Raw genomic sequence first — 56,409 nt, 5'->3', positions numbered from 1 at the left:
CATGCGCCGACAGCTTGGCCAGCACGTGCGGGCCGATCTGCGACAACGGCAGGACTTCGTGCACGCCGCCATGGGCCACGGCCTCCTTGGGCATGCCGTAGACCACGCAGGACGCCTCGTCCTGGGCCACGTTGTAGGCGCCGGCGTTGCGCATTTCCAGCATGCCCACCGCGCCGTCCTTGCCCATGCCGGTGAGGATGACGCCCAGGGCGTTGGCCCCGGCGTTGCGCGCGGCGGAGCGGAACAGCACGTCCACCGCCGGGCGATGGCGGTTGACCGGCGGTCCCTGGTCCAGCTCGGTGACGTAGTTGGCGCCGCTGCGGCCGAGCGACAGGTGCATGTCGCCCGGGGCAATGTAGGCGTGGCCGGGCAGCACACGCTCGCCGTGCACGGCTTCTTTCACACGGATGCGGCACAGGCCGTCCAGCCGCTTGGCGAACGACGTGGTGAAACCCGCCGGCATGTGCTGCACGATCAGGATGCCGGGGCAGTCGGGCGGCATTTCCAGCAAGAAATCCTTGATGGCCTCGGTGCCGCCGGTGGAAGCGCCCACGATGATGAGCTTTTCCGTCGACGAGAAATGGGTACGCGCAGGTGCCGGGGATACCGCTGCGTGGTCCGCGCGAACGTGTGCGCCGGGCGCCGCTGCCGTTGCCGAGGCGGTCGCCGCAACCGGTGTTGCAGTGCGCGGACGCAGCCGTGCCCGGGCCGCTGCCCGGATCTTGTCGGCAATCTGGTCGGCGTATTCGTTCATGCCGTCGCGCATGCCCAGCTTGGGCTTGGCGACAAAATCGACTGCGCCCAGCTCCAGCGCGCGCAGCGTGGCCTCAGAGCCGCGCTCCGTCAGCGAAGAGATCATGACCACCGGCGTCGGGCGCAGGCGCATGAGTTTTTCCAGGAAGTCGAGGCCGTCCATCTTCGGCATTTCGACGTCCAGCGTGAGCACGTCCGGATTGGTCTGCTTGATGAGGTCGCGCGCGATGATCGGATCGGGCGCCACACCCACCACTTCCATGTCCGGCTGGCTGTTGATGATCTCCTTCAGGATGCTGCGGATCAGTGCGGAATCGTCGATGCACAGCACCTGAATCTTGCGTTTGTCGTTCATGTTCGGGAGCAAGTCTTCTGGAATGTTGAGACCGTTGCAAAACGAAGCGAAGCGGTTCTGATGGATCAGTGCCGACGCAGACGGTACAAGTCGCACGGCAAGGCGGCGCTGGGCCGTCAGAATCGTTTTTCAGCGGTCTCCTAGGTAAAGAGTTGGAGGCGCGAGGCAGGCTTGGTCGTGATGGACTTCGACAGCTTGCTGGCGTATTGCGCCTCGCTGTCCAGGTCGGCCGCCGAGTTCTGCGAGCGCAGCTTGCGCACCATGATCTGACCGGTGGACGGGACGAAATACACCTTGCGCGGGTGCACGTCAAAGAGGTCCTTGGCGGCGACCGTCAGGCCTTCGTTGCGCAGGAATTCGAGTACGAACTTGCCGTTGCGCTCGCCCACGTCGAGCGTGCTCATGCCGGCCAGCACGGCGGCGCCGCCAAACACCTTGATCTCGAGGCGCTCGCGCTTGGCGCCGGCCTTGTAGAGCTGGTTGAGCAGCACCTCCATGGCGTGCGTGCCATAGCGCATGGACGGGGACAGGATCGATTCCCCTTCATTGCGCGAGGGCAGCATGAAATGGTTCATGCCGCCAATGCCGAGGGTCTTGTCGCGCACGCAGGCGGAGACGCACGAGCCGAGCACCGTGACCAGCATCAGGTCTTCGGTGGTGACGGAATACTCGCCGGGCAGCACTTTCATGGCGCGCCGGCCGAAGGTGGTGTCGTAGTACGCGTGCGTGCTGGCGGACGATTGCGCAAGCGTGGCCATGGCGCCCGCGCTCATGCCGCTGCTCATGCCGCTATCGCTGCGCACGGGCTCGGCCGCCGATTGCGGGGTCGCGCGTTTGCCGAATTCGATCATCGTGCCCCCATCTTGGCGCGCAGCTCGGGCGCGACCTCATACACGGTCTTGCCGCGCAGCGTCCACGCCTTGGTGACCTGCAGGAAGCTCTCCGAATGACCGGCAAACAGCAGGCCATCGGGTTTCATCACGTCGATGAAATGCTCAAGAATCTTGGCCTGCGTGGGCTTGTCGAAATAGATCATCACGTTGCGGCAGAAGATCACGTCGAACTTCTGCTGCAGCGGCCAATCGCGGTCGAGCAGGTTGATCTGCCGGAAGTCGATCATGGCTTGCAGCTCGGGCCGCACGCGGGCATAGCCCTCCTGCTTGCCGGTGCCGCGCAGGAAATACTTCTTCAGGCGCTCGGGCGACAGGGCCGCGACACGCTCCATCGGGTAGATGCCGGCGCGGGCGCGCGCCAGCGCGTTGGTATCCACATCGGAAGCGATCACGCTCACCTGGCTGGGCGACATCGAGCCAAAGGCCTCGGCCAGCGTGATGGCGATCGAGTACGGCTCTTCGCCCGTCGAAGACGCCGAGCACCACACGGTAAACGGCGTGCGCTTGGCCTTGGCGTGCTCGTGCAGGATCGGGAAGTGGTGCTGCTCGCGGAAGAACGCGGTCAGGTTGGTGGTCAGCGCGTTGGTGAAGGCCTCCCACTCGTCGGGCAGGTGACCTTTTTCCAGCGCATCCAGGTAGTCGCGGAACGAGCCGAGGTTCACCACACGCAGGCGTCGCGCCAGGCGGCTGTAGACCATTTCGCTCTTGCGGTCGGACAGTGAAATGCCGACGCGGCGGTAGATCAGGTCGCGAATGCGACCGAAATCTTCGGCGGTGAAGGAAAACTCACGCGACGCGAGCGTCGGCGAAACTGGCGCCAAATTTTGTGCTGCCATGGATAACTAACCCCGTGTTTGGCGAGTCTTGATGCCCGCTCTCAGTCGTTGGCGGGTACCGTTTCCGCGGGCCGCGCCAAGTTTTCTGCTGGCGAGGCTGGCGTCAGAAGGTGCTCCAGTCATCTTCATCGGCAGAACCGGCGCTCAGCTTGAGGGCCGGGGCGACGGCGGCCTCGGAAACGGCAGCCGCGGCGACCGCGGCAACCACCGGTGCAACGGGTAAATGTGCTTCGTGATGCGCTTTTTCAGCTTGCGCGGCGGCGGGCGCCTGCTCGGGGGCCGTCTCCGGTGACACGGCCGGCTTGGCCGCCTTGCGCGAAGCCAGGGCGCGCGCCACGGCGGGCACCATTTCGGTCTTTGCAGGGCGGACCTCGCTGCGTGCGGCCGGCGCCGGAACCACGGCCGGCGCCCCGACGGCCAACTCGGCCGAAGCATCGGTGCGGAACGTCGCCACCGCATTGCGCAGCAGTTGGGCCTGCTCTTCCAGCGACAGGGCCGCGGCGGCGGCTTGCTCCACCAGCGCAGCGTTCTGCTGCGTGACCTCGTCCATCTGGTTCACGGCCTGGTTGACCTGCTCGATGCCGGCGCTTTGCTCGTCCGACGCAGCGGAAATCTCGCCCATGATGTCGGTCACGCGGCGCACGGCCACCACGACCTCCTCAATGACCGTACCGGCTTCGGCCACCAGGGCCGACCCGTTGCGCACACGGCCGACGGAATCGCCGATCAGCTCCTTGATCTCCTTGGCCGCCGTCGCCGAGCGCTGCGCCAGGCTGCGGACCTCGCCCGCCACCACCGCAAACCCGCGGCCCTGCTCGCCCGCCCGCGCGGCTTCCACGGCGGCATTCAGGGCGAGGATGTTGGTCTGGAAGGCAATGCCTTCGATCACGCCGATGATGTCGGCGATCTTCTTGCTGCTGTCGTTGATGCCGGCCATGGTTTCGACCACGCGGCCCACCACTTCACCGCCCTTGACGGCGATGTCCGACGCGCTGCCGGCCAGCTGGCTGGCCTGGCGCGCGTTGTCGGCGTTCTGCTTCACGATGCTGGTGAGTTCTTCCATGCTGGAAGCGGTTTCCTCCAGCGAGGATGCCTGCTCTTCCGTGCGCTGCGAGAGGTCGGCATTGCCGGCGGCAATCTGCTTGGTGGCGCTGGCAATGGAATCGGCGGAACGCTTGATGTTGGTGATCGTGCCGGTCAGTTGCTGCTGCATCTGCGCCATGGCGAAGAGCATGCTGTCGTGGTCGCCGGGGCGGGTCTGCACGTGCACGGCCAGATCGCCGGCGGCAATGCGGCGGGCAATCTCGGCCGCGTACGACGGTTCGCCACCCAGCTGGCGAGACAGCCGGCGCGCAATGACCAGGCCGAGCACGATGCCGAGCAACGCGCCCGCACAGGCCATCACCATCATCACCAGGCGCGAGCGGTGTGCGTCGTCGTGAGCCTTGACGGTGGACGCGGCGGAGACCTCCTCCACACGCTTGACCATCTTGTCGAGCGTCTTTTCAAACGCGGCAGTGTCATCGAGCAAGCCGACGTTCTCTGCGGTGACGCGGCTGTCGAACTGGGTCGGGTCCAGGCCCTGCTTGTCCATCAGTGCCACGAAGTCGGTCATGCGCTTGCCCCAGACGGGGTAGATGGCATCGACCTCGCGGATCATCTTCTTGCCTTCGTCCGAGGTAAACAGCGGGCGCACGTTCTCCACACCGTCTTTCAGGTGCTGCATGCTGTCGGCAATCTGCCCGCTGAGCGTCTTGCGCTCGCTGAGCGTGGTGGCAATCAGCAGCGCCGTCTGCGCACGGCTGGCATGCGCCAGGCTGTTGGCCGCAGTGCCCATCTGCGTGATAGCGCGCATCTGCTTTTGTGCCAGTTCTTCACTGGCTTTGGTCAGCTGCGTGATCGTGTAGATGCCCAACCCGCCGATGGCTGCGCCCATGGCCGCCACAATCAGGAATCCGCCTGTCAGCATCGTGGACACCGGCAAGCGCTTGATCCAACCCGTCATCTGTCTACCCCTCGTTTCTTATATGCCCCTCTAACCGCTATCGGTTCCGAGAGGACGGCTCTTTAGAACCGCCATGGGGTCATGCCACTTCAGTGGGGGGTCACCCCGGCTTCAGCGGGCACTAGCCCAGGCAAAAAAAACCTGCCCCAGAGGGCAGGCTGCACACCACAAACACACACGAGAGAGCTTTCGCGAGCAGCGAAGATCCCGTGCATACATGGTCAAAAGGTCTCCCAGTCGCTATCGTCGCCGCCCGCGGCAACGAGCTTGGGTACGGGCAACTTGGGCGCTGACGCAGCCGCTTTGGTGACGGCAGCGGCGGCGGTGCGCTCGCGTTGTTGTTCTTTGGCGCCGGCCGGTGCTGCGGATGCAGCGGCGGTCTGCGCGACGGGTTCAGCGGTATTGCGTGCCGGGGCCTTCGGCTTGGCGGCACGGCGCGGTGCGGCCTTGGCCTTCGGCGCCGGCTTGGCAGCCGCGCGAGCAGCCACGGGCACGGCCGGGACCGCCTTTGCCTGCGTGCCGGCTTGCACACGGAACGCCGCCACAGCCTGGCGCAGGCCGCTTGCCTGCTCCTGCAGCGACATCGCAGCGGCGGCGGCTTGCTCCACCAGCGCGGCGTTCTGCTGCGTGCCTTCGTCCATCTGCGTGACGGCCTGGTTGATCTGCTCGATGCCGGCGCTTTGTTCGTCCGATGCAGAGCTGATCTCGCCCATGATGTCGGTCACGCGCTTGACGGCAACGACCACCTCGTCGATGACGCTGCCCGCCTCTGCCACCAGCGTGGTGCCGTTTTCAACGCGGCCGACCGAATCGCTGATCAGCTCCTTGATTTCCTTGGCTGCCGTGGCCGAGCGCTGCGCCAGGCTGCGCACCTCGCCCGCCACCACGGCAAAGCCCCGGCCCTGCTCGCCCGCGCGGGCCGCTTCCACCGCAGCGTTCAGCGCCAGGATGTTCGTCTGGAAGGCAATGCCTTCGATCACGCCGATGATGTCGGCGATCTTCTTGCTGCTGTCGTTGATGCCGGCCATGGTGTCCACCACCCGGCCGACGACTTCACCGCCCTTGACGGCGATGTCCGATGCGTTGCCGGCCAGCGTGCTGGCCTGGCGCGCGTTGTCTGCGTTCTGACGCACGATGCTCGTCAGTTCTTCCATGCTCGACGCGGTTTCTTCCAGCGCCGAAGCCTGCTGCTCCGTGCGCTGCGAGAGATCTGCGTTGCCGGCCGCGATCTGCTGCGTGGCACTGGCAATGGAGTCGGAGCCCGAGCGCACCTGCCCCACCATCTTCTGCAGGCTGTCCTGCATGCGTTGCAGCGCATGCAGCAGGCGGCCGGTTTCGTCGGCGCGGTCTACCTGGATGGTGTGTAAGGTCGCCCTGCGTAATGTGTTCGGCCTGTTCGATGGCGCGCAGCAGCGGTACCGTGATCGACCGGCGCAGCGCCCACGTCAGCAGCCCGCCCACCAGAATGCCGCCCAGCAGCAGGCCCGTGGTGAGGGCGCTGAGATTGTGATGCTCGGTCTGGCTGGCTTCGTAGCTGGCTTTGGCCGTGTCCATCTGCAGGCGGTTAAGCGCCGTGACCTTGTCGCCAAGGGGGCGGTACAGCGCCGGCATGACGTCCATGACCGTCTTGTTGATGCGCGCCTCGTCGTGTGCCTGCACGGCTTGCATCAACACCTGTGCGCCGTCACGCACGAAGGCATCGCGCAGGCCCTGGGCCTCGTCGGCCAGCTTGCGCTCGTCTGCCGTGGTGGGCAGCGCGCGGTAGCGCTTCCAGGCGGCGTCGGACTTGTCGAGGAACATCTTGGCGCGCTCGATCGTCTTTTCCATGCCGGGCGCGTTGGGCGCCATGGCTGCACGATCGAGCACGATGCGGAAGCTCAGGAGGTTGGAATCGGATTCGGCCAATGCCACGGTGCCCGCCAGCTGCACGGCATAGCCGTCCTGCACGCGGATGTTGGCGTGTCGCATGCCGATCAGGCCCGTCACGCCTACGATGACGGCGAGCACACCAATGCCCGCCATCATCAGCCCCAAGCGGAGCCGGATGGTCATTTTGCTGAACATGCTTCCCTCCCCTAACGGCGCCGCACCTGTTGTTTCGGTGTCTTGTCGCCCACCGGGCCCCTTCGGCCCGGCCTCAATCGCTGTGGGCACGTGCGCCGCGCCCCAGCCGGATTCATGTCGCGATCAGGCAGCTTCCGCTTCGTCGCACAGTGCCATGTCGGCCGACATCAGCAGACGCTCGATGTCCACCAGGATCAGCATGCGCTCGTCGATCGAACCCAGGCCGCGGATGTACTCCGTGTCCAGCGCGCCCGAGAACTCCGGCGCCGGCTTGATCTGCTGGCTTTGCAGCGTCAGCACGTCCGACACGCCATCCACGACGATGCCGACCACGCGGTCCATCAGGTTCAGGATGATGACGACGGTGTACTGGTTGTACTCGACGCGATCGAGCTGGAACTTGATGCGCAGATCAACGATCGGCACGATGATGCCGCGCAGGTTGATCACACCCTTGATGAAATCGGGCGCATTGGCAATGCGCGTGACGGTCTCGTAGCCGCGGATCTCCTGCACCTTCAGGATGTCGATGCCGTATTCCTCGCGGCCCAACGTGAAGGCCAGGTATTCCTCCCCGCCGGTGTCTTCGCCGATCGCGTGTTCCTTGACTTCCATTGCGGCTCCCTCGGCCCATCGGGCCACTAGATTGAATTCGTTGCGGTGGCGGATTCCACCCTGCAGGCGTGAACGCTTATGCCGCGGCCATCGCCTCGGTCGAGAAACGGCCGCCCTGTGCTTCGCCCATCTCGTGCTTTTCGGCAGTAACGGCACGCATCGCGTTTTCTGAATGGCCCGAGCGGGTCTCGCGCATCAGTGCCGACACGTCGACGATCAGTGCAACGCTGCCGTCGCCCAGGATGGTCGCGCCCGAAATGCCGGGCACGCGGCGGTAGTTGGTCTCGAGGTTCTTGACCACCACCTGCTGCTGGCCGACCAGTTCGTCCACCTGCAGCGCAATCTTCTTGCCTTCCGAATCCAGGATCACGACGATGCCTTCCGACGGATCGGGCAGCGACGGCGTGATGCGGAAGCGTTCGTACATCGGCACCAGCGTCAGGTATTCGTTGCGCACCTTCAGCAGGCGGCCACCGCCCGGCACGGCCTTGATGTCTTCCGGACGCGGCTGCAGCGATTCGGCCACGCACGACAGCGGGAGGATGAACACTTCGTCGCCGGTCTTGACGGACATGCCGTCCAGAATCGCGAGCGTGAGCGGCAGCACGATGCGGATCGTGGTGCCCTTGCCCTTCTGCGACTGGATCTCGACGTAGCCGCCCATCGACTGGATGTTCTGCTTGACCACGTCCATGCCGACGCCGCGGCCGGAGACGTCCGTCACCTGGTCGGCCGTGGAGAAGCCCGGCGCGAAGATGAGCTGGTTGATCTCGTCGTCGGTCATGTTGTCCGACACGGGCAGACCGCGCTCGCGGGCCTTCTTGAGAATCTTGTCGCGGTTCAGGCCCTGGCCGTCGTCGCTCACTTCGATGACGATGTTGCCGCCCTGGTGTGCAGCGGAGAGCAGCAGCTGGCCGGTGGCGTCCTTGCCGGCGGCCACGCGGGCCTCGGGCAGTTCGATGCCGTGGTCCAGGCTGTTGCGCACCAGGTGCGTAAGCGGATCGATGATCCGTTCGATCAGGCCCTTGTCCAGTTCGGTCGACTTGCCGAACGTCGACAGCTCCACCTGCTTGCCCAGCTTGTGCGCCAGGTCGCGCACCAGGCGAGGGAAGCGGTTGAACACGTAGTCCATCGGCATCATGCGGATGGACATGGCGGCCTCTTGCAGGTCGCGCGCGTTGCGTGTGAGCTGCGACAGGCCGGCAAACAGGCGTTCGTTGAGCACCGGGTCGAAGGCCTGCGCGGTTTGCGCCAGCATGGCCTGCGTGATGACGAGTTCGCCCACCAGGTTGATGAGCTGATCGACCTTTTCCACGCCCACGCGGATCGACGTTTCTGCAGCCACGGCGGGCTTGTGGTCGGCAGCGGCCGGGCGGGTCGGCGCCGGGGCGGCGGCAGCGGCAACCGCCTGCGCCGGCGCGGCTTCGTTGGCAGCGGGGGCATGCACTTCCGTCTGTGCGGCGGCGGGCGTCGGTGCGGCGACAGCCGGTGCGGCGGCTTCGGCCGCGGCCGGCGCGGCGCCACCAACGTGCGGCGTGATGACGATCTGGTCGGCATCGATGATGAAGCAGCTCACCGCGGTGATGTCGTCGGCGGTGCAGGTGCTCTGCAGCACGATGTCGCTGTTGCGGCCGGTGCGCACGTGGCGCAGCACGGTGCCCAGGTGCTTGAGTTCGGTGACGATCAGCTCGCAGTCTTCATTCGAGACGTTGATGAGCTTGATGTCCAGGCCGCCTTCGATGTCGCCCACGGCGTCGGCCGCAGGCGCTTCGACGACCACCGGCTCGGGTTCAGGCGCAGCCACTGGTTCGGGCGTCGCCACCACGGGCGCCGCAGCCGCCGGTGCGGCGGCAACAGGGGCGCCTTCCTCGGCGGTCAGGCTGTTGAGCTTGGCCACCATGTATTCGAGCGTGGCCGTATCGATGGGGTGCTCTTGCCGGTAGGCATCAAGTTGGCTTTTCAACACGTCTTTCGTTTCCAGGAAGGCATCCACCATGTTTTCGCGCAGCTGCAAGGTACCGGTGCGGGCGCGGTCCAGAATCGATTCCGCCACATGCGTGAGTTCCGTCATGTGCGTGAAACCGAAGGTCGCGGCACCACCCTTGATGGAGTGCGCGCAGCGGAAGATGGCGTTCAGATCATCAGAAGAAGGGTTGGCGACATCGAGGTTGAGCAGCAGCCGCTCCATGTCGACGAGCAGCTCTTCCGCCTCTTCGAAGAAGGCGCCGAAAAACTGGCTAAGGTCGAGGTTCATATCTGTCGTCTCGGTCGTTTAATGCGTCGATGCAGACCCGTGGGTCTGCGCATGCCATTCGAGCAGCTGCATCACCGAATCCGTCAGCCCATCCGGGTCGAACGGCTTGGGCAGGAAGCCCGTCGCGCCGGCAGCGCGTGCCTGGTCGCGGATGGTGCTGTCTGCCTCGGTGGTCAGCATGAGGATCGGGGTGTCGGCGTAGGTCGGCAGCGTGCGCAGGGCACGGATAAGGGTCAGGCCGTCCATCGACGGCATCACCTGGTCGGTGATCACAAGGTGGTGGCTGCCCTGGGCCAGCGTGCGCGCGGCCTCCAGCGCGGCAGTGCCGTCACCGGCTTCCGTCACGGCAAAGCCGCACTCGCGCAGGCACGCGGCAATCATGCGGCGGATCGATGTGGAATCGTCCACCACCAGGATGTGTTTCTCGCTCATCGACTGTTTCTCCCTCGGCGCTCTTTATGGCTTGGCCGCAGTCACCGCGTCTGCCACACCCGTGGCACGTGCGGCGGCGTCGGTCAGCGTGTCTTTGCCGTCATTGCGCAGGTCGGCCACCGGCTCGACCCCACCCGAACGCACGGCTTCAGCGGCGCGTGCGTTGAGCACGACGATGCTGATGCGGCGGTTGATCGGGTTGTAGATGTTGGTCTTGTCCAGCGGCACCGACGCCTCCAGGCCCACCACGCGGCTGACCTTCTCGGGCTTCATGCCGCCGGCCACCAACTCGCGTCGCGACGCGTTGGCACGGTCAGCCGACAGTTCCCAGTTGCTGTAGCCGTGCTGCGTGGCGTACTGCGTGGCGTCGGTGTGGCCCGACAGGCTGATCGGGTTGGGCACGTCGTTCAGCGCCGAGCCCAGCTCGCGCAGGATGGTGCGCATGTAGGGCTGCACCTCGGCGCTGGCGTTGGCAAACATCGGTCGATTCTGCTGGTCGACGATCTGGATGCGCAGGCCCTCGGTGGTCATGTCGATCAGCAACTGGTGCTTGAACTGGCTCATCACCGGGTTCGTCTCGACCATCTCGGCAATCTTCTGCTTGAGCTTGTTGAGCGCCGCATCGTCCGATTCGTCGCGGATGTTGCGCTGGCGCTGCACGGTCGGGCTGGGGCTCGGGTTCGGCTGCGGCATGTTCTGCTTGAGCGCGGGGCTGCCTTGCAGGATGCTCGATTGATCGCCCGAACCGGCGCCACCGAACAGCGCCACCTTCAGCGGCGTGCGGAAATACGTTTCGACCGACGACAGCTCGGCCTTGGTCACCGAGCTGAGCAGCCACATCAGCAGGAAGAACGCCATCATGGCGGTCACGAAGTCGGCGTAGGCGATCTTCCACGCGCCACCGTGGTGGCCGTGTCCGCCTTTCTTGTTGCGCCGAATGACAATGAAGGTCGGCGTGCTGGACTTGCTCATGGTCCGTTCCCGTCGGTGTGTGCTGCGTCGTTAATGGCTTGGCTCGTTGGCCACGCTCTGTGTCATATGGGGTTCAGCGCTACGCTGTCTTGGCGCCACGGACGTGGTCTTCCAGCTCGGCAAAGGACGGACGCTCGGTCGAGAACAGCACCTTGCGGCCGAACTCCACGGCAATGGCCGGGGCGTAGCCGTTCATGCTGGCCAGCAGCGTCACCTTGATGCACTGGAACAACTTGGTCGATTCTTCGGCGCGCTGCTCCAGCAGCGAACCCAGCGGCCCGATGAAGCCGTACGCCAGCAAGATCCCGAGGAACGTACCGACCAGCGCGGACGCGATCAGCTTGCCCAGCTCTGCCGGCGGCAGGCCGACCGAGCCCATGGTGTGCACCACGCCCATCACGGCGGCCACGATGCCGAAGGCCGGCATGGCGTCGCCCACTTTGGTGATGATGCGGGCCGGTTGCTCGGCTTCGTGGTGGTGGGTGTCGATTTCCTGATCCATCAGCGCTTCGATCTGGAACGGATTCAGGTTGCCGCCGACCATCAGGCGGAGGTAATCGCAGATGAAATCCAGCGCGTGGTGATCGGCCTGGATGGCGGGGTAATTGGCGAACAGCGCGCTTTCGTGCGGCGCTTCGATGTCGGCTTCGATCGACATCATCCCTTCGCGGCGGATCTTGGACAGCACCACGTACAGCAGCGCCATCACTTCCATATAGAGGGCCTTGGTGTACTTCGAGCCTTTGAACAGGCCCGGCAGCGCCTTGACGGTGGCGTTGATGGCCTTTTTGTCGTTGCCGACCACGAAGGCGCCAATGCCGGCGCCGAAGATGATCAGCAGTTCGGTCGGCTGGAACAAGGGCCCGAGGTGTCCTCCGGCCAGCATGTAGCCGCCGAACACCGACGCGAGAATCACGATGTAACCGATGGCAACTAACACGGGGCGAACTCCTGAATGGGCGATCCTTCGATCAATACAAAGGGGAATATCGGCATTCCCCCGTTTAACTGAAGGCCGGAGCCCCTGGTTTTGCTGCTGCGCGAACCTTGCGAAACCCCGCCGCCGCGCCCTTCTTCCCCAAGAACGGCAACAAAACGGGCGGCTTGAGCACCACCTGGCTGAAAGAAGACGTTCCCCTGGGCGAATCCAAAGAAAAAAGGACGGAAATCGCTTTCCGTCCCGACTTTTTCGTCCGTTTTCTGCGCCCAGCGGCAAAAATGCCGGTCCGCAGTTTCCTGCGACCGGCCTACCCCCTTCCCCTTTTGTCCTGCCTGAGCCCCTGTGCTTTCCTGCTCTGTGTTCCTGCTCTTTGTTCTTTGTATTGTTATGTGCCGATCTGGCCGGCTATTCCCGTATTTCCCGTACTGCTACCCGTATTTCCCGTCCGCCCTTTTTTTTCCATCCCCCGGCGGTCCTGCAACTTCCGTGCTCCCGTCTTCCCGTATTCCCGTCTTCTTGCAAATGCCGTGATCAGGCGTCCACCGTCTTTTCTGCGATCGCATCAACCGGAGCAGCGACGCGCTTTTTCTTGCCTGCGCGTGACGGTGGCTGGCACACACCGCACACGAAATCGTGGTGCAGGTCGTCTGCGTGGGCCACGAAATGGCCGGTGCAGCGCTTGCACTTCACGGTGTGCAGCATCTTCCCCTCGAAGAATTTCAGCATCATCCACGCGCGGGTGATCGAAAGCACCTCTTCCTGTTCGTGGACGTGAATATGTTCCTGGTACAGCTTGTAGGCCGAGATCAAGCGGCGCACACCCGTGCTGCGGCTGTTCTCGCCCAGAAAACGGTAGATGTTCAGGAAGATCGACGAATGGATGTTCGGCGACCACGTCAGGAACCAGTCTGCCGAGAAAGGCAGCATGCCCTTGGGCGGCGATTCCCCACGGATTTCCTTGTACAGCTTGACCAGACGCTCACGGCTGAGCGTGGTTTCCTGTTCCAGCAATTGCAGGCGCGCACCGAGCGAAATCAATTCCGCTGCGAGGTGGATCTGCTGAACTTCGTTCATGACGCTGGTGTGACGCATGGCACTGCTCCCGCTTTCGCTTACTACCCATCCAAAGTGCAATCTCTGAACCCGGCGGAAAAACCCGCCGCAAATGGCTCAGCTGATCTGCTCAACCGCCTGACGTGCCAGCAGAATCGACATTTGCGATTGCTGCAGGCCCTTGTCACGGTGCGGCTGGGTCACCAGACCCAGGATGGCGTGATCGTCGAAGCGGAAACGGCACAGCATCATGTTCGTGCTGGCCAGCTTGACGATCTGCGCGGGCGACATCGTCAACAGGATGTCTGCCAATTCTTCAGAGATGCCCAGGCGAAAGAGCGCGGCATCGCGATCCTTGGCCAGCATCTGCTGGGCAAGCATCAAGTAGGTGAGATTCAGTTCGCTGATCTCGGAAACAATGTCTTGCGTGTCCATGTATGTCCCGTCGTGTGCAGTAAAAGTACAACTTGCATCCGATCTCGCATGGTGACGTCCGGTGGCGCTCTCTTTTTGCGCCTACCCTCGCCGGGCTGTTCACCAATCCCCACAGATCGGATGTTCCTGCAGTCGGCGCCGTTGCCGGCACTTCCTGCTCCTTCTTACTCACGTCGCTAAAGACATGGCGAAGTTGTTTTCTGTTGAACACATTGTGGGTTTTACGTCCGGGCTAAGTAAAGAAGGGGGACCCCTACGTCGGAGGGGTGAGGTAGTCCGATCTCTTGTAGGCGATTTTCCTACAAATCTGTTAATAAACGTTGCAAATGAAGCCTTTGCCGACGCAACAGCCCTGGGTGGACGATGCGCTAAAGCGGGTGTTTGACACGTATTTACCCCAATGAACGGCCAAAGATAGCAATTAAATTGCCTAAAGTTGCCGAAAATCAACAAAGAAGGCGTCGCACTTCTGCGACTGTGAGCATCGGATGCCGGGTTAACCGCTTGTAGGACACTTCTGACCCACTCCTACACGCCGTGTAGGACAGTTCCGACCCGTTTTTGGCCAATTTTGTAGGAGCGGTCCTACAGTCAAATGGCGATTTTGTAGGACGACTCCTACCTCTCTGTCTATCTAAACCAGACACGTCTACTTAAACGATACAAAAAGCCGTCGTGCGATGAGCTTGCCGAGGCGCGAAAGGACGGTACCGTCACTTCCCGTGCTGCAGCACAGCAAAAGTGCGGCGTGACCGCCTTCATGAGGAAAAATTGGGGAAATTTTGACGATCTGACGGCCGCCCTTCTTGTAGGACAGCTGTAGGACAACGTGAGCCGCAGCAACCGCTCACGTGTGCCGTCAATCTTGAGCGGCGAGATCCAGCGGGCGCGCAATACGGTGCCCGTGGCGGATTCGGTGATGACGAGCGATTGCCCGTCGGGCGTGAGTGCAACGTTGGTGGTGGTGCGCCCCCGGCATGACGCGATGCGCGCCAGCGGTTCGCCATGCGGCGAGACGACGAACACCGCGCCCAGCGATGCATGCGCGACGAAGAGGTGGCCGGCTGCGTCCATCGCCATGCCGTCCGGGCCGCTGGTGCCGTAGAACTGTGCGAAGCGGCCGACCTTGCTCGTGCTGCCGTCGGCGAGCAGCGGCAAACGCCAGACGGCGTTGTCGCGCGTCATGGCAACGAACAGCGCGGATTCGTCGGGCGTCAGCACCAGACCGTTGGGGCTCGGGCCATTGGCGAGCAGACAGTCGAGCCGGCCATCCGCGCGCAGGCGATACACACGGCCGGTCGGGTCATGCAGGCCGGTCTGGCCTTGATCGGTGAAATACACATCGCCGTTGCGGGCGACGATCAGATCGTTGGGGCCTTTGAAGCGCTCGCTGTTGCGACGGGTGAGGAACGGCGTGACCGCGCCCGTCTTGGGGTCGAGCGACAGCAACCCATTCTTGTAGTCGGCAATCAGAAGCGTGCCGTCATGGCGCAGCGTCAGGCCATTCGGTTCGCCGTCGTACTCCGCCACCACATCCCAATCGCCCTGCGCAGAGACGCGCAGGATGCGGCCATGCGGAATGTCGACCAGCCAGAGATTGCCGTGTGCATCCCAGCACGGGCCTTCCAGAAAGCAATCGACCGGCGCGCCGCCTTTGTTGGCGCGCGACCATTCGGTCGGCATCGGGCGACGCAAGGCGCCCGGCATCTCCGCAAAGACGGTCGTTTCGACGATGGGCCAGTTGAAATACGTCATGGCGCGGTGGCGGGTTCAGGGTGAGCCAGATGCCGCGTGGCATGCCCGGTATAGCGGTACGGCAACTGGCGCGGCATCGGGCCCTTGTTGCGCTCGCCGCGGCCGCTTTGCTCCCAGGCGTGCGCCAGGATGCCAACGGCGCGCGACAGGCAGAACACGCCGCGCGCCAGCGGCGCCGCAAAACCCAGTTCCGCATAGATGACGGCCGTGGCGCCGTCGATGTTCATCGGAATCGGCTTGCCCTTGCGACTGGAGAGCAGCGTTTCAATGGCGCGACCGATAGCGGCATAGCGCCCGCCGACCACGCCGTCCTGCGCCGCCTCGTCCACGAGCGCGAGCAGGCGCCCGGCGCGCGGGTCGACCGGGTGAAAACGATGCCCAAAGCCCGGCAGGTATTTGCCATGCGCAGCGATGAACGCGTCGACACCCGCCGCCGTGGCCGCCTCCAGCGAAGCGCCGTCGAAGATGCGCGCCTCGATATCGTGGAACAGCTCGACCGCCTGCTGCCCCGCTCCGCCGTGCACGTCATCCAGCGCATTCAACGCAGACGCCATCGCGCCGTTGAGCGGCAGGCCACAGCTTGTCGCCATCTTCGCGATCGCAATGGATGGCGCATGCGGGCCGTGATCGACCGACGCCACCAGCGCCGCTTCCAGCAAAGCCGCCTGCCGCTTGGCCGGCAATTCGCCACGCAGCATCAGCCAAATCATTTCGGCAAAGCCGATCTGGCCGATCAGCTCCTGGATCGGGTAGCCGCGTACGTGGATGCGGCCGGGTTCGATGTCGATGATGTCGGTGCGCCAGTAATCGGCAGCGAGGCCGGCGGCGTCCTGTGTCGGGGCGGTCGTCATGATCAGATGGCGCCTTCGGCGCGCAAGGCTTCGATTTGGTCGTGGCGGTAACCGAGCCTGGCGAGCCAGTCGTCGGTATGGGCGGAGAGCGACGGCGCTGGCGTCTGCGGGCACGGGTCTTCGCCCGAGAGGCGGAAACCCGCGCGCGTCACGTGCTGCCCGGCCTCCGGGAACGAGGTGACGAAGCCGCGGCCCGTCACCTGTTCGTGCGCCAGCACGCCGGGCACGTCGAGCACCAGCCCGGCCGGCACGCCGGCTTCGATCAGCAGCGGCTCCCATTCAGCAGCGGGACGCGCGGCCAACGCCGCTTCCAGCGCATCGTTGAGCTGCTGGCGATGTTCCTTGCGTGCATGGCGCTCGGCAAAGCGCACGTCGGTGGCCAGTTCCGGATGCCCCACCACGCGGCACAGCGCGGCAAACTGCTTGTCTTCGTTGGCGGCGATGTTGATCAGCCCATCGCCCGTGCGGAATGTGCCCGACGGCGCGGCAGTGAAATTCTGGTTGCCCATCGGCTGCGGCGTCACACCGGCATTCAGATAGTTGGAGACGACCCAGCCCATGGTGGCGAGCGTCGATTCCAGCATCGACACATCCACCATTTGCCCCACGCCCGTGCGTTGCGCGCCGAGCAGGCAGGCCGTCACCGCCAATGCTGCCGTGATGCCACCCACTGTGTCGCTGATCGGGTAACCGACGCGCAGCGGCGCCGATGCGTCGTCGCCGGTGACGCTCATCACGCCGGAAATGCCCTGGATGATCTGGTCGTATGCGGGTCTGCCGCTGAGCGGGCCGTCCTTGCCGAAGCCCGAGATGGCGCAGTAGACGAGACGCGGATTGACCTCGCGCAGCACGTCGTAGCCGAGTTCCAGGCGGTCCATCACGCCGGGGCGGTAGTTCTCGATCAGCGCGTCGGCCTGCGCCGCCAGCTTGAGCAGGATCGCGCGCCCTTCCGGGTGCTTCAGGTTGACGGTGACGGACTGCTTGCCCGCATTGACGGCGACGAACGAGGCGCCCATCTTGCGGCGCGCCTGCTCCGGATCGGCGCCCAGACGGCGGGCGAGATCGCCATTGCCGGGCACCTCGATCTTGATGACTTCAGCGCCGAGCAAACCCAGCTGATAGCCGCAGAACGGCCCGGCCAGCACGTTCGACAAGTCGAGCACGCGCAAACCCGCGAGAGGCAAAGCCATGAAAACAACTCCTGCTACACAGTCGGCTCGCCCCTCGCCCGTTCAGGAAGTTGGGCGTCTTGGCGGAGCCTAGGTTTTAGAGATCAGTTGGGCAGCGAGACGCAGCGGCGCGGGGTCGCCACCCAGCGTGGATGTGATTTGCGCAGCGTGCTCCAGCACCGGCACGCGCCACGACTGCAACAGCGCCCCGTCGATGCGCGAGGCCGGGCCGGCAAGGCACAGCGCACCCCGCAGCGCCTGCTGCACGCCAAACACCGGCACCGACAGGCCCACCGTTTCCCGATCGCGCTCGCCGATCGAGACGTAATAGTGATCGCGCCGGATCGCGTCGTACGTGGCGCCCTGCATGCCCGAGAACGCGCACAGCACGCGCCCGCCCGAACCGCGCTCCAGCGGCAGCACGTCGCCCTCGCGCACGTGATCGCGAATCGAATGGTTCGAATCGACGCGGTGCAGGCAGACACGCACATCGCGCTCACGGATGTAGAGCGACACCGCCTCGCCCGTGGCCTCAGCCAGCGCACGCATGTGCGGCAGTACCACGTCGCCCAGGCGCATGCTGCGCTGGTAGAGCGCGCCGAGCATCAACGGCGCGGCGCCGATCTGGTAGCGGCCGTCTTCCAGGCGGAACAGCATGCGGTGCTGGATGAGCGAGCCGGCAAGCCGCAGGATCGTGCTCTTGTACAGCCCGGTGCGCGCGGCCAGCTCGGCCAGCGTCAGCGCGTAATCGCCAGGGCGGAACGCAAACAGGATCGAGAACGCGCGGTCCAGTGCAGCCACGCCCGACTGCCCCGGCGTGGCGGCATCGCCCTCGTTGGCGGCGGGCGTGATCTCGTTCTGGGTGGTTTGGCGCTCTGCGATCATGGCGGGTTGGGCGAGACGGTTCACTTCACCGTCTTCAGGGCTTGGTCGACGAAGCGGTTAGTGTACGTTTTCGCCAGGTCGATCTTGGCGTTGCGGATCTTTTCGTCGTAGCTGGAAAGCACCGTCAGCGCCACCTTGGCATCGGCATCGGTCATCAGGCCGTCCTTGGAGAATATCGGCTTGGAGTGGCGCAGCGCATCGACAAACACGTCGCGCCCGCCCACCTGCTGCTCCTTGGGCATCTTGTCGGCAATGGCCTCGGGCGTGCTGGCGTCGATCCATTTGAGCGTGCGGATGAAGGCGTTCACCAGACGCTGCACCGTCTCCGGATTCTTCGTCATGAAGTCGCGCGTCACGTACAGCGTGGCGGTCGGGTAGCGGCCGCCGAACACGGCGTTGGAGCCGGCATCGGTGCGCGTATCGACGAGGAACTTGGCGGCGCGGCGCTTCTCCAGCAGGCTGGCTACGGGGTCGAAATTGACGAGCGCATCGATCTCCTTGCGATCCAGCGCCACCATGCCCGGCGCGCCGGAACCCACGGCGATGTACGACACGTCGTTCACCTGCAGGCCGCTCTTGATGGCGTAATAGCGGGCAAACAGATCGGTCGACGAGCCCGGCGCCGTGATGCCGATCTTCTTGCCCTTCAAGTCCTTGCCGCTCTTGATATCGAGGTCGGGCCGCACGGCCAGCACGATGCCGGGCGTGGTGTTGAGCAGCGCGACCGACACAATGTCCTTGCCCTGCGCCTGGATGTGGATGGTGTGGTCATAGAAGCCCACCACCGCATCGGTCGAGCCGGCAATCAGCGCCTGCAGCGCCTTGCTGCCGCCGGCCTGGAAGTTCTCCACCTTCACGTTGAGCCCTTCCTTCTGGAAGTTGCCCAGCGACTGCGTGAGCGGCACCGGCATGTAGTTCAGGATCATCGAGCCGACCGACAGGCTCACATCCTTCTTCTCCGGCTCGGCGGCGTTGGCTGCCGTGCAGACGGCCGCACACAACAGGGCCGAAATCCATCGCTTCATGGTTGTCTCCATCATTGTGATTGGCGCTCAGGCGCCCGTTTCGGGGTCGACCTTCGGGCGCCACACCAGCAACTTGCCTTCGAGCGCATCGACGCTGCGGTCCAGCGCAATCACGAAGGCCGACAGCACGACGATCCCCGAAAACACGCCGGTGGCATCGAACACGCCTTCGGCCTGCGCAATCAGGTGGCCCAGGCCGGCAGACGAGCCGAGGTACTCCGCCACGATCGCGCCCATGACGGCCATGCCGACGGAAGCGCGCAGGCTCGAAAGAATCCAGCTGGTGGCGGACGGCACATAGACGTGGCGCAGCAGGCTGATGCGGCTGGCCTTGAGCAGCCGTGCGTTGGCCAGGATGACGGGGTTCACCTCGCGCACGCCCTGGTACGTATTGAAGAACGTGATGAACAGCACCATCGTCGCGCCCAGCGCCACCTTGGAGGTCAGCCCCAGCCCGAACCACATCACGAAGATGGGCGCGAGCAGGATGCGCGGGATCGCATTGAAGATCTTGATGAACGGGTCCAGCACCTCGGCCGCGAGCTTGGACAAGCCGAGCCACAGCCCCAGGCTGATGCCGAGCAGCGTGCCGATGCCAAACGAGAGAATCGTCTCGGCCAGCGTGATGGCCAGGTGCGTATAGATGTCGCCGCCGGAGAACCACTCCCAGATACGCGCGACAATCGACGACGGCATCGAGAAATAGAACGGATCGACCACGCCCGCGCGGCCGAGGCCCTCCCACGAGCCGAACATCAACACCACCACGGCCAGCTGGAACAGGCGGATCTTCGTCTTGTGCGCCAGACCGGCGCGCTGCGTGCCCACGGTAGGCATCGTGTTAGTGCTGGACGGCATGGCTCTTCTCCACTTCGGTGCCGAGGATCGACCAGATCTCGCGATACAGGCGGATGAACGCGTCGGACATGTTGATTTCAGACACGTTGCGCGGACGCGGCAGCGTGATTTCCACATCGCCAACCGGCCGGCTGGCGGGCCCCGCGGACATGACGACCACGCGGTCGGCCAGCGCAATGGCCTCTTCCAGGTCGTGTGTGATGAACAGCAGCGATTTGCGGTCTTCCTGCCAGAGGCGCAGCAGCTCGCTCTGCATGAGGTGGCGCGTGTGCACATCCAGCGCCGAGAACGGCTCGTCCATCAGCACGATCTTGGGCGAGAGGATCAGCGTCTGCGCCATGCTGATGCGCTTCTTCTGCCCGCCCGAGAGCTGATGCGGATAGCGCGCCTCGAAGCCGGCCAGGCCGACCTTCTTCATCCACGGACGGGCGCGCTCGCGGGCTTCATCCACCGGCATGCCCTGAAACACCAAACCAAGCGCGACGTTGTCGAGCGCCGTCTTCCAGGGCAGCAGCGAGTCCTGCTGCATCATGAAACCGGCATTGCCGTTCAGCCCCGTCAGCGGCTCACCAAACACCGTGACGCTGCCGCCAGCCGGCTTCAGCAGCCCGGTCACGGCGTTCAGCAGCGTGCTCTTGCCGCAGCCCGTCGGCCCCACCACGGCCACGAATTCGCCTTCACCAATCGACAGGTCAACGCCCTGCACGGCCGTGAAGCTGCCGAACCGCACTGAAACCTGATTGAGCTGGACCGCCGGCAACCCGGCGTGGGATCGGCCGCTCGGGGCCGGAGGGGAAGGAAGCATGGGCGTCTCCGTGAACGCGCCTTTCTCGATGCGTTCTGTTATATGGAATTTTGTTCTATTTTATAGACCATCAACGACCGGGTTAACGGGCGTAAACCCGTAAACATCCCCGATCATGGAGATAATTGACGTCCACCGACCAAAAAATCGCCGAATTTGTTCTTTCCAACAAACCTTCGTTCTTTTTGACAGAACGTCAGCGATAAAGACTCATGAGATTTGTTGGGCCGAACCCTAAAGTTTTCCGCCCGCCATCCGTTGACAGGCGTACTGATCAGCGAGATGGCCATGCAACTTTCCTCCCCTTCCGTTTCTACTGCGACCGCCGGCGCATCGGGCAGCGGAAGCAGCTCGGGCGCCGACATCGAGCGCCTGCAGCGCCAGCTCAAGAACCTGCAGAAGTCGATGCAGGATCTTCCCGCGCAGAATCTGCCGCCCGATCAAGCACGCGAGCAGGCCCAGTTGCTGAGCCAGCAGATCCAGATCGTGCAGGCGCAGATCGCGCGCCTTCAGGCGCAGAACGGCCTCGAGCAAGCCGAGACCCGGCTGGAGAACCGCCACAACGCCTCCAAGAACGCTTCCGGCACCGGCAATACCGATGCGGCCGCCAAGGCCCGCACGACAGACAAGGTCACCGGTTCGTCCACCGTAAGCGACACCCGGCAGCACACCCGTGAGGCAGCGCAGGCGCAGGCGGCACAGTCCGCCCACCCCGCCAGCGCGGAGGCCATCACGCCGGCCAAGCCACCGCTGGTTTCCGTCAGGGCTTGACGGGCGCAACGCGGCGGCGGCTTTTCCTGGATGACGCCGTTGCCCGCGCCTGACCGCCCCGCTCCTCACCCCCTCCCATCGGGGGGACGCCAGCTTGCAGCGCCGGCAGCGACAATCGCCGCGCCGCCATCCGATGTGCGGCATCGAGAACACGCATGACCTCCGCTGCCAGCGACGCCGCCCTGCCCCCGACCGCTCCTTCCGATCCGCATCGAGAGCGCACGCCCTCGCGCAATTTCTTTGCACGCCACTGGCGCGGCGATTACAGTCTCGCCCGGTCGTACTGGCTCCATACGGCGCTGATGCAGTTTGGTGTGGTGGCGCTCAGCGCCGGTGTCACGCACGCGCTCGCGCATAACGCTCCGGCGCGCGCGGCGTCTGCCGCACTGCTCGTCATTTACGTGATGGGATTGGCGCTGTGGATCTGGGCGGTGGTCGGCACCTGGCGCTCCGCGGATCGCGAACAGGCGCGCAACCGGCTTGCCGGCATGTCGAATCTGTGGCCGCTGATCGCCAAGGTGATGATCGTGGTTGGCGCCGTGGGCACCACCTCGCGCCTCATCAACGATGGGCCGCGCCTGGGCGCGCATCTGCGTACCGCGCTCGGTGAGCAGGCGGCCTCGCCATTTACGGTGATGCCGCAACGCGATGGACGCGCCATCCTGTTCAGCGGCGGCATCAACGACGGCGCCGCCGACGCCCTGGAAGCCGCGTTGCGCAAGGCGCCGAACGCCACGGCCGTCGTGCTCCGCTCCGAGGGCGGCTGGCTGCGCGAAGGCACGCTCGTGGCAGACGTCATCCGCCGCCACCATCTGCGCACGTATGTTGAGCGCAGCTGCGCTTCCGCTTGCACGATCGCCTTCCTCGCAGGGGCGGACCGCGCCGCAGCACCAGGCGCGCGCATCGGCTTCCACCGCCCACGTGCGGTCGGCGCCGAGCACGACCAAACCCCGGGCGCGATCGACAGCGAACTCTGGCGAGCATATTCGGATGCCGGTCTGCCCGACGCCTTCGTGCGCCGCGTGCAGGACACGCCGTTCGACCAGATGTGGTTTCCCACCGCGCAGGAATTGCTCGCCGACCACGTTGTCACCCGCACATCGCCCGGCGGCGAATACGCGACGATGGCCACGCAGCTGAATACGCGCGAAGCGCTCGCGGCGGAATTGCGCAGCGCCCCGCTGTACGCCGCACTGGAACGCAAGTACCCCGCGCACTTCAGCCGGCTGATCGACACGCTGTGGCCGGAGCTGCAGCGCAACGTTACCGATGCGCAGATCGTGGCGCTGCTGCGCGAGCAAACGGGCAAGCTGTACCGTGCGCTGATTCCGACTGCGCCCGACGCGCTGCTCTTCGCCAACGCGCAACTCACGCTGGAACTGGCCCAGGCCTTGCAGCGCGTGAGCCCTGAAGCCTGCGTGGCCTATCTGGACGGCACGTCCGGCGCGAGCGCCGCTGCCGCGCGATTGCCGCGCGCCCTCGTGACGCGCGAGCAGGCTCTGTTTTCAGACCTGATGCAGGCCGCCGACCCAGACCACGCGCCGGTTGTCACGCGCGCTCAGACCCTGCCGGTGCTGCAACTCGCCGTGGCCGCGCTTCCCATGGCCGAGCAGCGCGTGTTGACCGTCCCCGCGCTGCGCCACACCGCCCCGCCGGCCGAGCGCTGCCAGGCGCTGATCGGTTTCTCCCGCTCCATCCTGGCCCTGCCGGAAACCGAACGCGCGCTGGCGCTGCGGGGCATGTACGCCGATATCTCTGCCCCCGATGCGTGAAGCGGTACGTCAGCTCGAACGCAGCGTAGCCAGCGACGCGCGCTGACGACCCGCCTCATCAAAGTTGTCGGGCGACAGCCATTGCTCGAATGCGGCCCGCACCTGCGGCCAATCGGCATCGATGATGGAGAACCACGCGGTATCGCGGCTGCGCCCCTTGTAGACAACGGCCTGGCGGAAGATGCCCTCGAACTGGAAGCCCAGCCGCTGCGCGGTCTGCCGCGACGGTGCGTTCAGGCTGTCGCACTTCCATTCGTAGCGCCGGTAGCCGAGGTTTTCAAAGACGTGCTTCATCAGCAGGAACTGCGCTTCCGTCGATGCCGGCGTTCGCTGCAGCAACGGTGAAAACGTCACCGCCCCCACCTCCACCACGCCGTGGTCTGGCGTGATGCGCATCAGCGCCAGCGTGCCCACTGGGCGTTCAGTGCGCATGTCGACGACTGCGTACTGCAGCGGATCGCGCTTCGCCGCAATGCGCTCGATATAGGCGCGGTGTGCCGCTGCATCGGCAAAGGGCCCTTCCACCATGTAGGTCCAGACGCGGTCGTCCGGTGCCTGGCTGAACGCCTGGAACAACGCGTCGGCATGGCGTGCCGCATCAAGCGGCTCGAGCCGGCAGTAGCGGCCGGCGAGCGGCGTGTGCGGCGGCAGCGAACGGGCCGTCCAGTCGGGCAGCGGCGCGCCAATGGGTTGCTGATAAGCGTTGAGGGTGGCCATGCGTGGAGCCTGAATCGAGAGCGACAAGGAGCCTTCACCCTACCGGACACTCTGGCTCCACGGAAAGAGCCATGGAGGCCCACAACGATAGAGCCACATCCAGCACCCCACGCGCGGATTAATCCGTTCGATGCCCCGCCACACACCGATAGCGCACGTGCATGCAAATCGATATGTTGGCGGCGGGGGAGACGGCGCCACGAATAGGCGCGGGCATAGGCATTGCTGTGCAGGGGTATGCACGCGCCCTCGGAATCGTCCGCCATCTTTTCTGCCAGGAGCCCGCGAGTGGCGCCGTTCATTACAGAGTGGTATCGCCGCGGGGGCCGCCACGTCCGTTACGCCTGCGCGGCCGCATGGATGGCCCTCGCCGGCATGGCACCCGGCAGCCCAGCGTGGGGCGCCGAAATTCGCCTACCCCGTCACGCAGCGCATCGACGCCGGTGCGAGCATCGCCGTGCCGCGCACGTGGGGCCCATTGCGGCTGAACGGCGACACACCCATCCCGTCGGTTGCGGCGACCATCAACTCGCCTTTCGGTCCATCACGTCTGGTGTTTGCGCAGCAAACGGTCGCGCCGGAGAGCTTCGCGCTGGTCACGGTGCGTAAATCGGATTTCGACAAAGGCACGCCTGATTACCTGGAGACGTTGCGCCCGCGGGATCTGGCGATCCTGCTCACGCACATGGAGTCGCGCGTGCATGGCGATCGCCCGGCCTGGGCCTCCCGCCTCGTGCGTGGCCGGGCTCCGACGCAGCAGGTCGTCGGCGGGCGCCGGGTCATTTACTGGGAAGGCGAATGGAACACGTCGGCGGCCCGGACAGTCGTCGTTCGGGGGTATGCATTCTTTGGCAATGGCGCCGTCTATCTGCTGCGCATATTCGGCACCGCGGGGCACAGCGAACCAGCCGAATTTGCCGAAGAAGCGCGCTTTGCCGACATGGTTGCCGCCACCTTCCGCACGAAATAGCCACCGCGCCTTCGCCCTGATTGTTGCAACGCAACAACAAGCGTCCCACGCCTAACAGCCCCGGTTCCCAAGCGCAGGCCCGTCCACGCAAGGGCTGAAATCTGTTGTTACTCTTGGAACAGTCTGTTCACCCGGCGCCGTATTGTTCTTCCGCATTGCAACACCTACACTTCGTGACAGTTGTTCAGACATCGATTGCCTGAACAAGCAATGCAAGTGTTGTAAGGAGAACAATGATGAAATGGTTGGATATTGGCGCCGTCATGGCCGCCTGGATTGCGAGCTGCGTGGCAGCCGGCTGGCTCATCAGCGCCGCCGCTTTCCTGGCTTAACGCCCCTGCCCTAAAGGCAAAACGGCCGAGCGGGAACCCTTCCCCGCCCGGCCCTGAACACCCCGGTTGATCGATTCGTCAGGCTGGCTTCTGACCCGCCCACTCGACGAATCGGTCGACAAACCCTGCAAGAACTGGCGCGTCCGCGCATCCGTCACCCCGCCCTGGGCATCAAAGGGCTCCCCCGCAAAGTGGAAGAACACCTCCGGCAAGGGCAAGACCTTCACGCCGACCGCCGCGAGCACATTACGCAATTGCGCCTGCGACAACGCCGTGCCGATTGCGCCCGGCGAAGCCCCCGCAATGCCGGCCGGTTTACCGCCCCACACGCTCTGGCCGTACGGCCGAGACCCCAGTCAATCGCATTCTTCAGTACGCCCGGTATGCCGCGGTTGTATTCCGGCGTCACGAATAACAGCGCATCCACGCCCGCCACCGCCGCCTTGAAGCGCTGTACCGGCTCGGGCAGGCTCGCGTCGAGGTCCTGGTTGTAGAGCGGCAGCTCGCCAATTTCGATGAACTGCGCGGTCGCCCCCGACGGCAGCAAGCCTGCCAGCGCTTGCGCCAGCTGGCGGTTGAACGACGCCTTGCGCAGGCTGCCGACGATCACTCCGATAGTCAGATTGCTCATGAATGCTCCTTGCGTGCAAAACAGTTCGGGATGGCGCTGACGCTCAATCCGCCGTCGCCGGTTCGGGGGCCACCTCCCGCTTGAGGCGGTTGATCAGGGCAAACATCAGCGGGTTCAGCAGAATCGACAGAATCGCTGCCGACAACAGCAGCCCCCGCGCACGGTCGGGCAGGATTTGCAGACTGATCCCGAGCCCAATCAGGATGAACGAAAACTCGCCGATCTGCGCGAGGCTGGCGGAAATCGTGAGCGCCGTGCGGTTGCCGTGGCCAAACGCGCGCACCACCGCAAACGCCGCCAGCGACTTGCCCACCACCACGATCAGCACCGTGCCCAGCACCGCCCAGGGGTCTTCGATCAACACCCTCGGATCGAACAGCATGCCCACCGACACGAAAAACAGCACCGCAATGCGTCGCGCAGCGGCAGCGATTCTTCCGCCGCGCGCTGGCTGAATTCGGACTCGGCCAGCACCATGCCCGCAAAGAACGCGCCGAGCGCGAACGACACGCCAAACAGCACCGTGGCGCCATAGGCGACACCCAGCGCCGTGGCGAGCACGCCCAGGCGGAACAGCTCGCGGCTGCCCGTCATGACGATGCGCTCGAGCATCCACGGGATCACGCGGCGGCCCACCACCAGCATCAGCGCGGCAAACGCCACCACCTTGGAGAGCGTGACCGCAAGCACCTTGACGATGTCCCACGCGCTGACCGCCGTGCTGCCGGCGCCGCCCAGCGCACCCGCCAAGGCAGGCAGCAGCACGAGCGTCACCACCATCACCAAGTCTTCCACGATCAACCAGCCGACGGCGATGTGGCCTTCGTGCGAGTTGTCGATACCGCGATCTTCCAGCGCCTTGAGCAGCACCACCGTGCTCGCCACCGAGAGCGCCAGGCCGAATACCAGCCCCGGCCCCCAATCCCACCCGAGCAGCCACGCCAGCCCCATGCCCATGAGCGTGGCCAGCGCAATCTGGCCGATGGCGCCCGGAATGGCGATGGCCTTCACCGCCAGCAGCTCCTTCATCGAGAAGTGCAGCCCCACGCCGAACATCAGGAGGATCACGCCCAGCTCGGCCAGCTGCGGCGCGAGGCTTTGGTCGGCCACGAAACCGGGCGTGAACGGTCCGGCCACCACACCCGCCATCAGGTAGCCCACCAATGGCGGCAGCCGCAGGCGCTGCGCGATGGTGCCGAAGATGAAGGCCAGCACGATGCCGCCGATGATGGTGGAGATGAGCGGGGTGTCTACGTGCATGCGGTCCTGGAATGGAAATGGGGCGGGTTCAGAGACAGGAGGAGCGGAAATGCTGGGAAAGGGCCGATCGGCCCTGGTGCGACAACTGCGGCGCGGATTTGTTCTTGGTGCGTCACAACTATAAGGATTGCCCTTTGCGAAACCTTACGAAGCAAATGTCATGCAGAAGACATCGCGGCAAAAACACCGCTCCTACACTGCGCCGCAGACCGCTCGCCCAGGACGGCGAGGGCGACCCTCAGGAGACAACCCATGCGCTACGCCAACAAAGTCCTTCCCGTGGACGAGGCCATCGCCCACGTCCGCAGCGGCAGCCGCCTGATGCTGGGCGAATTCGTGGGCGCCGGCGAGCCGGCCTGCTGCATCGAGGCGCTGCTCGCCAGCGGCATCGACCAGCTCACGCTCATCACCAACACGCCGGGGCTGCGCGGCGGCTTTCTCAAAACCCGGCTGTTCAGCTCGGGCCAACTGGCCGAGTTCATCGGGACGCACGTCGGCACGACCGATGAGTCGACGCAGGCTTACCTGACCGACTCCGTGCGCGTGGCCGAGTTCTTTCCCATGGGCACCTGGGCGGAAAAAGTGCGCGCGGGTGCGCTGGGCCTGGGCGGCGCCCTCGTGCCGGTGGGCGTGGGCATCCTCGACCAGCCCGATGTTTCCCAAGCGCGGCGCCCCCAAGCAGACCCTCACCGTCGATGGCACGACCTGCTTCGTCGAGCCGCCCCTGCGCGCCGACGTGTCGATCATCAAGGGCTGGCGCGCCGATACCTTCGGCAACGTGGAGTTTCGCGGCACGGCACTGCAGAACCAGCGCGACATCGCCATGGCCGGCGACTACACCATCGTCGAGGTGAACGAGATCGTCGAAGTGGGCACGATTCCGCCCGAGCGCGTCGGCTGCCCGGGCGTGTTCGTCAATGCGGTGGTGCAAGGGCTGTCGCTGGACGACCAGCACGCGCTGTACAGGCACCACTGGACGAAGCTCGGCCGCCTGCCCGCCGCCGAAGCGTGATCGTCAGACCCACAACAAGGAGACCGCCATGCAAGCCCTGCCCGAAACGCCCAAGCAACGCATTGCCGCCCGCTGCGCGCTGGAACTGCGCGCCGGCGAAGTCGTCAACCTTGGCTTGGGAATCCCCACGCTCACGGCCAACTACCTGGACGCCAATGCCGGCGTCATCTTCCATACCGAAAACGGCGCCTTCGGCTTTGGCGGACGCCCGCCGCTGGACGCCATCGACAGCGACTTCACCAACGCCGGCTGCGAGCCCATCACGCTGATGCCGGGCGCGGCCCTCATGGACCTCGCCACGTCGCTCGGTGCAATGCGCAACGGCTACATCGACGTGACGATCCTCGGCGCGTTACAGGTGGATGCGCTGGGCAACCTCGCCAACTGGGCGTGCGATCGCAACGGCAAATGGTGGCCCGGCATCGGCGGGGCGATGGACCTCTGCTACGGCACGCGCAAGGTGATTGCCGCGCTGGCGCATACCGACAAACACGGCAACTCCAAGATCCTGCCGCGCTGCACGCTGCCGCTCACGGGCCGGGGATGCGTGAAGGTCATCGTCACCGAGCACGCCGTGTTCGACGTGACCGACGCGGGGCTGGTGCTGCGTGAAATCCTCTCGCATGCGACACTCGACGACATTCGCGCCATGACGGCAGCGCCCTTCACGCTGGCGCCGCTGCTGCAGATGCGCGCCGCCTGAGGAGACGCCATGCCCACCACCGTCGATTGGTTCTTCGATGTCATCTCGCCGTTTGCCTATCTGCAGCTCGAACAGTTCGATGCGCTGCAGCAGGCGAACGACATCGTCATCCGCCCGCGCCCACTGGTGCTGGGTGCGATCCTCCATCACTGGGGGCAGAAGGGCCCGGCGGAGATCACCTCCAAACGCGTGTTCACGTATCGGCATGCGCTGTTTCGCGCGCAGCAGCTCGGCATTCCGTTTCGCATGCCGCCCGCGCACCCGTTCAACCCGATCAAGGCATTGCGGCTGACGATTGCGATGGGCGGCTCGCTCGACGCCGTCCGGGCGGTGTTCCGGCATATCTGGCGCGACGGCAACGATGTGGCGTCGCCCGAGGGCTTTGCCGCGCTGTGCGAGGCGGCCGGCTTTGCAGAAGGCGTCACCGCTGTCGAACAACCGGCCGTGAAAGACGTGCTGCGTGCGCACACCGATGCGGCCATCGCGCTCGGCGTGTTCGGGGTGCCCACGCTGGTGCACGACGGCGAGCTGTTCTGGGGAGAAGACGCGACCGACATGTTCCTGCAGAGCCTGCGCGCTGGCTGGCTCTCCACGCCCGAAGCGCAGCGCGTGAGCACGCTGCCGGTGGGCATTCAACGTGGCTGAGCACGACACCAGCTCGCGCCCCGGCATCAGCCGCGCACGGCTGGCGCATATCGCGGCGTGGTCCATCGATCTGCCCGCGGAAGAAGCCGACCGCGCCTGTGCCGGCATCGTTGAGAAAACCTACGCGCGGGGCGCCTGCATTTGCCCGAAAAACACGTTGCTGGAGAGCTGGACGGGCGTGGTGACGGGCCTCATCAAGATCGGCACGGTGTCGCCCGAAGGGCGCAGCGTCACGTCGACGGGCGTGCCGGCCGGCGGCTGGTTTGGCGAAGGCACGGTGCTCAAGAACGAGCCGCGCCGCTACGACATCGTTGCGCTGCGCGACACGCGCATGGCCCTCATGGACCGCACCACCTTCATGTGGCTCGTTGAAAACAGCGTCGCGTTCAACCGCTTCCTGGTGAAGCAGCTCAACGAGCGGCTCGGGCACTTCATGGCGCTGCTGGAATACGACCGGCTGCTCGATGTCACGCCGCGCCTGGCGCGTTGCATTGCATCGCTGTTCAACCCGGTGCTCTACCCGGGCGCGGGCGACCACCTGGAGATCACGCAGGAAGAACTCGGCCTGCTTTCCGGCATGACGCGGCAGGTGGCCAACCAGTCGCTCAAGGCCCTGGAGAAGGACGGCGTGGTGCGGCTCGAATACGGCGGCGTGACGGTCGTCGACCTCGATCGGCTGCGCAGCTACGGCGCCTGAAGACGCCGCTTTTATTAACGAATCTTCATCCGGCAGAGCAAGCCGCACCCGCTAGAATCGCGGCACAACAAGACAAGATCATTACGCTGCGGCATGCGCCCCGCGCCGCCCGCAGCCGGAAGAGGGAACAGGGCATCGCACCATGTGCGTGCCTGCATCTATGCTGCCGATTCATCTGCTTTCCACCGGCAAGGCGCTGCCGGAGCAACAAGTCACGTCCGCTGAACTGGATGCCCGCCTCGGCCATCGGGCTGGGTACGTGCGCAAGAAGTCCGGCATCGACGTCCGCCACCATGCCACGCTGACCGAGCATCAGTCGGAACTCGCCGGCGCCGCCGTGCGCGATGCACTGCGCCGCGCCGATGTTCCGGCCGCGTCCATCGACCTGTTGATCTCCGCCTCGGGCGTGCAGGAACAGGCGCTGCCCAACACGGCCGCGCGCGTCCTGGAGCCCGCCGGGCTGCCAGCCGGCACGCCCGCGTTTGACGTCAACGCCAGTTGCCTGAGCTTTCTCACGGCGCTGCATGTGGCAAGCAGCCTCCTGACCACGGGAGCGTACAAGCGCATCGCCGTGGTGGCGTCCGACCTCGCCTCGCGCGGCATCGATTGGGACGACGCCGAGACCGCATTGATCTTTGGCGACGGGGCAGCGGCGGTCATCGTTGAAGCGGCACCGTCGATATCCGGCGCGGGCATCCACGCCTACCGCATGGAGACCTACCCCGCCGGCAAAACCTATTGCGAAATCCGCGCGGGCGGCACGCGCCGCAACCTGCGCACCGGCGCGCAACCGACCGATTACCTGTTCCACATGGACGGCAAGCGCGTATTCAAGCTCGCCTCGCAACTGATGGACGGTTTCCTCGATCGGCTGTTCACCGGCAGCCAATACACGCTGAGCGACATGCATGTCGTCGTGCCGCACCAGGCGAGCCACCTGGGGATGCAGCATCTGCGCAAGCGGTTGGGCGTGCCGGAAGCCAGCGTGGTCGATATCTACGCGCAGCACGGCAACCAGGTAGCCGCGTCGATTCCCACCGCGCTGCATGAAGCCGTGACGACCCAACGCATCGAGCCCGGCAAACCGGTTCTGCTGGTCGGCACGGCGGCCGGCCTGACGCTCGGCGGCATGGTGCTGACGCTATGACGACGCTGGTGACGGGCGCCACCGGTGGGCTCGGCCGCAACGCGGTCGACGCACTGCTCGCGCAAGGCGCCCGCGTGCGCGCGACGGGGCGCGATGCCACGCAACGCGACGCCTTTGCCGCCCGTGGCGCAGACTATGTGCCGGCCGACCTGGCACAGCCGACAGCGGCCACGCTGGATGCGCTGCTCGACGGTGTCGACACGGTCTGGCATTGCGCGGCGCTGTCATCGCCCTGGGGCGCGTATGCGGACTTCTACGCGGCCAATGTGCGCGCCACGGCGGCGCTTGCCGAAGGTGCCGTCAAGCATGGCGTCCGCCGCTTCGTGCATATCTCCACGCCGTCGATCTATTTCGACTACCAGCATCACGCCGATCTGCCCGAGAACTATCGTCCTGCGCGCTTCGCCAATCATTACGCGGCGACGAAGATGCTGGCAGAGGCGGCCATCCAGCAGCAGGTCGCCACGCAGCACCGCACGCACTTTGTCATCCTGCGGCCGCGCGGGCTGTTCGGCCCGCATGATCGCGTGGTACTGCCGCGCATCCTGCACTTGCTGGAGCTGCGCGGCGGCGTGCTGCCCCTGCCCCGTGGCGGCGCGGCGCGCATGGACCTGACGTATCTGGAAAACGTGGTGCACGCCATGCAGTGCGCCACCAGGGCGAGCGTGCCTTCCGGCGCCGCTTACAACATCACCAACCATGCGCCGGCCACGCTGCGCGATCTGCTCGATCAACTGCTGGCGCAGCAGCTCGGCCTGCGTTATCGCGTTCGCGCAGTGCCGTATCCCGCGATGGCATTGGCCGCACGCGCCATGGAAGCCGGCAGCGCCGTCACGCGTCGCGAGCCGCTGCTCACGCGCTACAGTGCCGCCGCGCTGCACTACGACATGACGCTCGCCAACGACCGCGCGCGCATCGAACTCGGCTACGTGCCGCCCATCGACATGGCCGAAGGCATCCGCCGCACGGCTCACTGGTTACGTGAACATGGCAACGTTGTCCGTTTTTGAAGCGGGTACTGCACGCATACCGCGTGTGGCGCTGCGCGGCGCGGGCCTGCGCACCTGCGCGTTTCCCGCACGCGCCTGGCTGATCGAAGCCGCCGGGCGGCGCTGGCTGTGGGACACGGGCTATGCCTCGCATTTTCATGACCACACGCGCAGCGGCTTGTTTGCGATCTACCGCAAGGTCACTCCGGTGTATTTTGATGCGTCGGAATCCATGGCGGCGCAGCTCGCGCAACAGGGCGTGCGCCCAGCTGATCTGGACGGATTGATCGTCTCGCATTTCCACGGGGACCACGTTGCCGGCCTGCGCGACTTTCCGGGCGTGCCGGTCATCTGCTCCGGCGAAGGATGGATGCACCTGCGCGCGCTGCGCGGTGTTTCCGCGTTGCGGCGCGCTTTCGTGCCCGGGCTGATTCCCGAAGATTTTGAAACGCGCACGCGCTTTGTCGAACAGTTCGAGCAAGTCGCGCTGCCGCCGGAGTTGGCGCCATTCACATCCGCCTGGGCCGTGCCCGACAGCAACGGCGACGTGCTGCTCGTGCCGCTGCCCGGCCACGCCGCCGGACACCTCGGCGCGTTCGTGCGCACGCAGGAAGGCTGGGTGCTGCTGGCCGCCGACGCCGCCTGGTCGCCGCTGAGCTATCGCGAACTGCGCGGGCCATCGGTATTGGCGTATTCGATCATGGAAGACCGCCATGCCTACTTCGACACGCTGCGCAAGCTGCACGCGCTCGATGCGGGCGGCCACGTGCGCATCCTGCTCACACACGAGGGGGCGTTGTGACGGCGTTGCACCGCCTGCTGTGGTCGTACTGGCAAACGCGCCGGCTGCGGCTGCCTGATCGCGCCGCGCTGGAAGCGCACCAGCAGCGGCAGATCTCGCGCTTCACGCAACGCGTGCTGACTCGCAGCCCGTATTTCCGCCCGTTCGCATCGAAGCCGATGCACGAATGGCCGTTGATGGACAAGGCCACGATGATGGCCAATTTCGACGCCATGAACACCGCCGGCCTGCGCCTGCACGACGTGCTGGCCTGCGCGCAACAGGCCGAGCAGTCACGCGATTTCCGGCCGACGGTCGGGGCGTATTCGGTGGGCTTGTCATCTGGCACCTCCGGCGGACGCGGCGTATTCGTTGTAAGCCCGACCGAGCGCGCGCAGTGGGCCGGCATCCTGCTCGCCAAGCTGCTGCCGCGCGGGCTGTTGCACGGCGAGCGCGTCGCCCTGTTCCTGCGCGCCAACAGCAATCTGTACACGGCCGTGCGCAACCCGTGGCTGACGTTTTCATTCTTTGATCTGTTTGCGCCGTTCGAATCGCACCGCGCGCCGCTGGAAGCATTGCAGCCGACCATCATCGTGGGGCCGGCGCAGGTGCTGCGTGCGCTTGCCATGGAGAAGCTTGCCGGCCGGCTCGGCATCGCGCCCGTGCAGGTGTTGTCCGGCGCCGAAGTGCTGGAGCCGATGGACCGCGCACTGCTTGCACAGGCTTTTGGCAACGTCGGCGAGGTCTACCAGGCCACCGAAGGCTTTCTGGGCGCGACCTGCGCGCACGGCACGCTGCACTTGAACGAGGCGCACGTGCACATCGAGCCGCAATGGCTGGACGCGCACCGCTTCGTCCCCGTCATTACCGATTTCACGCGCAGTACGCAGCCCATCGTGCGCTACCGGCTGGATGACATCCTCATCCGCCGCGACCCGGCGCTGGGCGCTTGCCCCTGCGGCAACCCGGCGATGGCCATCGAGCGCATCGAAGGCCGCTGCGACGATACGCTCGTCCTGCCCGCGCTGGGCGGCGGCACTGTCACGCTGTTTGCCGACGTGTTCGCGGGCGCTGGCACAGGCGCTGCCGCTGCATGCGGATTACCGCCTGGTGCAGACCGATGCGAACACGCTGGCGTTGTCCATTCACCCGGCCGACGCCGACATTGCGCGCGCGTGCCGGGCGCACCTGGCCGATGTCTTCGCCTGCCAGGGCGTCGATGCATCGCGCGTGACGTGGCACGCCACACCCGAGCGCATCGCCACCGATTTCACCACCAAGCGCCGCCGCATCGTCCGGCTCGCGGCGCCGGGAGCGGCACGATGAGCCCGCTTGCCACGCGCCTGCGCCATATGGCCTTGGGCTGGTGTTCGGTGGGCCTCGTCTATGGTCTCTGCGGAGCGCTGCAAGGCGTTGGCACGATCGTGCCCGAGACTGCACTGGACCGCGCCATTCCGTTCAGCACGTCGGGCATCTGGCTGTACCTGTCGTTCTTCGTGCTGATTCCGCTGGCGTATCTGCGGGCCGACATGTCGCGCCTGCCTTGGCTGGAACGCGCCATGCAGATGAGCGCGCTCGTGAGCGGTGCGGTGTTCATGCTGTGGCCGACCACGCTGCACTACCCGCCGTTGGCGGATGCATCGTTGCCCGGCAGCGTGCAACGCATGCTGATCGCCATGGATTCGAGCCAGAACTGCCTGCCCTCGCTGCATGGGGCGCTTACGCTGCTCTCGGTATGGGCGCTGGCGGATTCGCGCAGGCCGATGCGCACAGCGCTCGCCGCAGCCTGGGGCTCGGCATCCTGTACGCCACGATCCAGACGCGCCGGCACGTCGCACTTGACCTGTCGGCAGGCGTGGCCGTGGGCGTGCTGTGCGGCGCGGCTGTCCGTCTATGGTTGGCGCGGCGCGCGTCAACGCTCTCCATCGAACCGGTGTCCACATGAATGCCTTCGCCTTGCCGCTTGCATTGATGCTCGGCTGCGTGCTGCTGGAACTGGCTGCGCTCAAGTGGTGGCGCGGCCAACCGCTGCCGTGGCGCGACGTCATCCTCAACCTCAACTCCGGCCACGTGCTGATGTGGCTGTGCCGCGGCGTGGAAGTCGCGGGCTTCACGTGGCTATATGCCCATGCCAGCTTGCATTGGGTAGATGGCTGGCACCCGGTTGCGGGCTGGGCCTTCGCGTTTGTCGCGTGGGATCTCGGTTTCTACTGGCTGCACCGCATGCACCACAAGCTGGGCTTTCTGTGGGCGATCCATGCCGTGCATCACGAAGGCGAGCATTTCAACCTGTCGCTGGGCGTGCGCAACGCTTGGCTGTCGTCGCTCACATCGCTGCCGTTCTTCGTGCCGCTGGCGCTGTTGGGGGTCACGCCGGAAATGTTCGTGGCGGTGTCAGGCCTGCATTACTCGGTGCAGTTCTACAACCACTGCGGACTGGTCGGCCGCTCGGGCGTGCTCGACCGCTTCATGGTCACGCCTGCCAACCACCGCGTGCATCATGGCTGCAACCCGGAATACATCGATCGCAACTTCGGCGGCACGCTGCTGCTGTGGGACAAGCTGTTCGGCACCTATCAGCGCGCGCTGGCCGACGTGCCGATCCGCTACGGCGTGCACAAGCCCACCCACAGCGACAACCCGTTCTGGGCCAACGTGGTGCCGGCATTGCAGTGGCTGGGCTGCGCACGCCGCATTTGCAACGCGATACGCGCACCACGCCCGCCGGCTGGATCGCCACCGGCGGTGTGCTGCTGTTTGGCGTGGTGATCGACTATGTGCGCACCGACGGCCTGTGGCCCGGGCACTGGCAAGCGGCCTGGTTCGCGCTCATCCTGCTGCTCACGCTGGCGCTGGGCGGTTTGTCGGATGGGCGCGGCTGGGGACGCTGGCTTTGGCCGTTGCTGGCGCTTGCGCTGCCCGTGCTGATGATCGGCATATGCGGCGCGGGCGATGCAATGTCCGACACGTTGGCCGTTGCGCTCGGGTTGCATGGTCTTGCTTGCGGACTGTGGCACGCGCTGCGGACCGAATCGCCGCTCTCTTCGTCGCCGCATGCCGAATCTCGCTAAGCTCCGCTACGCTTCACCGCGCTCCTCGTCGCTGGCCGAGGATTTGCGCCGTACCGCGCACGACCACCTGCAGGCGCACGGCGACCATCGCTTTGCCGATGTGCAGTTCATTGCCAAGGGCACCCTGCTCGTTGTGGTATCCGCGCTGCTGTATGGCGTCATGATGACGGCCACGGGTGCGACGACATTCGTGCTCGCCTACATGGCCTTTCCGTTCATCGCGATGCTGCTGGCCATGAACGTGCTGCACGACGGCGCGCATCGGGCGCTCTCCCCTGGGCATGGCTGGACCGCCTCATGACGCGTGTGACCGCCATCCCGCTCGGCGTCGAACCGGCCTACTGGACGGTGCGCCACGTGCACTATCACCATGCGCATGCCAACGTGGAGCACTACGACCTCGACACCGCTGCAAACCGCTTCCTGCGGCAGACGCCCTTTCAGCCGTGGTATCCGCAGTTTCGCTATCAGCACCGCTACTGGCCACTGATTGCCGCACTGTCGCTGCCGTACATCAACTGGATCTACGACTGGTCGGATCGCCTTGGCCTCACGCCGCTGGCGGCGGATCGCGTGTTGCCCGGCCTGCGCGGCTGGGCGACGTTCCTGCTGGCGAAGGCGTTGCACTTGCTCATTGCGGTAGCGGTGCCCGCGTGGGTGGCACATCGGCTCGGCCTCGGCTGGGGCTGGGTGGTGTTCAGCTACTTCGCAGGGCAGATGCTGGCGTCATGCGTGCTGGTCGCGTTGATCCTGGGCACACATTGGGCAGACGTGACGTTCTATCTGCCACCCGAATCGGGCCAGCTGCCGCACACGTGGCACGAGCATGCATTCCACACCGCGTGCGACTGGCAACCGCAACCGGCGTGGATCGGCTACTGGCTTGGCGGCTTGAACTGGCACCTGACGCATCACCTTTTCCCGACGTATAGCCACCGGCACTATCCGGCGCTGGCAGCGCGTGTGGCCGAGGTGGCGCGCGCCCATGCGCTCGACTACCGCGCACTCACCTACCGCGAGTTGCTGACCGCGCAGCAGACCTTCCTGCGCGCCATGGGCCAACGCCCGAACTAACGCGCGGGCAACACGCGCAGCCTCAGTTGCGCGCCTCGACCGCGTGCACCGCGTCGAGAATCACCTTTGCCACATCCTGCGGCCGCGACTGCTGCGGCACGTGGCTCGTCGGCAGTGTCGTCACCTTGGCGCCAATCTTCCTGGCCATGGCGCGTTCCAGATCCGGCTGGATCATGCGGTCGTGCGCGCTGACGATGAACCACGACGGCTTGCTGTGCCATGCCGCCACCGTGGTGCGCTCCCCAAATGCCGTGGCCTTGATGGGACCTTGCGTCGCGGCCATCACGCGTGCCTGCGCGGCGGGCACATCCTGCGCAAAGTCGCTCGCCAGCGCCGCAGCGGGCAGTGACAGATAGCCGTTGGCGTCAGCGACGAGCTTGCCGATGCCCGGCGCGGGCGCGTAGTCCTTGCCCACCTCTTCCGTCGACTGGCCAGCGTCCGGCGCAAACGCCGCCACATACACGAGGCCGGCAACCTTGCTGTCCGCGCCGGCTTCGGTGATGACCGTGCCGCCCCACGAGTGCCCCACCAGCATGACCTTGCCCGGCTGGTTGCCGATGGCGCGGCGCGTGGCGGCCACGTCGTCGGCCAGCGAGTTCAGACCGTTCTGCACCGCCTGCACCTTCACGCCCTTGGCCTGCAGCAGCGGGATCACCTTGGCCCAGTCGGATCCATCGGCAAAGGCGCCGTGCACGATCACGACGGAAGGTTGATCGGCGTCGGCTGCCGTGGCGGCCAACAGGGGCGCACTGGCGGCCATGCCAAGTGCCAGCACTGCGATGGAGACGGCTTTGCGGTTGAACATGTCGGGTCCTTGTTGTCTGTTCGGTTCTCAGTGGGATGGGGATGCGTGGTGCCGCCGCGTCAGGCGTGCGCGCCGTCGTAGTACGGGTTCGCGCTGCGGGCACCGTCGGTGTAGATGTCGGTGGAGCGCGCACCGTCCGTATAGACGTCGGACGAACGCGCGCCCTCGGTGTAGGCATCCACCGCGCTCTGCACGGCGCGGGCGCCTTCGGTGTACGGGTCGCGTGCGCCGACGGATGAAGCGGCTTGCGCGCCGGCAGCGGCCACAGCGAGAGCAACAACAGCAAGGGTCTTGGCGAGATTGCGGGTCATGATCGTTTTCCTTTTGAACGGTTGGGTTAGGAGTGCGGCCTGCCGGTGCTTTGCGTTAGTCCGGCGTCGTGGCCACGGAATGCATTTAAGTCGCCCGACGTATCCGCCACGTAGCGATGTGCTGCCCGTTTTGTCTGGACGTGTACCGGAGCCGGCACCGGATACAAACGCATACAAAACCCCGTCTATCGATGCCCGTTGCTACAAAGCAATACAAATCGGCGGCATCGTGAAACCGACCGGATACATCGCGGGCGCCCAATGCTGGAAACGAGGGGAGCAAGACCCCGCCTCGTCATCCATCCTTGATCACTGGAGCCCTCATGCAACCGAAACGATTGACCGCAACCTTGCTCGTCCTCGCAAGCGCGCTGGGTGCGCACAGCGCATTTGCGCAAGCTGCAGGCGTGCATCGGACCGACCTCGTCCATCACGACCTGAGCGTGCCCGGCCGCGAGACCCTGCAAGTGCGCGTGGATTTTGATGAGCGTGCGTTTGCCCCGCGCATGTCCACCCTGGCGAGGAAATCGCCCACGTCCTGCAGGGCACGATCGAATACCGGCTGGATGGCCAGCCGCCCGTGACGCTGCACGCCGGCGATTCGCTGTTCATTCCGGCTGGCGTTGCGCACTCCGCGCGAAACGTCGGCAGCGGCAATGCCTCGGAACTGGCCACGTATGTCGTGAAGTCCGGTGAGCCGCTGGTCACGCTCGTTCACTAAACCTGTCGCCCTTCCCCCTCAAAGAGAGAACATCCATGTCGAACCCCGTCAACCTTCGCCGTCGCCGCCTTCTGGGCACCACCATCGCCAGCATTGGTGTGCTGGATCTCGGGCTGGCCGAACTTGTGCATGCGCAACCGGCACCGTCCTCCAGCGCAAGCACGCTGCTGAGCGGGCAGGCCAACCCGTTCGGCGCGCTGCAACAGATCGACGCCGGCGTGCTCAGCATCGGCTATGCAGACCTAGGCCCCAAGAACGGCCCCGTGATGATCCTGCTGCATGGCTGGCCCTATGACATCTACAGCTATGCAGAGGTGGCACCGGCGCTGGCGGCGGCGGGCTATCGCGTGCTGGTGCCGTACCTGCGCGGCTATGGCACGACGCGCATCCGCTCAGCAGACACCCCGCGCAACGGGCAGCAGGCTGCGCTGGCGGCCGACATCATCGCGTTCATGGACGCGTTGAAGATCAAGCAGGCGCACTTTGGCGGATACGACTGGGGGCGCGCACGGCAGACATCATCGCGGCGCTGTGGCCGGAACGCTGCAAGACGCTGGTGTTCGTGAGCGGCTACCTGATCGGCAGCCAGGAGGCGAACCGCGTCGCTGCCGCCGGCTGCGGAATTTGCGTGGTGGTACCAGTTCTATTTCACGACGGAGCGCGGCGCGCAGGCTACGCCGCCAACTGCAAGGAATTCAACCGCCTGATCTGGAAGCTCGCTTCGCCCACGTGGAAGTTTGACGACGCCACGTACGACCGCAGCGCCGCCGCCTTCGACAACCCCGATCACGTCGACATCGTCATCCACAACTACCGCTGGCGCCTGGGGCTGGCGCAGGGTGAAGCAAAGTACGACGCGCTGGAACAACGCCTGGCCGCGGGGCCCGCGATTACCGTGCCGACCATCACCATGGAAGGCGACGCCAACGGCGCACCGCACCCCGAGCCGTCGGCTTACGCGAAGAAGTTCACGGGCAAGTACCAGCACCGGAACATCGGCGGCGGCATCGGGCACAACCTGCCCCAGGAAGCACCGAAGGCGTTCGTGCAAGCCATGCTGGATGTGGTGAAGCTGTAGCGTATCGAGGCGACCGACGCTTCTGGCTCACAGCGCGGAGAGCAACCCTTGGGGCAATCCGCGCGTGAGCGCCAGCAACGTCATCACGGCCGGCATGGCCGCCGCGGCCATCACCGTCTGCGCGGCGGTGATGCCGGCCATGAGCGGCGCGTCACCGCCCAGCTGGCGCGCCATGATGTACGACGAAGACGCCGTGGGCAGCGCCTGGAACAGCAGCGCCACGATCAACGCTGCATCGGTCAAGCCCAGCGCGTGGCCAAGGGCCAGCGTCAGCACGGGCATGGCCAGAAACTTGATGACCGACGACACGAGCACCGGCTGCGCCCACGACCTCACACCGCTGAAGTTCAGCGCAGCGCCCACACACAACAGCCCCAGCGGCATCGATGCCAGGCCGAGCGCCCGCACCGCCGGCTCGATGGCCGCAGGCATCTGCAGCCCCAGCAGCTGCATGGCAATCCCGAGCGAGCAGGCGACCACCGGCGGGTTCGTCACGATCTGACGCACCAGCGCACGGCCGGTGAGCCGCACCGACCCATAGCGTGCAAAAACGAGCACGCACAGCAAATTGACGGTCGGCACGATCGCCGCGTTGCATACCGCGGCCAGCGCAATCCCCTTGGCGCCGAAGAGGCCCGTGGCGAGCGACACGCCAACGTAGTTGTTGAACCGCACGGCCCCTTGGAACACCGAGGTGAAGGCCGCCCCGTCCACCTGCATCCAGGGCCGGGCCAGCATCAGCGCGACGGCCACCAGCAATGTCGCGCCCATCAACGTCAGCACCAGCGGCAGCACGGGCAAGGCCTGCATGTGCGCCGTGGCCAGCCCATGCATGAATAGCGACGGCAGCAGCACGTAGTAGCAGAGCCGCCCAGCCTGCGGCCAGAAGGTTTCAGCGATGAAAGCGGAGCGCTTGAGCCAATGGCCGAGCGCCACCAGAAGGGCAACGGGCGCGAGCGCGAGCAGGATGGCAGCAGTCACGGCCGTGCTCCTGCAGAGCAACGTGCCCGCAATGTGGATGACGAGCGAAGACACTTCCGGAACAGCATGCGGGTGCTCTGCAAAAACGGGAACACCGCCAAGCTATCACGCTGTCACAGCAGCAATAATTGTTATTTCTCTGGCAATCAATGAGAAATTCTCATTGCAGAAGCGACGACGGCATCGGCCAATGCCTGGGTAAAGCGCTGCGCAGCCCGCGATTGGTGTTCAAGCAGGACCACCGCGCGGTGCAATTGCGGTTGCCCGAATGGCAGGCGGGCAATGGGCGGCAATTGCGTCAGCTCCGAATCGAAAGCGCCACCACAGCGGCCCCCAATCCGCTGGCCACCATCCGCACGATCGTGTCCTTGTTGTCGAGCACCATTTCTTCACGCACCCGCACGCCCAGGCGACGCAGTTCGGAAGCGATCATGCGGCCGGCCCAGGCCTGCGCATCGAAGCGGATGAACGGCAGCTCAGTCAGCAACGCACGCGCATCGTGCTCGGCGTATTGGGCCGGCGCGAGCAGCCAGAAGCGGTCTTCATACAGCGTCGTCCACACAAGCTCGGCCGGATGCGGCCGCACTGGGTGCGTCGTGATCGCGGCGTCCAACTCGCCATCGGCCACGCGTTGCGCAAGCTCGGCCGACATGCCGGCGGCCACGTGCACGCGCAGGCCTGGATGCGCCGTCCGCAGAGCCAGCAGCGCATTGGGCAGCGGCCCCGACAGGGCCGTCTGGATGGCGCCGATGCGCAACCGCCCAACCAGCGCCCGCTCATCGCTCAGCGCGTCGGGAATGCGGTCATACAGCGCGAGGATCTGTTCGGCCTGGGCGAGCATGATGCGGCCGGCTTCTGTCAGCGCGGGCTCGCGGCGTGAGCGATCGAACAGGCGGACGTTGAACTCCTCCTCCAGCGATTTCACCTGCAGGCTGACGGCCGATTGCGTGAGCCCGATGGCCTCGCCGGCACGCGCAAACGTGTGGTGGCGGGCGATGGCAACGAGCGTTCTCAAGGCGCGGAGGGACATGGCGGGTGCGAAGGTGAACCGGAGGGACGGGATGGTGCATCGTACCTCTCCACCTGCCGCTTCCCCAACGGGGAGCCGCTGCGCCAGCCGCCTAGCCGCCTAGCCGCTCAACGCTGCGCCGCCACCAGCTTGCGCATGGCATCCACCAGTTTCGGATCGACCGCGCCCAGCGTGTTGGTGCGCGCATTGATGCGCCCTTCCGCGTCCAGCAGCAGGATCGTGCTCGAATGGTTGAAATCGCCATCGGCCAGACGGCGGTATTGCACGCCCAGCAAGGCCGCCACCTCACGCGTGCCGCTCGCATCAGCACGGGCGACCTGCCAGTGCTCGTCTGCGTTGTGCGCGGCGGCGGTCTTCTTGAGCGCCGCAACGGAATCACGCTCCGGATCGACCGTCACCATCAGGACACGCACACCATCGTGCGCGGGCTTGCCGCCCTTGGCCAGCGTCGCGCGAATGGTCTCGAAGATCATCGGGCAGACCATTTGGCACGACGAATAGAACATGCTCACCAGCACCGGCTGGCCGCGCAGGTCGGCCAGGTGGAAGACGCGGCCGTTCTGGTCGGTCAGCGCCACTTCGGATTGATACAGCGAGCCCGAAGCCACGGGCCCGGCGGCAAGCGCGCCTGCAGCGGCACCCGCCAGCACACATGCCACGAAGGCACGGCAAAGTTGCTTAAGAAGCGTCATGGACGTTCTCCATTGATGGATCGGGCGCAGCGAAAGCCAAGGCTTCCCGTGGCATCGGCGCCTTCAAGTGATGACAGCAACGCCACGCGCATCAGCACGGCGTAACTGTCGCGGCGGACGATGCTGATGGCACCAGCGCCGCAGAACTTCTGCTTGTCGGGGTCGCCCTGGGTGCGGCTGTCTCCGGCAATGAACAGTGCGTTGAAATCGTCGACCCATTCCCAGATCAGGCCGTGCAGGTCGCGCACGCCATGGACATCCGCAGGGCCGCCAACGGGCGGCAACACACGCGTCGCGGGCCGTTCGTACCAGCCGAGAATGCGTTGCGCCCATTGCGGGTCGTCGCGGGCGTCAGCGCGCGTGGCGTCGGCCGCGGCGGCGGATTCCCACTCGAGCCATGTCGGCAGCCGCGCGCCTTCGCTTTCGCAATAGGCACGGGCGGCAAACCAGCTCACGCCGGTCACCGGCGCTTGCGGCGACGCTTGCGGATCGGCGTGCGTCGCATCGGCCCAGTCGGCAAGGTAGGCCTTGCCGGCAAAGACTTGCGGCACCCGGCCACGCTGCCAGGCTTCGTGGCGTTGCACGAAGGTCTGGAATTCGCCGATGGTGACGGGCGTGGAGCGCAGCTCAAACGGCTCGATACGCACCCGCTGCGGCTGCCCCGGTGCGTTCTGGGGCAGCACGCTGTCGAAGTCGCCGCCGGGCACCCGCACATAGGTGGCCCCGTGTGCGGTTGCACTGGCCAGCGCCATCAACATGGCAGCAAGGTGCAAGGTCAGGCGGGACATGGTCGTGCGGGTCCGCTCAATGTTCGGCAGCGGCCTTGGCAGGCGCCGGCTGGGCACGCACCTTCTTGACTTCGTCTGCGCTCACGCGGCCGCCGGGGTTGTCCCAGCTGTTGAGCACGTAGGTCAGGATGTTGGCGACCTCGTCGTCGTTGAGCTGCGTCATCGGCGGCATGACAGAGTCGTATTCCTGCCCGTTGACCTTGATCTTGCCGTTCAGGCCGTGCAGCACGATGTTCATCGCACGCTTCGGGTCTGCCGCGAGGAAATCCGACTTGGCCAGCGGCGGGAACACGCCAGGCAACCCGGCGCCATTGCCCTGGTGGCACACCGAGCAGGTACCCGCAAACAGCGCGCGGCCAGCCTGCACCTGATCCTGCACGGTCAGCGTGCCGCTCACGGATGCCTGGGTTGCCTTGGTGACGGCGCTCATGTTGGGAGCCGCGCGATCGCCCAGGTACACAGAATCCAGCTCCTTGCCGGAATAGACCAGCTTGTTCTCCGGCCCATCGATCTTGAGGATGGCCAGCGCACCCTTGTTGAAGGCACGGAAGATCGAGTGGTCGACCAGCACGTAGCTGCCAGGCACGCGCGCGGTGAACTTCACAACCGCCGCGCCGCCCGCCGGGATCAACGTGGTCTGCACGTTCTTCTGCACGTTGGTGCCGCCCTCGTAGCGCACCTGGTCGAAGATGGCGCCAATCACGTGGAAGCTGGAGACGAGGTTCGGCCCGCCATTGCCCACGAAGATGCGCACCGTTTCGCCCACCTTGGCATGCAGCGCCTTGTCACCGGTCAGTGCACCTTCCGCACCGTTGAACAGCACGTAGCTCGGACGTTCATCAATGGCCTTTTCCATGTCGAACGGCTGCAGGCCCTTCTCGCGGTACTTGCCGGCCGTGTAGAAATCGCCCTGCATGACGTAGTACTCGTGATCCACCTTGGGCAAGCCTTCGGGCGGCTCGACCAGGATCAGGCCGTACATGCCGTTGGCGATATGCATGCCCACGGGCGCGGTGGCGCAGTGGTAGACGTAGATGCCCTCGTTGAGCGCCTTGAAGGTGAATTGCGACTCATGGCCCGGTGCGGTGAAGCTCGATGCTGCGCCGCCGCCCGGCCCGGTCACGCCGTGCAGGTCGATGTTGTGCGGCATCTTGCTGCTCGGGTGGTTCTTGAGGTGGAACTCCACCGTGTCGCCCTGGCGCACGCGGATGAAGCTGCCGGGAACGGTGCCCCCGAAGGTCCAGAAGGTGTAGCTGACCCCTTCGGAGATCTGCATTTCCTTCTCGACCACTTCCAGTTCCACGATGACCTTGGCCGGATAGTTCCGGTTGACCGGCGGCGGCACAAGCGGCGGACTTGTCAGGACGGCGTGGATCGGCTCGCCGCGTGGCGGCCCGAAGTCGCCCGGCAATTTGGCGCTGGCGGCGCGGGCCGCAGTGCCCGCAAGCAGTGCGCCCATCACCACAGAAATCAGGCCCGCGCGCATGAGGCTGCGGACGGTGTGAAGACGGCTCATTTTTTCCCCGTGTATCGGTCTGGTGTCGTCCGCTCCACGTTAGGCCCCGACAGCCAGTAGGGCTTTGATACAGCGCAAACGAAAAACGGCCCAAACCAGCACATCCGCCACGCCGTATAGCGGGCAACCCCAGTCGTGGCGCGATTCGCCGCATCAAGATACCCATAAAACAAGCATCTGACGTACATCAATAACGCCGGAGATTCCGGCCACTAATATAGTTGCATCCTTAATGCATCTTTTTGATGCGACACCCACAGAGGGCATCCCCATGACACAGTCCGCCTCCACCATCCAGCTCGACCTCCGCGTGCTGGCGCCGCGCGAGCGCCATCCGCTGATCTTCTCCGCCTTCGGGGAACTCGGCATCGGCCAGAGCCTGGAGCTGATCAACGATCACGATCCGCGCCCGCTGCAGTCGCAGTTTCAAGTGGAGCGCCCGGGCCAGTTTTCCTGGGACTACCTTGAGCGCGGCCCCGCCACGTGGCGCGTTGCCATCACCAAGGTGGCGTCTGCCGCCAGCGCCGGCCACTGCTGCGGCGGTTGCGGTGGTGGCGCCTGAATTTCCGATTGCATCCTGCAAGGAACCTTGTCATGAAAAACAACCAAAGGCTGTGGCGGTGGCTCGGCCTGATCTTCATCCTGTCGTTCGGGGCATTGGGCTATCTAGGCCGGCAGATCTATCTGGCTGCGCCGCCGATTCCGCATGCCGTCGTCACGTCTGTGGGCGAGGTGCTCTTTACCGGCGAACAAATCCAGCGCGGGCAAGAGGCCTGGCTGGCAGCCGGGGCCAGCAGCTTGGCACCGTCTGGGGCCACGGCAGCTACGTTGCGCCTGACTGGTCTGCCGACTGGCTGCACCGGGAAGCCACGGCGCTGCAAGCCATCCGCGCGCGTCAGCAGTTCGATACCGACGCGCCGCTGACGACCGTGCAGCAGGCCGCCGTCGACGCCAGCGTGAAGGAGGAAATGCGCCGCAACACGTACGACGCCAATCACGACATCCTGACCGTATCGCGTGAGCGCGCAGAGGCCATCCGTGGTGTGGCACAGCACTTCCAGGCGCTGTTCGGCACCGATCCGTCGCTGGCAACGCTGCGCGACCAATACGCCATGGCCACCGGCGTGCTGCCGGAAGCGGCCGACCGCGAAGCCCTGGCGGCATTCTTCTTCTGGACATCGTGGGCCGCCGCAGCGGACCGCCCGGGGAGACCGACATCTCGTACACGAGCAACTGGCCGCATGAACCGCTCGTGGGCAACACCATGACCGGCGGCGCCGCCATGTGGTCGATGGTCAGCATCGTGCTGCTGCTGGGCGGTATTGCCGCCATGCTGTGGCTGCACGGCAGCAGCAAGCATGAAGAAGAGGCTGCGCCGCTGCCGGCCGATCCGTTCCTCAACGTGGCCGCCACACCGTCGATGAAGGCCACGCGCAAGTACTTCTTTGCCGTGATCGGCCTGATGCTGGTACAGATCGGCATGGGCGCCATCACCGCGCACTATGCGGTGGAAGGTGAATCGTTCTTCGGGATTCCGCTGGCACAGGTGCTGCCGTACGTGATCAGCCGCACCGTGCATACGCAACTCGGCGTGCTGTGGATTGCCACGGCGTGGCTCGCTACGGGCCTGTACATTGCGCCGCTGCTGTCGGGGCGTGAACCGAAGTTCCAGAAGCTCGGCGTTGATCTGCTGTTCTGGGCGCTGATCTTTATCGTGGTGGGCTCCATCGCCACCGGCTGGCTCGGCACGCTGCAACATCGCGGTGCGGACTTCGGCTTCTGGGTCGGCAACCAGGGGCTGGAATACACCAGCATGGGCCGCGTGTGGCAAATCTTGCTGTTTGTCGGCCTGCTGTTCTGGGTCGTGCTGCTGGGCCGGGCGCTGTGGCCGGCACTGAAGACACCGTCGGAATCGCGCGGGCTGATCGCCATGGTGTTCCTGTCGGCCACGTGCATCGGCGGGTTCTATTCGACGTCGCTGGTGTGGGGCCAACACACGCACTATTCGATGATCGAGTACTGGCGCTGGTGGCTCGTCCACCTGTGGGTCGAAGGCTTCTTTGAAGTGTTCGCCACCGCCGTCATCGCGCTCATCTTCACGCGCCTGGGCCTGATTCGCGCCAGCAGCGCCAACCGCGCCATCGTGGCCGAGACGATCGTGTTCCTGTTTGGCGGCATCCTGGGCACGCTCCACCACCTGTACTTCACGGGGACACCGACCTCGATCATCTCGGTGGGTGCCGTGTTCTCTGCGCTGGAAGTGGTGCCGCTCACGCTGATCGGGCTCGAAGCGCTGCAGAACTATCGCCGCACGCAAGGCACGCCATGGCTCAATGCCTACAAGTGGCCCGTGCTGTGCTTCGTGGCTGTGGGCTTCTGGAACACCGTCGGCGCCGGCCTGCTCGGCTTCGCCATCAACCCGCCGGCTTCGCTGTACTACGTGCAAGGTCTGAACATGACGGCCGCCCACGGGCACGCTGCACTGTTCGGGGTGTACGGCATGCTCGGTATCGGCCTGATGCTGTTCTGCCTGCGCGGCCTGTATGCGCGCAACCTGCATGCCGACCGCCTGCTCAAGCCCGCGTTCTGGGGCCTGAACATCGGCCTGGCCATGATGGTGTTCATGTCGCTGCTGCCGGCCGGTATCTACCAGGCGTGGGCCAGCGTCACCAAGGGCATGTGGTACGCCCGCTCGCCGGAAGTCGTGCACTCGAAGGTGATGGAAACGCTGGTCTGGCTGCGTGTGCCGGGTGACATCGTGTTCGCCATCGGTGCGCTTGTGCTGGCCTGGTATGCGCTGCGGTTGCTGCGCCGTCCGAAGGCACAACAGACTGAGCCGCTGCCCGCTTCTGTTCGCGCCACGCGTTAATCCTTAACCCAAGCAGTTCCACCAAAACCCACCGGGCCCGTGTCGAGCAGACCGGGCCCTGCGGGTTTTCCTGTAATGCCCACCGCCCTCAATCTCCCTACAATGACAAATCATATAGATGAATAGTTGACCACTTTCGATACCTCATGCCCGCCGATCTCCGCCTGCCCCGCTACCAGCAATTGCGCGACGATCTGGCCGCGCAGATCGCCCAACAGCACTGGCGCCCGGGCGACGCCATCCCGACCGAAGCCGAGCTGGCCAAGACGTACAACGTGGCAGTCGGCACGGTCCGCAAAGCCGTCGACGTGTTGGTGGCCGAAGGGCTGCTCGAACGCTTCCAGGGCCGTGGCACCTTCGTGCGGCGCGCCAGCTTTGCCAGCTCCTTGTTCCGGTTCTTCCGCTTCCAGAGCGAAAGCGGCGAACGGCGCATTCCCGAGAGCCGCATCCTCAAACGCGATGTGCTCGATGCGCCGTCTGCACCGGCTTCGGGCCTGCAGATCGAAACGGGCTCACCGGTCATTCGCCTCACCCGGCTTCGCTTGCTGGATGGCGCGCCGATGCTGGCCGAAGAGATCTGGTTGCCTTACGACCGTTTTGCGCCGCTCGCCACGCTGGAACTCGACGCGTTTGGCGACCTGCTGTATCCGCTGTACGAATCGCACTGCGGCCAGATCATTGCCAGCGCCGAGGAAACGCTCACCGCCGAGGCCGTGAACGCAACGTATGCGCGGCTGTTGCGCATCCAGGCCGGCGATCCGGTGATGGTCATCGAACGCGTTGCGCGCGGCTACGACCGGGTGCCGCTCGAATGGCGGCGCTCGCGCGGCGCGGCGGCGCACTTCCGTACCACGTGGATATCCGGTAGCGCCGCATACGCCGCAACCCAATCCGACAAAAACACACACAGGAGACAACATCATGCAGGCCAACTCACCGACCGCGCCGCCGCTGCTGGACGTGCGCGGCGTCACGCTGCAGTACAAGACACGCCAGCATCTGGTGACGGCCACCTACCGCGTCGACTTCCAGGTCTACCCGGGGAGCGCTACATCCTGCTCGGGCCGTCGGGCTGCGGTAAATCGACATTGCTCAAGGCCATCGGCGGCTACCTCACGCCCACCGAGGGCGAGATCCGCCTGAAGGGCCAACCCGTAACCAAGCCCGGGCCGGATCGCATGATGGTGTTCCAGGAGTTCGACCAGCTTCTGCCGTGGAAGACGGTGAAAGAGAACGTGCTGTTCCCGCTGCTCTCCACGGGCAAGCTGGGCGCGCGTGAAGCCGAAGAACGCGCGCTGCACTACATCAACAAGGTCAACCTCACCAAGTTTGCCGACCATCACCCGCACATGCTGTCAGGCGGGATGAAGCAACGCGTGGCCATTGCACGCGGCATGGCCATGGAGCCCGACGTGCTGCTGATGGATGAGCCGTTCGCCGCGCTCGACGCGCTCACGCGCCGCAAGATGCAGGACGAGTTGCTGCAGCTGTGGGACGAAACGCGGTTCACCGTGCTGTTCGTCACGCACTCGATTCCGGAGGCGATCCGCTGCGGCAGCCGCATCCTGATTCTGTCGCCGCATCCGGGCCAAGTCCGCGCAGAGCTGCCGAGCCTCGCGCGCGGCGATGATGACCCGGAGCGCTTCAAGGCCCTCGAAGCCGAGATCCACGACATGCTGTTCGCCCGCGCAGTGGAGGAAACCCATGCAGACTGAAACCCTTTCCATGCCGGCCACCCCCGACATCAGCAACCGCGCGCCCGTCTACAGCACGCCCGTGGCGTTCGAGCGTATCGGCGTGGTCGAAAAACCGCTTTCCATGGCCGAGCGTCTGTACGAACAGGCATGGCTGCGCAAGCTCGTCATCCTCGTCGTGCTCGCACTCGTCTGGGAAGGCGGGGCGCGCTGGCTCGACAACCCGCTGCTGATGCCGACGTTCTCCGACACCGTCCAGGCACTGTGGGCTGGGCTGGCGAGCGGCACACTGTTCGCTCGCATCGGCACGTCGATGCAAACGCTGCTGGCGGGCTACGCGCTCGGCTTGGCGTTGTCCTGCGCGCTGGTCGTGCTCGGCATCACCAACCGGCTCGGGCAGGACTTCCTGGAAACGCTCACCGCCATGTTCAACCCGCTGCCCGCCATCGCCCTGCTGCCGATCGCGCTGGTGTGGTTCGGCCTGGGCAACGGCAGCCTGATCTTCGTGATCGTGCATTCGGTGGTGTGGGCGGTGTCGCTCAACACGCATGCCGGTTTCCTGTCGGTATCGAACACGCTGCGCATGGTGGGCCGCAACTACGGGCTCTCCGGCATGGGATACCTGACCAAGATCCTGATCCCGGCCGCGTTCCCGTCCATCCTCACCGGCCTGAAGATCGGCTGGGCCTTCGCATGGCGCACGTTGATCGCGTCGAACTGGTGTTTGGCGTCAGCTCCGGCCAGGGCGGCCTGGGCTGGTACATCTACGAAAACAAGAATCAGCTGCAGATTCCCGAAGTGTTCGCCGGCCTGCTGACGGTGATCATCATCGGCCTGCTGGTAGAGAACCTAGTATTCCGCACGCTGGAAGCCCGCACCGTTAAACGCTGGGGCATGCAGAACTAAGGGAGCCCGCGCGACTACCGGGACCGTCCAGGCGCTTACGGGCGCCCCCAGACGGTTTGGCCGTACCCTGCCCTAGATGGCGCCTTGAATTTCTGTTGCAGGGAGGAAAAAGAAGGGAGGCTTGTCTGAGCGCAGCGAGTTTGCCTCCCTTCCCTCCCTGCGACATAAATTCAAGGAATCTTTCGCCATCTCGGGCGCGCATTTCTTTGCTTACTTTCTTTGGGCAAGACCAAAGAAAGTGAGTCAGCCCCGGCAGGGGATGAAACAAGGGATGCACCACCAACAAACAACCATATCGACAACAACAAGGAGACAACACATGCACCAACCCCGCCGTAACGTCCTCCGCCTGACAATCGCCGCCACGCTAGCCACATCGCTCCTGGCCGGCGCCATCAACACCGCCCATGCAGAAGCCACCGAAGTCCGCATCTCCCACGGCTACGGCATCCTCTACCTGCCCATCATGGTTATGGCCAGCGAACACCTGCTGGAGAAGCAGGCCAAGGCCGCCGGCCTGGGCGACGTGAAAGTCAGCTACCGCGTGCTCGACGGCGGCAACGTCATCAACGACGCCATGCTCTCCGGCGCGCTCGACATCGCCTCGCTGGGCGTGCCCGGCTTCCTCACGCTCTGGGACAAAACCCGCGGCAGCGCGATGGAAGTGCGCGGCCTGTCGTCGCTCAGCTCATCGTCGATGTACCTGATGACGCGCAACCCCAACGTGAAAACGCTGGCGGATTTCTCCGACAAGGACCGCATCGCCGTTCCCGGCATCAAGACCTCGCTGCCGGCCGTGGTGCTGCAAATGGCTGCCGCCAAGACCTTCGGCGACAAGCAATTCAACAAGCTCGACCCGATCACCGTGCCGCTGCCGCACCCTGACGCCACCGCCGTCATGCTGGCCGGCGGCAGCCAGATCAATAGCCACATGGCCTCGCCGCCGTTCTCGTACACCGAGGCGGCAGCGCCCGGCCTGCACCGCGTGTTCAACACCGTCGACGTGCTCGGCAACATCACGCTGGACATGACCTACACCAGCAAGAAGTTCTACGAGGCCAACCCGAAGCTCTCGGCGGCATTCGTGGCGGCGCTGGACGAAGCCAACGCTTTTATCGCCAAGGACAAGACCAAAGCGGCGCAGATCTACATCGCACAGTCGAAGGTGAAGAGTTCGCCGGAAGAGGTGAAGAAGATTCTGGACGATCCGGATTCGCGCTTCACGACCACGCCGGTGGGCGTCGCTCACTATGCCGAGTTCATGCGGCGCGTGGGCACGCTCAAGAACAAGCCGGCGTCGTGGAAGGACCTGTTCTTTCCGACGGTGCAGAGCAGGCAGGGTTCGTAAGCAGGCCGCGCGCAGCATCCACACGGAGACATTCCATGGCACTACGCATCGTCCTGCTCGGCGAGCCGCGTCACCCCGATGAAGGCTTGCGCATCGGTACCGTGCGGCGCCCGCCACGCGGCGTGCCCAAGGAAGAATTCGCCAGCCGCGATTTCTATGACGTGTGGATGCCGCTGCTCTCGCCCACGCCCGAACTCGTCAAGCAAGCCCAGGCCGCGCAATCCCAGCACGATGAAAAAGCCTGGCAAACCTTCGTGCGCCACTTCCGCACCGAAATGCGCGACGGCGATGCAGCGCGCCTGCTCGACATGCTGGCCGCACTATCGCACCAGACCAACCTGTCGGTCGGCTGCTATTGCGAGGACGAGGCGCACTGCCATCGGTCAGTGCTGCGCGCGTTGTTGGAGGAGCGCGGGGCGAAGGTGGTCGGCTAAAGGAAGGCTCAACAGGACGGCACGTACCCCACACGGGTGACGACGCGCCGCCGCGGCAAACCTATAACGAAGAGGCGCACGACCGGCAGTCGCCCGCGTCGCGTCGCCGCCATTCGTCACTCCAGGAGCACCGCCATGGGCCGCCGCTACATCGATTGCCGCGCCTTCCCCAGCGAGACCAACTGCTCGGTCGCCATCAGCGCCGACAGCGATGCCGAACTGCTGGAGGCGGCTGTGCAGCATGCCGTTTCCGTGCACAAGCACACCGATTCGCCCGAGTTGCGGGCGCAACTGCAAACCCTTTTCCAAGACGGCACCCCTGCCGTGGCGCCACCAAAGATGGCCACAGCCTGAGCCGGACGCGACGGCACCTACCGACGCGCCGACAGCGCGAGCATCAGCCGCACCACATCGCACTGGCTGTGCGTGTTGGTCTTGCGATAGACGTGCTTGAGGTGCGTGCGCACCGTATCGAGTGAAATGCCCAGCGTGCGGGCAATGCAGGCAGGGTCGGAGCCGCTTGCGAGCAGATCGGCCACATCGGCTTCGCGGCGCGTCAGGTGGAAGGCATCGGTCAACCAGAGGCTGACCGGCTGCGCAGGCGAGATGCCGACGCGCGCAGCAACGCGTTGCCAGCACAACGGCAGCGCTTGCGCAAAGTGCGGCAGCAGGGCCTGCGGCGTCGCACCATGCCGCAACGGTTGCGGCACGCCCGCCTTGCGGTAATCGAGCCACACTGCGCCGCGCACTTCGGCATCGGCCACGGGCCACGCGTCGATGCCATCACCGCGCACCGCATGCAGCAGCACGTCGGCCGAGCGTGCGCCACGCGACGCCACCCAATGCCAGCGTCCATCGACGCGCCAGCGGATCATGGCCGCAGCGTGGTCCGCACCGCACGCATCGCGCAGCACGTTCATCACGCCAACGGCGTCACCGGCGCATGCCGCCACATAACATTGGCGCAGCACGGTTGCCGAGGCATGGGATGACGTAACAGAAAGACGCGGCATGAAGGCAATACGGGCGCAGCGGCTTGCGACCGCTGCGCCCGTTTCGAAAGGGACTTCATTATAGGAAGCGCGTCACCTTCCGCACTGCCCCTTTTGCCCTAAGCCCATCGTGCATCAGGCCAGCGCGCGGCGCGACGTCCAGCGTGCGCGCAAATGGTCGTACGCAAGGTTGAAGAAAAACGTGTACGGCAGGAAGAACAGCATGATGCCGATGTCGATGACGAAGGCTTCCCACAGGCTGACGTTCAGCCACCACGCACCCAGGGGCACCAGCATCACGACCAGCCCACCCTCGAACAGGCAGGCATGCACCACGCGCAGCATCAACGTGCGCGAGAGCCTGTAGCGATGTTCAACCCGCTCGAAGATCGCGTTGAACACCATGTTCCACGCCATCGCAGCGCCGGCAAACATGAGGGTCAACGCGCCCATGTGCGCGAGCGGCACGCCCATGATCCAGCTGAACAGCGGCGCGCAGATGATGGTGGCGATCAACTCGAAACTGAGCGCGTGAAACACACGCTCGGCAGGGGTTTTGGCTGGCCATTGCATGGAAACGACTCCGAAGAATGGGCGTGATTTTCATCGGTGGAGACGGGTTTCGCCAGTTCGATACCATCGGCTTTTCCGATATATTGAAGCCATCCATCCACCCGGGAGCGATCGATGCGCCACTCATCTGAAGCCCTGCACGCCTTTGCCGAAGCCGCCACGCTGGGTTCGTTCTCGGCGGCGCGCAAGCTGGGCAAGCGGCAATCCACCGTGAGTGAGGCGATCGCCAATCTGGAGATCGACCTGGGCCTGACGTTGTTCGACCGGACCACGCGACAGCCGAGGCTGACCGAAGCGGGCCGCGCGATGCTCACGCAGGTGCGCCGCGTGCTCGACGCCAGCGAGCAGATGGACCGCCTGGCGGCGCAAATGGCCGGTGGCCTGGAGGCGCGCCTGACGCTGGTGGTGTCCGATACGTATCAGTCCGATCGTTACGAGCAGACGCTCGCGTCACTCGAACAGCGCTTCCCCGAACTGGAGCTCGAATGCCTGATCGCCGAGTACGAAGACGTGCTCGACATCATCCAGCAGGGCCGCGCGCAGTTGGGGCTGGTGGCCACGCAGCCGACGTATCCGCCCGACATTGGCGCCGCAACGATCGCCGAACAATCCGAGATCGGCCTGTTCGTGGGACGCCAGCACCCGCTTGCGCAATATGGGCACGAAGAAGTGCCGCATGCGGTGCTGCGCGACACGCGCGAGCTGCGGCTGAACACGTTCGTCGATCCGGTCGGCCCCAGGGCGGAAACGACGCCCGTACGCGGCCTGCGCCGTTGGTCTGCGCCGAGCTACCTGATGCTGCTGGAAATGGCCGTACTCGGTTTCGGATGGACGGAACTGCCGCGCTGGCTGGTCGATCACTTCGCAGCGGATCGGCTGCACGAGGTGCAGGCACGCGGGTGGCCTCGTCATGTACCCGTGGATGCAGTGTGGTCACGCAAGCGCACACTCGGCCAAGCCGGCGCCTGGCTGCTGGAGACGATGCTGGCCGGCACCACGCCGCCCTGAGGCAAACGCTGGTCCCGATCGCTACTCGTCTAGCCGATCGATGATCAGATGCGAAAGCTGCGCCGTCTGCTCCTTCGACAAGGAAAACTCCATGCCAAACGACGGAAACGCAGATGCAGGCGCCCCCAGCGCGGGCGACCCGCTCGCCACGCGGCCCGTCAGGGAGAACGACTCCAGCTGACCATCCACGTAAGCGCTGAAATCGAGTGCCAGCCTGTCGCCGGGCTGAAACGCCGCGCTGGCGCTTTGCACAAGCGCCCCATTCAGGCAGATGTCGCGGATCACCGCCACGCGGTCTGCCGCTGACGCCGCCTGCCCGTCGGGGCGCAAGCGGGCACCGATCCGGACCTGCACACGCTTGGCACGGCGCAGCGGCATCTTCTGCATCTTGATCGGCGCAGACAGCACGAGATACGGCGCGGAAATTGCCCCACCGACACCACGCTGCACATCATGGTGACGACCGCGCGGCCGGAAAATCCGCGCAGCAGGAGGATGTCCCGAATCTCTGGGCGCAGCGTCCGCTTGCCGTCGGCGGGCTGCGTGACGAACAGCGCCTCGCCTTCGATGTAGCCGATGAGCCTGCACGGCAGCAGCCCGCGCAGTGGCGCCGATTTTTCCTGCACCTGCAGGACGGTGCCCACACTGAGGCCGCTCGACGCGAGGCGGGCTTGGCTTCACCGGATGCCGCAGGCGCAGCAACCTCAACGCCCTCGCCTTCATCCAACGCCAGCACCGGGCCGTGATGGAACAGGAGGCGGACGTCTTCGGCATCCGGAACCACGGCGCCGGCGGGCAGCAGCAGACGGCCTCCACTATCGGCGAGCGGGAACGGCAGCGGCTGGCCAACCGGCACGTCTTCCTGGGTAAGTTGCCGCGTTTTTTGCAGGGTCATGGGGGCGATGGATCTGTGCGTCTAGGCCGGGCATGTGCCTCGGCAGGCTTACCGGCCATTTTGCAACAATGGCGGGCAAACGGCCGGAGATCAACTCGCGCGAACCCTGCCTGCCTGACGCACATCAACTGCAAGCGTTTGCATCACGCCGCCAGTGCCGTCGCCTCGATTTCCACTGCCAGACCGTAGTGCAGCGTCGGCACCGGCACCACGGCGCGCGCCGGGCGCAAGTCACCGATCC

51 protein-coding genes and 14 pseudogenes (1 of these 65 only partly in view) are annotated in these 56,409 nt (G+C 65.3%); 30 read left to right on the top strand and 35 right to left on the bottom strand.

The genetic code is table 11. The annotated features are described in order from the left end of the window. The 20 genes and pseudogenes from OWR21_RS10065 to OWR21_RS09970 all read right to left on the bottom strand — a co-directional run. Positions 1–1,108, bottom strand: partial view of a protein-glutamate methylesterase/protein-glutamine glutaminase gene (locus OWR21_RS10065; protein ID WP_147214362.1) — the 5' portion only. The gene continues 20 nt to the left of window position 1, outside the view; 1,108 of the gene's 1,128 nt are visible here — the first part of the coding sequence; the start codon lies at positions 1,106–1,108; the stop codon falls past the left edge of the window. A gap of 140 nt (positions 1,109–1,248) precedes the next feature. Beyond that, positions 1,249–1,866 (bottom strand): chemoreceptor glutamine deamidase CheD, encoded by a 618-nt coding sequence (gene cheD, locus OWR21_RS10060; protein ID WP_316869735.1) that lies wholly within the window; start codon positions 1,864–1,866, stop codon positions 1,249–1,251. An 89-nt stretch (positions 1,867–1,955) separates the two neighbouring features. Next, positions 1,956–2,837: a CheR family methyltransferase gene (locus OWR21_RS10055; RefSeq protein ID WP_316898472.1), complete on the bottom strand. Its 882-nt coding sequence runs from the start codon at positions 2,835–2,837 to the stop codon at positions 1,956–1,958. Positions 2,838–2,940: 103 nt separating this feature from the next. Next, positions 2,941–4,842, bottom strand: coding sequence for a methyl-accepting chemotaxis protein (locus OWR21_RS10050; RefSeq protein ID WP_332395130.1), 1,902 nt, complete (start codon positions 4,840–4,842; stop codon positions 2,941–2,943). A gap of 221 nt (positions 4,843–5,063) precedes the next feature. Continuing rightward, positions 5,064–6,906 (bottom strand): annotated as a pseudogene (locus tag OWR21_RS10045) (methyl-accepting chemotaxis protein). A gap of 123 nt (positions 6,907–7,029) precedes the next feature. Continuing rightward, a complete protein-coding gene (locus OWR21_RS10040) occupies positions 7,030–7,521 on the bottom strand; it encodes a chemotaxis protein CheW (RefSeq protein WP_147214363.1) in 492 nt (163 codons plus the stop codon). Positions 7,522–7,597: 76 nt separating this feature from the next. Then, a complete protein-coding gene (gene cheA, locus OWR21_RS10035) occupies positions 7,598–9,775 on the bottom strand; it encodes a chemotaxis protein CheA (protein WP_316877105.1) in 2,178 nt (725 codons plus the stop codon). An 18-nt stretch (positions 9,776–9,793) separates the two neighbouring features. After that, positions 9,794–10,207 carry a response regulator gene (locus OWR21_RS10030; RefSeq protein WP_332395129.1) on the bottom strand — a complete coding sequence of 138 codons (414 nt, stop codon included), beginning with the start codon at positions 10,205–10,207 and terminating at the stop codon, positions 9,794–9,796. A 24-nt stretch (positions 10,208–10,231) separates the two neighbouring features. Then, a complete protein-coding gene (gene motB, locus OWR21_RS10025) occupies positions 10,232–11,179 on the bottom strand; it encodes a flagellar motor protein MotB (protein ID WP_316877106.1) in 948 nt (315 codons plus the stop codon). A gap of 79 nt (positions 11,180–11,258) precedes the next feature. Then, positions 11,259–12,119, bottom strand: a complete 861-nt coding sequence (gene motA, locus OWR21_RS10020; protein WP_027679318.1) for a flagellar motor stator protein MotA — start codon at positions 12,117–12,119, stop codon at positions 11,259–11,261. A 531-nt stretch (positions 12,120–12,650) separates the two neighbouring features. Then, positions 12,651–13,211 (bottom strand): flagellar transcriptional regulator FlhC, encoded by a 561-nt coding sequence (gene flhC, locus OWR21_RS10015; RefSeq protein WP_092972206.1) that lies wholly within the window; start codon positions 13,209–13,211, stop codon positions 12,651–12,653. A gap of 78 nt (positions 13,212–13,289) precedes the next feature. Next, a complete protein-coding gene (flhD, locus tag OWR21_RS10010; RefSeq protein ID WP_004627783.1) occupies positions 13,290–13,607 on the bottom strand; it encodes a flagellar transcriptional regulator FlhD in 318 nt (105 codons plus the stop codon). 870 nt (positions 13,608–14,477) lie between these two features. After that, positions 14,478–15,362, bottom strand: a pseudogene (locus OWR21_RS10005) (SMP-30/gluconolactonase/LRE family protein); the annotation flags it as partial. Next, positions 15,359–16,213: a citryl-CoA lyase gene (locus OWR21_RS10000; RefSeq protein ID WP_332395128.1), complete on the bottom strand. Its 855-nt coding sequence runs from the start codon at positions 16,211–16,213 to the stop codon at positions 15,359–15,361. The gene OWR21_RS10000 and the pseudogene OWR21_RS10005, both read right to left, overlap by 4 nt. Before the next feature lie 2 nt (positions 16,214–16,215). After that, on the bottom strand, positions 16,216–17,403 hold the full coding sequence (locus OWR21_RS09995; protein ID WP_332395127.1) for a CaiB/BaiF CoA transferase family protein: 1,188 nt from the start codon (positions 17,401–17,403) through the stop codon (positions 16,216–16,218). 69 nt (positions 17,404–17,472) lie between these two features. Further along, positions 17,473–18,267 carry an IclR family transcriptional regulator gene (locus OWR21_RS09990; protein ID WP_332395138.1) on the bottom strand — a complete coding sequence of 265 codons (795 nt, stop codon included), beginning with the start codon at positions 18,265–18,267 and terminating at the stop codon, positions 17,473–17,475. Positions 18,268–18,287: 20 nt separating this feature from the next. Further along, the gene (locus OWR21_RS09985; protein ID WP_147214369.1) at positions 18,288–19,292 is read right to left on the bottom strand and encodes an ABC transporter substrate-binding protein; all 1,005 of its coding nucleotides are present in this window, start codon (positions 19,290–19,292) and stop codon (positions 18,288–18,290) included. A 27-nt stretch (positions 19,293–19,319) separates the two neighbouring features. Continuing rightward, positions 19,320–20,150, bottom strand: a complete 831-nt coding sequence (locus OWR21_RS09980; RefSeq protein WP_332395126.1) for an ABC transporter permease — start codon at positions 20,148–20,150, stop codon at positions 19,320–19,322. Beyond that, entirely contained in the window at positions 20,134–20,955 is an 822-nt protein-coding gene (locus tag OWR21_RS09975; RefSeq protein ID WP_332395125.1) for an ABC transporter ATP-binding protein, read from the bottom strand. The genes OWR21_RS09980 and OWR21_RS09975 overlap by 17 nt, the downstream gene beginning before the upstream one ends. 113 nt (positions 20,956–21,068) lie before the next feature. After that, the gene (locus OWR21_RS09970; RefSeq protein WP_332395124.1) at positions 21,069–21,245 is read right to left on the bottom strand and encodes a hypothetical protein; all 177 of its coding nucleotides are present in this window, start codon (positions 21,243–21,245) and stop codon (positions 21,069–21,071) included. On the opposite strand from OWR21_RS09970, the gene OWR21_RS09965 reads away from it, so the two are divergent. Continuing rightward, the gene (locus tag OWR21_RS09965) at positions 21,244–21,726 is read left to right on the top strand and encodes a FlxA-like family protein (protein WP_257878153.1); all 483 of its coding nucleotides are present in this window, start codon (positions 21,244–21,246) and stop codon (positions 21,724–21,726) included. The genes OWR21_RS09970 and OWR21_RS09965 overlap by 2 nt on opposite strands. A gap of 155 nt (positions 21,727–21,881) precedes the next feature. Next, a complete protein-coding gene (locus OWR21_RS09960) occupies positions 21,882–23,498 on the top strand; it encodes a hypothetical protein (RefSeq protein WP_332395123.1) in 1,617 nt (538 codons plus the stop codon). A 9-nt stretch (positions 23,499–23,507) separates the two neighbouring features. On the opposite strand, the gene OWR21_RS09955 is transcribed toward OWR21_RS09960, so the two are convergent. After that, positions 23,508–24,215 carry a GNAT family N-acetyltransferase gene (locus tag OWR21_RS09955; RefSeq protein ID WP_332395122.1) on the bottom strand — a complete coding sequence of 236 codons (708 nt, stop codon included), beginning with the start codon at positions 24,213–24,215 and terminating at the stop codon, positions 23,508–23,510. A gap of 457 nt (positions 24,216–24,672) precedes the next feature. On the opposite strand from OWR21_RS09955, the gene OWR21_RS09950 reads away from it, so the two are divergent. Further along, a complete protein-coding gene (locus OWR21_RS09950; RefSeq protein WP_332395121.1) occupies positions 24,673–25,185 on the top strand; it encodes a hypothetical protein in 513 nt (170 codons plus the stop codon). Positions 25,186–25,595: 410 nt separating this feature from the next. Here OWR21_RS09950 and OWR21_RS09945 read toward each other — a convergent pair. Together OWR21_RS09945 and OWR21_RS09940 are read right to left on the bottom strand one after the other, a co-directional pair. After that, positions 25,596–26,148: pseudogene (locus tag OWR21_RS09945) on the bottom strand (NADPH-dependent FMN reductase). Between the two features lie 43 nt (positions 26,149–26,191). Further along, a pseudogene (locus tag OWR21_RS09940) lies at positions 26,192–27,408 on the bottom strand (cation:proton antiporter domain-containing protein). A gap of 252 nt (positions 27,409–27,660) precedes the next feature. Here OWR21_RS09940 and OWR21_RS09935 point away from each other — a divergent pair. From OWR21_RS09935 to OWR21_RS09865, 15 genes and pseudogenes are all read left to right on the top strand, one after another. Further along, positions 27,661–28,011 (top strand): annotated as a pseudogene (locus OWR21_RS09935) (CoA-transferase); the annotation flags it as partial. A 49-nt stretch (positions 28,012–28,060) separates the two neighbouring features. After that, positions 28,061–28,420: a CoA-transferase gene (locus OWR21_RS09930; RefSeq protein WP_332395120.1), complete on the top strand. Its 360-nt coding sequence runs from the start codon at positions 28,061–28,063 to the stop codon at positions 28,418–28,420. 28 nt (positions 28,421–28,448) lie between these two features. After that, complete coding sequence (locus OWR21_RS09925) at positions 28,449–29,123, top strand: 3-oxoacid CoA-transferase subunit B (RefSeq protein ID WP_147214378.1); 675 nt, start codon at positions 28,449–28,451, stop codon at positions 29,121–29,123. A gap of 9 nt (positions 29,124–29,132) precedes the next feature. Then, on the top strand, positions 29,133–29,768 hold the full coding sequence (locus tag OWR21_RS09920) for a 2-hydroxychromene-2-carboxylate isomerase (RefSeq protein WP_332395119.1): 636 nt from the start codon (positions 29,133–29,135) through the stop codon (positions 29,766–29,768). Beyond that, the gene (locus OWR21_RS09915) at positions 29,761–30,465 is read left to right on the top strand and encodes a Crp/Fnr family transcriptional regulator (RefSeq protein WP_332395118.1); all 705 of its coding nucleotides are present in this window, start codon (positions 29,761–29,763) and stop codon (positions 30,463–30,465) included. The genes OWR21_RS09920 and OWR21_RS09915 overlap by 8 nt, the downstream gene beginning before the upstream one ends. 160 nt (positions 30,466–30,625) lie before the next feature. Further along, entirely contained in the window at positions 30,626–31,612 is a 987-nt protein-coding gene (locus OWR21_RS09910; RefSeq protein ID WP_332395117.1) for a 3-oxoacyl-[acyl-carrier-protein] synthase III C-terminal domain-containing protein, read from the top strand. Further along, on the top strand, positions 31,609–32,622 hold the full coding sequence (locus tag OWR21_RS09905) for an NAD-dependent epimerase/dehydratase family protein (RefSeq protein WP_147214381.1): 1,014 nt from the start codon (positions 31,609–31,611) through the stop codon (positions 32,620–32,622). The genes OWR21_RS09910 and OWR21_RS09905 overlap by 4 nt, the downstream gene beginning before the upstream one ends. Continuing rightward, positions 32,600–33,403: an MBL fold metallo-hydrolase gene (locus OWR21_RS09900; protein WP_332395116.1), complete on the top strand. Its 804-nt coding sequence runs from the start codon at positions 32,600–32,602 to the stop codon at positions 33,401–33,403. The genes OWR21_RS09905 and OWR21_RS09900 overlap by 23 nt, the downstream gene beginning before the upstream one ends. Further along, positions 33,400–34,386, top strand: a pseudogene (locus tag OWR21_RS09895) (F390 synthetase-related protein); the annotation flags it as partial. The gene OWR21_RS09900 and the pseudogene OWR21_RS09895, both read left to right, overlap by 4 nt. A 46-nt stretch (positions 34,387–34,432) precedes the next feature. Continuing rightward, the gene (locus OWR21_RS09890) at positions 34,433–34,708 is read left to right on the top strand and encodes a hypothetical protein (protein ID WP_332395115.1); all 276 of its coding nucleotides are present in this window, start codon (positions 34,433–34,435) and stop codon (positions 34,706–34,708) included. A 409-nt stretch (positions 34,709–35,117) separates the two neighbouring features. Then, on the top strand, positions 35,118–35,327 hold the full coding sequence (locus OWR21_RS09885; protein WP_332395114.1) for a hypothetical protein: 210 nt from the start codon (positions 35,118–35,120) through the stop codon (positions 35,325–35,327). After that, positions 35,324–36,151 carry a sterol desaturase family protein gene (locus OWR21_RS09880; protein ID WP_332395113.1) on the top strand — a complete coding sequence of 276 codons (828 nt, stop codon included), beginning with the start codon at positions 35,324–35,326 and terminating at the stop codon, positions 36,149–36,151. Before OWR21_RS09885 ends, OWR21_RS09880 begins: the two co-directional genes overlap by 4 nt. After that, complete coding sequence (locus tag OWR21_RS09875; RefSeq protein WP_332395140.1) at positions 36,079–36,453, top strand: hypothetical protein; 375 nt, start codon at positions 36,079–36,081, stop codon at positions 36,451–36,453. The genes OWR21_RS09880 and OWR21_RS09875 overlap by 73 nt, the downstream gene beginning before the upstream one ends. Continuing rightward, positions 36,437–36,754 carry a hypothetical protein gene (locus OWR21_RS09870; protein WP_332395112.1) on the top strand — a complete coding sequence of 106 codons (318 nt, stop codon included), beginning with the start codon at positions 36,437–36,439 and terminating at the stop codon, positions 36,752–36,754. The genes OWR21_RS09875 and OWR21_RS09870 overlap by 17 nt, the downstream gene beginning before the upstream one ends. Further along, positions 36,751–37,527 carry a fatty acid desaturase gene (locus tag OWR21_RS09865; RefSeq protein ID WP_332395111.1) on the top strand — a complete coding sequence of 259 codons (777 nt, stop codon included), beginning with the start codon at positions 36,751–36,753 and terminating at the stop codon, positions 37,525–37,527. The genes OWR21_RS09870 and OWR21_RS09865 overlap by 4 nt, the downstream gene beginning before the upstream one ends. Before the next feature lie 22 nt (positions 37,528–37,549). On the opposite strand, the gene OWR21_RS09860 is transcribed toward OWR21_RS09865, so the two are convergent. Continuing rightward, positions 37,550–38,332, bottom strand: a complete 783-nt coding sequence (locus OWR21_RS09860) for an alpha/beta fold hydrolase (protein ID WP_147214385.1) — start codon at positions 38,330–38,332, stop codon at positions 37,550–37,552. A 59-nt stretch (positions 38,333–38,391) separates the two neighbouring features. Then, positions 38,392–38,643 carry a hypothetical protein gene (locus OWR21_RS09855; protein WP_027679343.1) on the bottom strand — a complete coding sequence of 84 codons (252 nt, stop codon included), beginning with the start codon at positions 38,641–38,643 and terminating at the stop codon, positions 38,392–38,394. A 323-nt stretch (positions 38,644–38,966) separates the two neighbouring features. Between OWR21_RS09855 and OWR21_RS09850 the strand changes: the two genes are divergently transcribed. The 3 genes and pseudogenes from OWR21_RS09850 (at position 38,967) to OWR21_RS09840 (ending at position 40,442) form a co-directional block, all read left to right on the top strand. After that, the gene (locus OWR21_RS09850) at positions 38,967–39,227 is read left to right on the top strand and encodes a hypothetical protein (protein WP_332395110.1); all 261 of its coding nucleotides are present in this window, start codon (positions 38,967–38,969) and stop codon (positions 39,225–39,227) included. Continuing rightward, entirely contained in the window at positions 39,170–39,364 is a 195-nt protein-coding gene (locus OWR21_RS09845) for a cupin domain-containing protein (protein ID WP_332395137.1), read from the top strand. Before OWR21_RS09850 ends, OWR21_RS09845 begins: the two co-directional genes overlap by 58 nt. A 35-nt stretch (positions 39,365–39,399) precedes the next feature. Continuing rightward, positions 39,400–40,442: pseudogene (locus OWR21_RS09840) on the top strand (alpha/beta fold hydrolase). Between the two features lie 27 nt (positions 40,443–40,469). Here the strand turns inward: OWR21_RS09840 and OWR21_RS09835 are convergent. From OWR21_RS09835 to nirK, 5 genes and pseudogenes are all read right to left on the bottom strand, one after another. Further along, positions 40,470–41,423 (bottom strand): AEC family transporter, encoded by a 954-nt coding sequence (locus OWR21_RS09835; protein ID WP_332395109.1) that lies wholly within the window; start codon positions 41,421–41,423, stop codon positions 40,470–40,472. A gap of 146 nt (positions 41,424–41,569) precedes the next feature. Then, a pseudogene (locus tag OWR21_RS09830) lies at positions 41,570–42,453 on the bottom strand (LysR substrate-binding domain-containing protein). 107 nt (positions 42,454–42,560) lie between these two features. After that, complete coding sequence (locus OWR21_RS09825; protein ID WP_147214388.1) at positions 42,561–43,145, bottom strand: SCO family protein; 585 nt, start codon at positions 43,143–43,145, stop codon at positions 42,561–42,563. Further along, a complete protein-coding gene (locus OWR21_RS09820; RefSeq protein WP_332395108.1) occupies positions 43,142–43,933 on the bottom strand; it encodes a formylglycine-generating enzyme family protein in 792 nt (263 codons plus the stop codon). Before OWR21_RS09820 ends, OWR21_RS09825 begins: the two co-directional genes overlap by 4 nt. A gap of 16 nt (positions 43,934–43,949) precedes the next feature. Continuing rightward, positions 43,950–45,449, bottom strand: coding sequence for a copper-containing nitrite reductase (nirK, locus tag OWR21_RS09815; protein WP_316891456.1), 1,500 nt, complete (start codon positions 45,447–45,449; stop codon positions 43,950–43,952). A gap of 271 nt (positions 45,450–45,720) precedes the next feature. Here nirK and OWR21_RS09810 point away from each other — a divergent pair, with 271 nt between their 5' ends. The 8 genes and pseudogenes from OWR21_RS09810 (at position 45,721) to OWR21_RS09775 (ending at position 53,054) form a co-directional block, all read left to right on the top strand. Continuing rightward, positions 45,721–46,011, top strand: coding sequence for a DUF2249 domain-containing protein (locus OWR21_RS09810; RefSeq protein ID WP_024978368.1), 291 nt, complete (start codon positions 45,721–45,723; stop codon positions 46,009–46,011). Positions 46,012–46,043: 32 nt separating this feature from the next. Continuing rightward, positions 46,044–48,318 (top strand): annotated as a pseudogene (locus OWR21_RS09805) (nitric-oxide reductase large subunit). Between the two features lie 146 nt (positions 48,319–48,464). Next, a pseudogene (locus OWR21_RS09800) lies at positions 48,465–49,186 on the top strand (GntR family transcriptional regulator). Between the two features lie 53 nt (positions 49,187–49,239). Beyond that, a pseudogene (locus OWR21_RS09795) lies at positions 49,240–50,033 on the top strand (ABC transporter ATP-binding protein). Then, positions 50,023–50,918, top strand: a pseudogene (locus OWR21_RS09790) (ABC transporter permease). The pseudogenes OWR21_RS09795 and OWR21_RS09790 overlap by 11 nt, the downstream one beginning before the upstream one ends. Before the next feature lie 319 nt (positions 50,919–51,237). Then, a complete protein-coding gene (locus OWR21_RS09785) occupies positions 51,238–52,266 on the top strand; it encodes an ABC transporter substrate-binding protein (RefSeq protein WP_332395107.1) in 1,029 nt (342 codons plus the stop codon). A gap of 35 nt (positions 52,267–52,301) precedes the next feature. After that, positions 52,302–52,700 carry a DUF488 domain-containing protein gene (locus tag OWR21_RS09780; protein WP_332395106.1) on the top strand — a complete coding sequence of 133 codons (399 nt, stop codon included), beginning with the start codon at positions 52,302–52,304 and terminating at the stop codon, positions 52,698–52,700. A 135-nt stretch (positions 52,701–52,835) separates the two neighbouring features. Beyond that, on the top strand, positions 52,836–53,054 hold the full coding sequence (locus tag OWR21_RS09775; RefSeq protein ID WP_206273118.1) for a DUF1059 domain-containing protein: 219 nt from the start codon (positions 52,836–52,838) through the stop codon (positions 53,052–53,054). Between the two features lie 17 nt (positions 53,055–53,071). Here the strand turns inward: OWR21_RS09775 and OWR21_RS09770 are convergent, their stop codons facing one another. Continuing rightward, positions 53,072–53,713 carry a helix-turn-helix transcriptional regulator gene (locus tag OWR21_RS09770; RefSeq protein ID WP_332395105.1) on the bottom strand — a complete coding sequence of 214 codons (642 nt, stop codon included), beginning with the start codon at positions 53,711–53,713 and terminating at the stop codon, positions 53,072–53,074. Positions 53,714–53,827: 114 nt separating this feature from the next. Further along, positions 53,828–54,265: a multidrug/biocide efflux PACE transporter gene (locus OWR21_RS09765; RefSeq protein WP_332395104.1), complete on the bottom strand. Its 438-nt coding sequence runs from the start codon at positions 54,263–54,265 to the stop codon at positions 53,828–53,830. Between the two features lie 114 nt (positions 54,266–54,379). On the opposite strand from OWR21_RS09765, the gene OWR21_RS09760 reads away from it, so the two are divergent. Further along, positions 54,380–55,273 carry a LysR family transcriptional regulator gene (locus OWR21_RS09760; RefSeq protein ID WP_332395103.1) on the top strand — a complete coding sequence of 298 codons (894 nt, stop codon included), beginning with the start codon at positions 54,380–54,382 and terminating at the stop codon, positions 55,271–55,273. A gap of 21 nt (positions 55,274–55,294) precedes the next feature. Here the strand turns inward: OWR21_RS09760 and OWR21_RS09755 are convergent, their stop codons facing one another. The 3 genes and pseudogenes from OWR21_RS09755 to OWR21_RS09750 all read right to left on the bottom strand — a co-directional run. After that, positions 55,295–55,681 (bottom strand): PilZ domain-containing protein, encoded by a 387-nt coding sequence (locus OWR21_RS09755; protein WP_332395102.1) that lies wholly within the window; start codon positions 55,679–55,681, stop codon positions 55,295–55,297. A gap of 71 nt (positions 55,682–55,752) precedes the next feature. Then, positions 55,753–55,899, bottom strand: a pseudogene (locus tag OWR21_RS12610) (flagellar brake protein); the annotation flags it as partial. Positions 55,900–56,311: 412 nt separating this feature from the next. Beyond that, positions 56,312–56,409, bottom strand: a pseudogene (locus OWR21_RS09750) (RidA family protein); the annotation flags it as partial.

The sequence above is a fragment of the Ralstonia sp. 1B3 genome, from assembly GCF_036631435.1.
This window is presented reverse-complemented; position numbering and strand designations above follow the sequence as displayed.

Coding starts and splice junctions, on each gene's coding strand:
- OWR21_RS09770 (WP_332395105.1), bottom strand. CDS start 53,713: ATGCCGCGTCTTTCTGTTACGTCATCCCATGCCTCGGCAACCGTGCTG.
- OWR21_RS09930 (WP_332395120.1), top strand. CDS start 28,061: ATGTTTCCCAAGCGCGGCGCCCCCAAGCAGACCCTCACCGTCGATGGC.
- cheA (WP_316877105.1), bottom strand. CDS start 9,775: ATGAACCTCGACCTTAGCCAGTTTTTCGGCGCCTTCTTCGAAGAGGCG.
- OWR21_RS09850 (WP_332395110.1), top strand. CDS start 38,967: ATGCAACCGAAACGATTGACCGCAACCTTGCTCGTCCTCGCAAGCGCG.
- OWR21_RS09855 (WP_027679343.1), bottom strand. CDS start 38,643: ATGACCCGCAATCTCGCCAAGACCCTTGCTGTTGTTGCTCTCGCTGTG.
- OWR21_RS09960 (WP_332395123.1), top strand. CDS start 21,882: ATGACCTCCGCTGCCAGCGACGCCGCCCTGCCCCCGACCGCTCCTTCC.
- OWR21_RS09825 (WP_147214388.1), bottom strand. CDS start 43,145: ATGACGCTTCTTAAGCAACTTTGCCGTGCCTTCGTGGCATGTGTGCTG.
- OWR21_RS09870 (WP_332395112.1), top strand. CDS start 36,437: ATGCCGAATCTCGCTAAGCTCCGCTACGCTTCACCGCGCTCCTCGTCG.
- motB (WP_316877106.1), bottom strand. CDS start 11,179: ATGAGCAAGTCCAGCACGCCGACCTTCATTGTCATTCGGCGCAACAAG.
- OWR21_RS09925 (WP_147214378.1), top strand. CDS start 28,449: ATGCAAGCCCTGCCCGAAACGCCCAAGCAACGCATTGCCGCCCGCTGC.
- OWR21_RS09775 (WP_206273118.1), top strand. CDS start 52,836: ATGGGCCGCCGCTACATCGATTGCCGCGCCTTCCCCAGCGAGACCAAC.
- OWR21_RS10055 (WP_316898472.1), bottom strand. CDS start 2,837: ATGGCAGCACAAAATTTGGCGCCAGTTTCGCCGACGCTCGCGTCGCGT.
- OWR21_RS09910 (WP_332395117.1), top strand. CDS start 30,626: ATGCTGCCGATTCATCTGCTTTCCACCGGCAAGGCGCTGCCGGAGCAA.
- OWR21_RS09765 (WP_332395104.1), bottom strand. CDS start 54,265: ATGCAATGGCCAGCCAAAACCCCTGCCGAGCGTGTGTTTCACGCGCTC.
- OWR21_RS09810 (WP_024978368.1), top strand. CDS start 45,721: ATGACACAGTCCGCCTCCACCATCCAGCTCGACCTCCGCGTGCTGGCG.
- OWR21_RS09970 (WP_332395124.1), bottom strand. CDS start 21,245: ATGGCCATCTCGCTGATCAGTACGCCTGTCAACGGATGGCGGGCGGAA.
- OWR21_RS10030 (WP_332395129.1), bottom strand. CDS start 10,207: ATGAGCGAGAAACACATCCTGGTGGTGGACGATTCCACATCGATCCGC.
- OWR21_RS09785 (WP_332395107.1), top strand. CDS start 51,238: ATGCACCAACCCCGCCGTAACGTCCTCCGCCTGACAATCGCCGCCACG.
- OWR21_RS10040 (WP_147214363.1), bottom strand. CDS start 7,521: ATGGAAGTCAAGGAACACGCGATCGGCGAAGACACCGGCGGGGAGGAA.
- OWR21_RS09920 (WP_332395119.1), top strand. CDS start 29,133: ATGCCCACCACCGTCGATTGGTTCTTCGATGTCATCTCGCCGTTTGCC.
- OWR21_RS10000 (WP_332395128.1), bottom strand. CDS start 16,213: ATGACGACCGCCCCGACACAGGACGCCGCCGGCCTCGCTGCCGATTAC.
- OWR21_RS09975 (WP_332395125.1), bottom strand. CDS start 20,955: ATGCTTCCTTCCCCTCCGGCCCCGAGCGGCCGATCCCACGCCGGGTTG.
- OWR21_RS09885 (WP_332395114.1), top strand. CDS start 35,118: ATGGGCGCTGGCGGATTCGCGCAGGCCGATGCGCACAGCGCTCGCCGC.
- OWR21_RS09865 (WP_332395111.1), top strand. CDS start 36,751: ATGACGCGTGTGACCGCCATCCCGCTCGGCGTCGAACCGGCCTACTGG.
- OWR21_RS09760 (WP_332395103.1), top strand. CDS start 54,380: ATGCGCCACTCATCTGAAGCCCTGCACGCCTTTGCCGAAGCCGCCACG.
- OWR21_RS09995 (WP_332395127.1), bottom strand. CDS start 17,403: ATGGCTTTGCCTCTCGCGGGTTTGCGCGTGCTCGACTTGTCGAACGTG.
- OWR21_RS09980 (WP_332395126.1), bottom strand. CDS start 20,150: ATGCCGTCCAGCACTAACACGATGCCTACCGTGGGCACGCAGCGCGCC.
- OWR21_RS09955 (WP_332395122.1), bottom strand. CDS start 24,215: ATGGCCACCCTCAACGCTTATCAGCAACCCATTGGCGCGCCGCTGCCC.
- OWR21_RS09860 (WP_147214385.1), bottom strand. CDS start 38,332: ATGTTCAACCGCAAAGCCGTCTCCATCGCAGTGCTGGCACTTGGCATG.
- OWR21_RS09905 (WP_147214381.1), top strand. CDS start 31,609: ATGACGACGCTGGTGACGGGCGCCACCGGTGGGCTCGGCCGCAACGCG.
- OWR21_RS09820 (WP_332395108.1), bottom strand. CDS start 43,933: ATGTCCCGCCTGACCTTGCACCTTGCTGCCATGTTGATGGCGCTGGCC.
- flhD (WP_004627783.1), bottom strand. CDS start 13,607: ATGGACACGCAAGACATTGTTTCCGAGATCAGCGAACTGAATCTCACC.
- nirK (WP_316891456.1), bottom strand. CDS start 45,449: ATGAGCCGTCTTCACACCGTCCGCAGCCTCATGCGCGCGGGCCTGATT.
- OWR21_RS09990 (WP_332395138.1), bottom strand. CDS start 18,267: ATGATCGCAGAGCGCCAAACCACCCAGAACGAGATCACGCCCGCCGCC.
- OWR21_RS09780 (WP_332395106.1), top strand. CDS start 52,302: ATGGCACTACGCATCGTCCTGCTCGGCGAGCCGCGTCACCCCGATGAA.
- OWR21_RS09965 (WP_257878153.1), top strand. CDS start 21,244: ATGCAACTTTCCTCCCCTTCCGTTTCTACTGCGACCGCCGGCGCATCG.
- OWR21_RS09880 (WP_332395113.1), top strand. CDS start 35,324: ATGAATGCCTTCGCCTTGCCGCTTGCATTGATGCTCGGCTGCGTGCTG.
- OWR21_RS10050 (WP_332395130.1), bottom strand. CDS start 4,842: ATGACGGGTTGGATCAAGCGCTTGCCGGTGTCCACGATGCTGACAGGC.
- OWR21_RS09900 (WP_332395116.1), top strand. CDS start 32,600: ATGGCAACGTTGTCCGTTTTTGAAGCGGGTACTGCACGCATACCGCGT.
- OWR21_RS09985 (WP_147214369.1), bottom strand. CDS start 19,292: ATGAAGCGATGGATTTCGGCCCTGTTGTGTGCGGCCGTCTGCACGGCA.
- flhC (WP_092972206.1), bottom strand. CDS start 13,211: ATGCGTCACACCAGCGTCATGAACGAAGTTCAGCAGATCCACCTCGCA.
- cheD (WP_316869735.1), bottom strand. CDS start 1,866: ATGGCCACGCTTGCGCAATCGTCCGCCAGCACGCACGCGTACTACGAC.